Origin of the sequence: Solirubrobacter soli DSM 22325 (genome assembly GCF_000423665.1) — a bacterium.
In the GTDB taxonomy this organism is placed as follows: domain Bacteria; phylum Actinomycetota; class Thermoleophilia; order Solirubrobacterales; family Solirubrobacteraceae; genus Solirubrobacter; species Solirubrobacter soli.
Genome location: NZ_AUIK01000022.1, coordinates 166864 through 223229 on the forward strand (window position 1 = coordinate 166864; position 56366 = coordinate 223229).

General features: G+C 71.9%; 53 protein-coding genes and 1 pseudogene (1 of these 54 running past the window's edge). 30 read left to right on the plus strand and 24 right to left on the minus strand.

The genetic code is table 11. The annotated features are described in order from the left end of the window. On the minus strand, positions 1–53 hold the 5' portion of the coding sequence (locus G569_RS0117235) for an FGGY family carbohydrate kinase (protein WP_028064326.1). 1162 nt of this gene lie to the left of the window's left edge; only the first 53 of its 1215 coding nucleotides appear in the window; it begins with the start codon at positions 51–53; its stop codon lies beyond the left edge, outside the window. 13 nt (positions 54–66) lie between these two features. On the opposite strand from G569_RS0117235, the gene G569_RS0117240 reads away from it, so the two are divergent. Genes G569_RS0117240 through G569_RS0117250 form a run of 3 tightly spaced genes read left to right on the plus strand, consistent with a single transcriptional unit; the run spans position 67 to position 2214 of the window. Continuing rightward, positions 67–717, plus strand: coding sequence for a hypothetical protein (locus tag G569_RS0117240; protein WP_028064327.1), 651 nt, complete (start codon positions 67–69; stop codon positions 715–717). Then, the gene (locus G569_RS0117245; RefSeq protein ID WP_028064328.1) at positions 717–1049 is read left to right on the plus strand and encodes a YciI family protein; all 333 of its coding nucleotides are present in this window, start codon (positions 717–719) and stop codon (positions 1047–1049) included. Before G569_RS0117240 ends, G569_RS0117245 begins: the two co-directional genes overlap by 1 nt. 40 nt (positions 1050–1089) lie before the next feature. After that, positions 1090–2214, plus strand: a complete 1125-nt coding sequence (locus G569_RS0117250; RefSeq protein WP_028064329.1) for an RNA polymerase sigma factor — start codon at positions 1090–1092, stop codon at positions 2212–2214. 81 nt (positions 2215–2295) lie between these two features. On the opposite strand, the gene G569_RS49260 is transcribed toward G569_RS0117250, so the two are convergent. Next, a complete protein-coding gene (locus tag G569_RS49260) occupies positions 2296–3225 on the minus strand; it encodes a 1-phosphofructokinase family hexose kinase (RefSeq protein WP_053226505.1) in 930 nt (309 codons plus the stop codon). Then, complete coding sequence (locus G569_RS0117260; RefSeq protein ID WP_028064330.1) at positions 3222–4337, minus strand: RNA polymerase sigma factor; 1116 nt, start codon at positions 4335–4337, stop codon at positions 3222–3224. The genes G569_RS49260 and G569_RS0117260 overlap by 4 nt, the downstream gene beginning before the upstream one ends. A gap of 22 nt (positions 4338–4359) precedes the next feature. Between G569_RS0117260 and G569_RS0117265 the strand changes: the two genes are divergently transcribed. Beyond that, positions 4360–4689 carry a PaaI family thioesterase gene (locus tag G569_RS0117265; protein ID WP_245602505.1) on the plus strand — a complete coding sequence of 110 codons (330 nt, stop codon included), beginning with the start codon at positions 4360–4362 and terminating at the stop codon, positions 4687–4689. Here the strand turns inward: G569_RS0117265 and G569_RS0117270 are convergent. Both G569_RS0117270 and G569_RS49265 read right to left on the minus strand, forming a co-directional pair. Further along, the gene (locus G569_RS0117270) at positions 4671–5198 is read right to left on the minus strand and encodes a DUF3105 domain-containing protein (RefSeq protein ID WP_157592108.1); all 528 of its coding nucleotides are present in this window, start codon (positions 5196–5198) and stop codon (positions 4671–4673) included. The genes G569_RS0117265 and G569_RS0117270 overlap by 19 nt on opposite strands. A gap of 70 nt (positions 5199–5268) precedes the next feature. Then, positions 5269–6687: a WS/DGAT/MGAT family O-acyltransferase gene (locus tag G569_RS49265; protein ID WP_053226506.1), complete on the minus strand. Its 1419-nt coding sequence runs from the start codon at positions 6685–6687 to the stop codon at positions 5269–5271. Between the two features lie 64 nt (positions 6688–6751). On the opposite strand from G569_RS49265, the gene G569_RS49270 reads away from it, so the two are divergent. The 3 genes from G569_RS49270 to dinB all read left to right on the plus strand — a co-directional run bounded on the left by G569_RS49270 (position 6752) and on the right by dinB (position 9237). Next, positions 6752–7279, plus strand: coding sequence for a sigma-70 family RNA polymerase sigma factor (locus G569_RS49270; protein ID WP_053226507.1), 528 nt, complete (start codon positions 6752–6754; stop codon positions 7277–7279). A gap of 211 nt (positions 7280–7490) precedes the next feature. Continuing rightward, positions 7491–8108, plus strand: coding sequence for a septal ring lytic transglycosylase RlpA family protein (locus G569_RS61175; RefSeq protein ID WP_053226508.1), 618 nt, complete (start codon positions 7491–7493; stop codon positions 8106–8108). 43 nt (positions 8109–8151) lie between these two features. Continuing rightward, positions 8152–9237, plus strand: coding sequence for a DNA polymerase IV (gene dinB / locus G569_RS49275; RefSeq protein WP_053226509.1), 1086 nt, complete (start codon positions 8152–8154; stop codon positions 9235–9237). 135 nt (positions 9238–9372) lie between these two features. Here dinB and trxA read toward each other — a convergent pair whose 3' ends face one another. After that, the gene (gene trxA / locus G569_RS0117295; protein WP_053226510.1) at positions 9373–10113 is read right to left on the minus strand and encodes a thioredoxin; all 741 of its coding nucleotides are present in this window, start codon (positions 10111–10113) and stop codon (positions 9373–9375) included. Between the two features lie 19 nt (positions 10114–10132). On the opposite strand from trxA, the gene G569_RS0117300 reads away from it, so the two are divergent. Further along, a complete protein-coding gene (locus G569_RS0117300) occupies positions 10133–10957 on the plus strand; it encodes an alpha/beta fold hydrolase (RefSeq protein WP_053226511.1) in 825 nt (274 codons plus the stop codon). Here G569_RS0117300 and G569_RS58230 read toward each other — a convergent pair. After that, a complete protein-coding gene (locus tag G569_RS58230; RefSeq protein ID WP_169542164.1) occupies positions 10920–12056 on the minus strand; it encodes an EAL domain-containing protein in 1137 nt (378 codons plus the stop codon). The genes G569_RS0117300 and G569_RS58230 overlap by 38 nt on opposite strands. Before the next feature lie 112 nt (positions 12057–12168). Next, positions 12169–16752 (minus strand): C1 family peptidase, encoded by a 4584-nt coding sequence (locus tag G569_RS58235; protein WP_169542165.1) that lies wholly within the window; start codon positions 16750–16752, stop codon positions 12169–12171. A gap of 181 nt (positions 16753–16933) precedes the next feature. Between G569_RS58235 and G569_RS0117315 the strand changes: the two genes are divergently transcribed. Further along, on the plus strand, positions 16934–17332 hold the full coding sequence (locus G569_RS0117315) for a hypothetical protein (protein ID WP_028064336.1): 399 nt from the start codon (positions 16934–16936) through the stop codon (positions 17330–17332). 5 nt (positions 17333–17337) lie between these two features. Beyond that, a complete protein-coding gene (locus G569_RS61180; RefSeq protein ID WP_028064337.1) occupies positions 17338–18333 on the plus strand; it encodes a M48 family metallopeptidase in 996 nt (331 codons plus the stop codon). Here the strand turns inward: G569_RS61180 and G569_RS58245 are convergent. After that, a complete protein-coding gene (locus tag G569_RS58245; protein WP_169542166.1) occupies positions 18219–20435 on the minus strand; it encodes a putative bifunctional diguanylate cyclase/phosphodiesterase in 2217 nt (738 codons plus the stop codon). The two genes, G569_RS61180 and G569_RS58245, sit on opposite strands and share 115 nt — an antisense overlap. Positions 20436–20529: 94 nt before the next feature. Then, positions 20530–22134, minus strand: a complete 1605-nt coding sequence (locus G569_RS58250; RefSeq protein WP_053226516.1) for an N-acetylmuramoyl-L-alanine amidase — start codon at positions 22132–22134, stop codon at positions 20530–20532. A 108-nt stretch (positions 22135–22242) separates the two neighbouring features. Here G569_RS58250 and G569_RS49300 point away from each other — a divergent pair, with 108 nt between their 5' ends. The 10 genes from G569_RS49300 to G569_RS0117380 all read left to right on the plus strand — a co-directional run bounded on the left by G569_RS49300 (position 22243) and on the right by G569_RS0117380 (position 32469). Next, the gene (locus G569_RS49300; RefSeq protein ID WP_064750380.1) at positions 22243–23124 is read left to right on the plus strand and encodes a metal ABC transporter substrate-binding protein; all 882 of its coding nucleotides are present in this window, start codon (positions 22243–22245) and stop codon (positions 23122–23124) included. Then, complete coding sequence (locus G569_RS49305) at positions 23117–23929, plus strand: metal ABC transporter permease (RefSeq protein WP_037497260.1); 813 nt, start codon at positions 23117–23119, stop codon at positions 23927–23929. Before G569_RS49300 ends, G569_RS49305 begins: the two co-directional genes overlap by 8 nt. Positions 23930–23981: 52 nt before the next feature. Next, positions 23982–24722 carry a metal ABC transporter ATP-binding protein gene (locus G569_RS49310; protein WP_053226518.1) on the plus strand — a complete coding sequence of 247 codons (741 nt, stop codon included), beginning with the start codon at positions 23982–23984 and terminating at the stop codon, positions 24720–24722. A gap of 90 nt (positions 24723–24812) precedes the next feature. After that, on the plus strand, positions 24813–25589 hold the full coding sequence (locus tag G569_RS0117350) for a metal ABC transporter permease (protein WP_037497263.1): 777 nt from the start codon (positions 24813–24815) through the stop codon (positions 25587–25589). 8 nt (positions 25590–25597) lie between these two features. After that, positions 25598–26323 (plus strand): metal-dependent transcriptional regulator, encoded by a 726-nt coding sequence (locus G569_RS49315; RefSeq protein WP_064750381.1) that lies wholly within the window; start codon positions 25598–25600, stop codon positions 26321–26323. After that, a complete protein-coding gene (locus G569_RS0117360; RefSeq protein WP_245602506.1) occupies positions 26320–27621 on the plus strand; it encodes an Nramp family divalent metal transporter in 1302 nt (433 codons plus the stop codon). The genes G569_RS49315 and G569_RS0117360 overlap by 4 nt, the downstream gene beginning before the upstream one ends. Before the next feature lie 67 nt (positions 27622–27688). Then, positions 27689–28345 (plus strand): LppP/LprE family lipoprotein, encoded by a 657-nt coding sequence (locus G569_RS58255; RefSeq protein ID WP_169542167.1) that lies wholly within the window; start codon positions 27689–27691, stop codon positions 28343–28345. Between the two features lie 29 nt (positions 28346–28374). Then, the gene (locus tag G569_RS0117370) at positions 28375–30003 is read left to right on the plus strand and encodes an AMP-binding protein (protein ID WP_028064341.1); all 1629 of its coding nucleotides are present in this window, start codon (positions 28375–28377) and stop codon (positions 30001–30003) included. Then, positions 30004–30666: an SOS response-associated peptidase gene (locus G569_RS0117375; protein ID WP_028064342.1), complete on the plus strand. Its 663-nt coding sequence runs from the start codon at positions 30004–30006 to the stop codon at positions 30664–30666. A 12-nt stretch (positions 30667–30678) separates the two neighbouring features. After that, positions 30679–32469 (plus strand): potassium/proton antiporter, encoded by a 1791-nt coding sequence (locus G569_RS0117380; protein WP_028064343.1) that lies wholly within the window; start codon positions 30679–30681, stop codon positions 32467–32469. Between the two features lie 6 nt (positions 32470–32475). On the opposite strand, the gene G569_RS0117385 is transcribed toward G569_RS0117380, so the two are convergent. After that, entirely contained in the window at positions 32476–33162 is a 687-nt protein-coding gene (locus G569_RS0117385) for a hypothetical protein (RefSeq protein ID WP_028064344.1), read from the minus strand. 92 nt (positions 33163–33254) lie between these two features. After that, positions 33255–33827, minus strand: a complete 573-nt coding sequence (locus G569_RS0117390; RefSeq protein ID WP_028064345.1) for a metallophosphoesterase family protein — start codon at positions 33825–33827, stop codon at positions 33255–33257. Between the two features lie 39 nt (positions 33828–33866). Here G569_RS0117390 and G569_RS0117395 point away from each other — a divergent pair, with 39 nt between their 5' ends. Both G569_RS0117395 and G569_RS49325 read left to right on the plus strand, forming a co-directional pair. Beyond that, on the plus strand, positions 33867–34466 hold the full coding sequence (locus tag G569_RS0117395; RefSeq protein ID WP_028064346.1) for a DnaJ domain-containing protein: 600 nt from the start codon (positions 33867–33869) through the stop codon (positions 34464–34466). A 13-nt stretch (positions 34467–34479) separates the two neighbouring features. Continuing rightward, positions 34480–36636 carry a DEAD/DEAH box helicase gene (locus G569_RS49325; protein ID WP_037497267.1) on the plus strand — a complete coding sequence of 719 codons (2157 nt, stop codon included), beginning with the start codon at positions 34480–34482 and terminating at the stop codon, positions 36634–36636. Here G569_RS49325 and G569_RS0117405 read toward each other — a convergent pair. Both G569_RS0117405 and G569_RS0117410 read right to left on the minus strand, forming a co-directional pair. Further along, a complete protein-coding gene (locus tag G569_RS0117405) occupies positions 36633–37430 on the minus strand; it encodes an ABC transporter permease (RefSeq protein ID WP_028064347.1) in 798 nt (265 codons plus the stop codon). The genes G569_RS49325 and G569_RS0117405 overlap by 4 nt on opposite strands. Further along, positions 37427–38305, minus strand: coding sequence for an ABC transporter ATP-binding protein (locus G569_RS0117410; protein ID WP_028064348.1), 879 nt, complete (start codon positions 38303–38305; stop codon positions 37427–37429). The genes G569_RS0117405 and G569_RS0117410 overlap by 4 nt, the downstream gene beginning before the upstream one ends. A gap of 103 nt (positions 38306–38408) precedes the next feature. On the opposite strand from G569_RS0117410, the gene G569_RS49330 reads away from it, so the two are divergent. Then, positions 38409–39464 (plus strand): sensor histidine kinase, encoded by a 1056-nt coding sequence (locus tag G569_RS49330; protein ID WP_037497271.1) that lies wholly within the window; start codon positions 38409–38411, stop codon positions 39462–39464. Continuing rightward, on the plus strand, positions 39461–40105 hold the full coding sequence (locus tag G569_RS0117420; RefSeq protein ID WP_028064349.1) for a response regulator: 645 nt from the start codon (positions 39461–39463) through the stop codon (positions 40103–40105). Before G569_RS49330 ends, G569_RS0117420 begins: the two co-directional genes overlap by 4 nt. 218 nt (positions 40106–40323) lie before the next feature. Here the strand turns inward: G569_RS0117420 and G569_RS49335 are convergent. The 3 genes and pseudogenes from G569_RS49335 to G569_RS0117435 form a co-directional block, all read right to left on the minus strand. After that, a pseudogene (locus G569_RS49335) lies at positions 40324–41334 on the minus strand (M14 family metallopeptidase); the annotation flags it as partial. Between the two features lie 65 nt (positions 41335–41399). Beyond that, complete coding sequence (locus tag G569_RS0117430; protein WP_037497273.1) at positions 41400–43151, minus strand: M14 family zinc carboxypeptidase; 1752 nt, start codon at positions 43149–43151, stop codon at positions 41400–41402. Beyond that, positions 43103–44014 carry an EamA family transporter gene (locus tag G569_RS0117435; RefSeq protein WP_028064351.1) on the minus strand — a complete coding sequence of 304 codons (912 nt, stop codon included), beginning with the start codon at positions 44012–44014 and terminating at the stop codon, positions 43103–43105. Before G569_RS0117435 ends, G569_RS0117430 begins: the two co-directional genes overlap by 49 nt. A gap of 71 nt (positions 44015–44085) precedes the next feature. On the opposite strand from G569_RS0117435, the gene G569_RS0117440 reads away from it, so the two are divergent. Both G569_RS0117440 and G569_RS0117445 read left to right on the plus strand, forming a co-directional pair. After that, positions 44086–45009, plus strand: coding sequence for a LysR family transcriptional regulator (locus G569_RS0117440; RefSeq protein WP_028064352.1), 924 nt, complete (start codon positions 44086–44088; stop codon positions 45007–45009). Next, the gene (locus tag G569_RS0117445; RefSeq protein WP_037497276.1) at positions 45006–45638 is read left to right on the plus strand and encodes an HAD family hydrolase; all 633 of its coding nucleotides are present in this window, start codon (positions 45006–45008) and stop codon (positions 45636–45638) included. Before G569_RS0117440 ends, G569_RS0117445 begins: the two co-directional genes overlap by 4 nt. Positions 45639–45677: 39 nt before the next feature. Here the strand turns inward: G569_RS0117445 and G569_RS0117450 are convergent, their stop codons facing one another. After that, on the minus strand, positions 45678–46013 hold the full coding sequence (locus G569_RS0117450; protein WP_028064354.1) for an STAS domain-containing protein: 336 nt from the start codon (positions 46011–46013) through the stop codon (positions 45678–45680). Between the two features lie 14 nt (positions 46014–46027). Continuing rightward, positions 46028–46627, minus strand: a complete 600-nt coding sequence (locus tag G569_RS0117455; protein WP_028064355.1) for a hypothetical protein — start codon at positions 46625–46627, stop codon at positions 46028–46030. Positions 46628–46800: 173 nt separating this feature from the next. Here G569_RS0117455 and G569_RS49340 point away from each other — a divergent pair, with 173 nt between their 5' ends. Then, a complete protein-coding gene (locus G569_RS49340) occupies positions 46801–48384 on the plus strand; it encodes an ABC-F family ATP-binding cassette domain-containing protein (RefSeq protein WP_053226522.1) in 1584 nt (527 codons plus the stop codon). Next, complete coding sequence (locus G569_RS0117465; protein ID WP_028064356.1) at positions 48385–49374, plus strand: NosD domain-containing protein; 990 nt, start codon at positions 48385–48387, stop codon at positions 49372–49374. Here the strand turns inward: G569_RS0117465 and G569_RS0117470 are convergent. Next, positions 49342–50373: an LLM class flavin-dependent oxidoreductase gene (locus tag G569_RS0117470; protein WP_037497282.1), complete on the minus strand. Its 1032-nt coding sequence runs from the start codon at positions 50371–50373 to the stop codon at positions 49342–49344. The two genes, G569_RS0117465 and G569_RS0117470, sit on opposite strands and share 33 nt — an antisense overlap. Before the next feature lie 23 nt (positions 50374–50396). Here G569_RS0117470 and G569_RS0117475 point away from each other — a divergent pair, with 23 nt between their 5' ends. Next, positions 50397–50792 carry a GlcG/HbpS family heme-binding protein gene (locus G569_RS0117475; protein ID WP_028064358.1) on the plus strand — a complete coding sequence of 132 codons (396 nt, stop codon included), beginning with the start codon at positions 50397–50399 and terminating at the stop codon, positions 50790–50792. 23 nt (positions 50793–50815) lie between these two features. Further along, entirely contained in the window at positions 50816–52240 is a 1425-nt protein-coding gene (locus tag G569_RS0117480) for an SDR family oxidoreductase (protein ID WP_028064359.1), read from the plus strand. Positions 52241–52243: 3 nt separating this feature from the next. Here the strand turns inward: G569_RS0117480 and G569_RS0117485 are convergent, their stop codons facing one another. The 4 genes from G569_RS0117485 to G569_RS0117500 are packed head-to-tail and all read right to left on the minus strand — an operon-like array spanning position 52244 to position 56321. Next, the gene (locus G569_RS0117485; protein ID WP_028064360.1) at positions 52244–52696 is read right to left on the minus strand and encodes a hypothetical protein; all 453 of its coding nucleotides are present in this window, start codon (positions 52694–52696) and stop codon (positions 52244–52246) included. A gap of 41 nt (positions 52697–52737) precedes the next feature. Then, positions 52738–53451, minus strand: a complete 714-nt coding sequence (locus tag G569_RS0117490; protein WP_028064361.1) for an ABC transporter permease — start codon at positions 53449–53451, stop codon at positions 52738–52740. Beyond that, entirely contained in the window at positions 53448–54152 is a 705-nt protein-coding gene (locus tag G569_RS0117495; protein WP_028064362.1) for an ABC transporter ATP-binding protein, read from the minus strand. The genes G569_RS0117490 and G569_RS0117495 overlap by 4 nt, the downstream gene beginning before the upstream one ends. A gap of 48 nt (positions 54153–54200) precedes the next feature. Next, positions 54201–56321 carry a S9 family peptidase gene (locus G569_RS0117500; protein ID WP_028064363.1) on the minus strand — a complete coding sequence of 707 codons (2121 nt, stop codon included), beginning with the start codon at positions 56319–56321 and terminating at the stop codon, positions 54201–54203. Positions 56322–56366: the final 45 nt, after the last annotated feature.

A 56366-nucleotide genomic window follows, 5' to 3' on the forward strand; every position in this document is an offset into this window, starting at 1 on the left:
GTTGTGCCAACGTCCAGTCCGAGTGCGAGGTTGTCGATTTCCGCGGATCCCATTTGTCGGAGAGACATGTACAAGAATTGGGAGGTCACCTGGAGCGGCGAGCTGCCCGGCACGCCGCAGCAGATCTTCGACGGCTTCACGCGCGACAACGCGTCGTACATGTGGCCCGTGACGTACGAGCCGCGCGTGGGCGGCGCGGAGACCGGCCTCACGAGCGGCGGCGGGAAGGTCACGGCGTGGGAACCGCCCAGCCACTTCCGCACCGAGGCGAGCAAGGACGACGGCTGGTTCAACCGGCTCGACTACCGGATCGACGGCCACCACCTCACGCTGGTGCACCACACGTGCGTCCAAGAGGACGAGTTCGACGTGCAGTACGACGCGTGCGTCCAGCACACCGATCTCTACATGCACTCGCTCGGTCAGTACCTCGGGCACTTCGTGGGGCGTGAGCCGCACTACCTCGGCTTCGACGACGTGCCCGGCAGCACCGCCGAGGTGCTCGAGCGGCTCGGGATCGGCGACGCGGGCGTCGGCGACCACGTCGCGCTCGGGGTCGTCGACTACCGCGACCGCACGATGATCGGCGTGCGCGGGGAGAACGAGCTGGTCCGCGTGTGGGGGCGCGACGCCTGGGGCTGGCCCGTCGGCGTGTCGGTGCACTCGTTCGACGGACCGGCCGACGAGGCCCACTGGCGTGCGAAGGTGGGCGCCTGATGCCTCAGTACGCGATTCTCATCTTCGAGGCCACGCCCGCCTCCGAGCTGCCGCCCGAGGTCCTCGAGGCCCACGGCGCCGTCGACCGCGAGATGGAGGCGCGCGGCGGGAAGCTCCTCGCCGGCGTCGCCCTGGAGACCGACGACACCGCCACCTCGATCCGCGGCGACCTGCTGACCGACGGCCCGTTCATCGAGACCAAGGAGGGCCTGGCGGGCCTGACCGTCATCGAGGCCCGCGACCTCGACCACGCGATCGAGCTCGCCAAGCTCGTCCCGATCGTGAAGGGTGGGGTGGAGGTGCGGCCGCTCTTGGGCTTTGTCGCGTTCTGAGGCCGCCGTGGCCGAGGCGCACCGGCGCGAGTGGGCGTTCGTGCTCGCCGCGACGGTGCGCGTCACCCGCGACCTCGACGCGGCCGAGGACGCCGTCCAGGACGCCTACCTGTCGGCGCTCACCGCATGGGAGCGCGACGGCGTCCCGTCGCGTCCCGGCGCCTGGCTGACGACCGCGGCGCGTCGCACGGCGCTCAACGCGCTCGAGCGTCGCAAGACGCTCGAGACCAAGCTCCCGCTGCTGCTCGAGGCTGAGGCCGAGCCTGTGGACACCGAGGACTTCATTCCCGACGACCGACTCCGGCTCGTGTTCACGTGCTGCCATCCGGCGCTCTCCCGTGAGGCCCAGGTCGCGCTGACGCTGCGGCTCGTGTGCGGCGTGACGACGCCCGACATCGCCGGCGCGTTCCTCGTGAGCGAGCCGACGATGGCCGCCCGGCTCACCCGCGCGAAGAAGAAGATCGCGGCGGCCGGCATCCCGTATGTCGTGCCCGCGGACCTCGCCCCGCGCCTGGATGCCGTGCTGGCGGTCGTGTACCTGCTCGCCACCACCGGCCACACCGCGCCGTCAGGCGAGCACCTGGCCCGCGCCGACCTGGCCGAGCGCGCGCTCGACCTCGCCCGCATGCTGCGACTGCTGCTGCCCGACGAGCGCGAGGTCGCCGGGCTGCTCGCGCTGCTGTTGCTCCTGCGCGCCCGCGCGGCGACCCGCGACGACGTGCTCTCGCAACAGAACCGGTCGGAGTGGGACCGCGCGCTGATCGCCGAGGCCGACGCGCTGATCGTCGCCGCACTCCAGGCCGGACCGCCGGGTCGCTTCACCCTCCAGGCCGCGATCGCCGGCCTGCACGCCGCCGCCGAGAGCTACGAGACCACCGACTGGCCGCAGCTGCTGATCCTCTACGACCTGCTGCTGCACGTCTGGCCGTCGCCCGTCGTCGCGCTCAACCGCGCGGTGGTCGTCGCCGAGGTCCATGGCCCGGAGGCCGCACTCGAGACCGTCGACGCGATCGAAGGCCTCGACACCTACCGCTACCTCTGGTCGACCCGCGCCGACCTCCTGCGCCGCCTCGACCGTCACGAGGAGGCGGGCGCCGCCTACCGCGAGGCCCTCCGCCTCACCGAGAACTCCACCGAGCGCGCCTTCCTCGAGGCCCGGCTCTGACCCTTGCACCCACCTTGCATACCGGGGTCAGACCCCGGTATGCGGGCGGGATGCGACTTGTATGCAAGATGGATACAGGGGTCAGGCCCGTTTAAGAAGCGCGCGGAAGCGGGTGGGGTCGAAGCGGCCGGCGACGGGGTGCTCGACGGCGGCGGAGGCGGCGGCGACGCCCTCGCGGACGGCGTCGATCAGGGGGACGCCGCGTTCGAGGGCGGCGGCGAGCGCGGCGGTGAGGACGTCGCCGGCGCCGATCGGGTTGACGACGTTCACGGGCGGGGCGTCGATCCACACCGGCTCGTGGTCCCAGGCGATCGCCGCGCCGGCGGCCGCGGCGGTGACGACCGCGGCCTCGGCGCCGCGGCGGACGAGCTCACGCGCCGCCTGCTCCGCCCGGGGGCGCGCGTCCGGGGCGGCGTCGACGGCCTCGTCCGGGTGGCCGTGCAGCACGCCCTCGGCTTCGCCCAGGTTCGGCACGACGACGTCGGGATAGGCGGACAGCGAGGCGGCGAGCGCGGCGCCCGCCGCGTCGACCACCGAGCGGCGGCCGGCGTCACGCGCCCGCGCGACGAGCTTCGCGTAGCCGTCGTCCGGCGCGCCGGGCGGGAGCGAGCCGCTGCAGACGAGCACCGCGTGATCGGCGAGGTCGTCGTCCACGATCGCCTCGAAGGTCAGCCACGCATCGTGCGGCAGCTCGGGCCCCGGTTCGTTGATCACGGTCGCGCGGCCCGGCTCGAGCACGATCGTCGTCGAGCGGATCTCGCCCGGCGCCGGAACGCCCTGCAGCGTCACGCCCTCCTCGGCGATCATCGCCGCCGCCGCGCGGCCCGTGTAGCCGGGGATGAAGCCGACCAGGGACGCGGGCGCGCGCAGGAGCAGCGCCGCGCGGGCGACGTTCAGGCCCTTCCCGCCGGGCGTGACCGCGACGTCGCCGACGCGCAGGACCTCGCCCGGGCGCAGCTCAGCCAGCCGCGAGGTGCGGTCGATCGTCAGGTTCGGGCCGGCGATGATCACCCGGCATTCGGGAGGTCACCGCTGAGGATGACCTTGCCGGGCTCCTTCGCGCCCTTGCCGTCGAGCGTCACGAGGATCGTGTCGTACTCGGCGAACCACTGCGGGAACTTGTCCACGTCGGCGTTGCCCGGCCCGGCCGCGGTGAGCTCGCCGTTGGAGCCGACCGCCTTCTGGACGTCGCCGAGCAGCTGCGCCCCGCCGCTGTTCTTGCGCAACCACAGCGAGTACCGCTCGTCCGCCTTGTTCGGCGTCACGCCCGTCGCCGCGACCGCGAACCGGACGGTCCCGTCATTGGCCTGGAACAGCCGCATCAGCCCGACCGCCTGCGAGCCTGCGGGCCCCTTGAGCACGATGTCGTTGGCCCCCTGCGACGTGGTCGCCGTCGCGGTGGCCGTCGCCGTGGCGGTCGCCGCCGCGGTCGAGGACGGCTCGTCGCCGCCGCGGGTGAAGACGAACACGAGCACCGCCGCGACGAGCACCACAGCGGCCCCGATGAGCAGCGCGCCGCCGAGCCGCGACGACCCGCCGGAGGTCTCGCCGTCGGCGGGCGCGGAGTGGGGCGGCTCGCCGCCACCGGCCGCGTCGCTTCTGCCGCGCGCGTCGTCGTCGCCACCCACCGCGGGCTCGCCGAGGCCCGCCGCAGCGAATGTCTCGGTCGCGCTTGGGCGCTGGGCGCCGCCGGCGTCGTCGCGCCGCACCGCGGCCTCGTCGAGGCTGCTCCCGTTGACGCGCGGGGCGGCTTCGTCAGGCGCGGCCGGCAACGCGGGCACGGACTCGCCGCCCGGCGCGCCGCGCAGCGTCTCGGCGACCGTCGAGGCCCATCGCTGCGCGGCGGGGTCGCCCAGGATCAGCGCACGCGTCCGGGCCGCGTGGGCCTCGGACTGCTGGCCGAGCAGCCAATCGGCGATCTCGCCCACGCGCGGCGGGGGCAGCAGGTCCGGCGCCAGGCCGGTCAGACCGTTGCGGGCGCGCGCACGGATCGTCTCCTCGGGCATCCCGAGCATGTCGGCGAGCTCACCGTAGGAGCGTCCCTGGCGGAGGACGAGCTCGACGGCGGCGCGTTGGTCGGGCGCCAGGCGATCGAACGCGGAGGCGCTTGAGCGCGACGGCATCTTCTCGCCTAGCCTAGTGGAGTTGGCGGATCTGATCGACATCAAGCTCCTGGAACGCACGGAAAACGAGGTGCGTGCGCAGGTACCCGTTACGGACCAGCTCAAGCAGCCGCTCGGGCTCGTCCACGGCGGCGTCTACGCGACGATCGCCGACATCCTCACCGCCCACACGGGCCGGGCGGTGTCCAACCAGACGAGCTTCCTGCGGCCGATCACGGGCGGGACGATCCACGCGACGGCGCGTCGCCGCCACGGCGGTCGCACCACGGAGGTCTGGGAGGTCGACATCACCGACGACCAGGGGCGCCCGTGCGCGCTGGTGCGGACGACGATCTACCCGGAGGGGCCTTGACCGAGCCAGGCGTCCGCGAACTCGCGGAGCTTCGGGTCGTCCGGACCTGACGCGATCAGCCGCCGCCGCCACGCCAGCGCCTGCGTGCCCGCGCCGGGCCGGTGCGCCAGGATCACGGCCTGGCCCGCCCCTGACAGGAACGCGTCGAACGGGCCGCCCTGCACATCGCGCTGCAGCGCGACCAGCGCCTTGGGCGGCTTGGCCTGGTCGTAGGTGACGATCACGTTGCCGTTCTGGAGGGCGTCGAGGATCTGATCGTCGGTGAGCTCGGTCTGATCCTTGAGGACGTGCTCCTCGCGATGGCGGCCTGACGTCGGCGGCCGGTCCGCGGGCGACGCGGGTGTGACCGGCCCGCTCTGGAGCCCCGAGCCGCGGTCGGGCTCGAGCGTCCCGGGCCCGGAGGCCTCGTTGACCTGGCTGGAGTCCTGCGAGGTCAGCAGGGCGATGAGCGCGACGCAGCCCACCGCGGCGACCACCACCGCGGCGACGACGATAAGGACCCGTCTCACAGCGCTCCCACCGCCTCGGGATGCCCGAAACCGCAACCTTGATGCCGCGACAGGCGCCGGCCGGGCTCTCTCACGCCTTGACCGGCGGCCGCCGCCGCGCGCGCTTGACCGGGGCGCCCGCGATCGCGGCGAGCTCGGCGATCGCGGCGTCCAGGTCGGCTGCGAGCGCGTCGATGTCCGCAAGCGCGTCGTAGTCGCCCAGGAGACCGAAATAGATCCCGCCGTCGTAGGACATGATCGCGATCCCGAGCGCGGTGTTCAGAACGAGCGGGACCTTCGGGTAGAACGCCTCCAGGCGCCTGCCCATCACATACAACGGGACCTGCGGGCCGGGCACGTTGGTGACCGTCAGGTTGAAGAAGCGCTGGCGCGACTGCAGCCGGGCGGCCTGGTCGAGCACGGTCGGCGCCGCGGCGTCGGCGAGCCGCGTGATCGCCTGCGCGCCCACGGCCTGCCCGGACTCCTTGAGCCCCTTCATGGCGCTGTTGATGAACCGGTAGCGCTCGACCGGGTCCTCGAGCCCGACCGGCAGCGGCGCGTACATCGCCGCGACCTGGTTGCCGAGCGCGCCGCGGTCGGCGTCGGCGCGCACGGAGATCGGCACCATCGCCTTCAGCTCGAGCCCCTCGGGGTCGCGGCCGTGGCGGAAGAGGTGCGCCCGCAGCGCGCCCGCGACCACGGTCAGGACGACGTCGTTGATCGTCCCGCCCAGCTCGTCCTTGATCGCCTTGAACGTCGCGAGCTCGGCCGACGCCCACGCGAAGCGCCGGTGCGGCCCGATCCGCACGTTCAGCGGGCTCGGCGGCGCGCCCGAGACCCCAGCGGCGGCCATCGCGGCCAGGCCGGCCACCGAGCGCCCCGCGGCCACACCGGCCTTGTCCGGCGCCGAGAGCACCCCGCGGGCGAAGCCGAACGGCGCGGTCAGCCGTTCGCGGATCGCCGCGGCCAGCAGCTCCGCCCGGCCGGGGACGGGACGTGCCGCCCAGGCCGGCGGCTCGGCGGCCTCCGGCGGGTCCGGGTCCAGGTCGAACAGCACGGTCATGATGTCCACGCCGGAGATCCCGTCCACCAGCGCGTGGTGGGTCTTGCAGATCAGCGCGAAGCGGTCGTCGGCGACGCGGTCGACGAGCCAGATCTCCCACAGCGGCTTCTCGCGGTCGAGCTGCTGGGAGAAGATCCGGCCTGCGAGCCGCTGCAGCTCGTGCTCGCCCGCGGGGTCCGGCAGCGCCGTGTGACGGACGTGATAGCCGGCGTTGAAGTGCGGGTCGTCGACCCACAGCGGGCGCGCGGCGCCGAGCGGGGCGAACGCGAGCCGCTGCCGGTAGCGAGGCACGAGGTGCAGCCCGCCCGCGATTCGCGCGACGAAGTCGTCGTAGTCCGGCGCGGGCCCTTCGAAGAGCAGCACCGAGCCGACGTGCATGTGTGCGCCGTCCTTCTCGAGGGCAAGGAAGGAGGCGTCCAGGCCGGTCAGCCGGTCAGGGTTCGGCATCGGCACGACATTGTCTCACCTGCCTGATGTTTGAGAAACCTTCAACAGGGTGTATAACCCTCGTGTGGATGTCGACCTGCGTGATCCTCAACAATTCCGGCGCGCGTTCAACGAGCACCACCGCGCCGTGTACAGCGCCGCGTTCCGGATCGTCAACGACGCGGGACAGGCCCAGGACGTGGTCCAGGACGTCTTCCTGCGCCTCTGGCGCCGGCCGGGTTCGTTCAACCCCGAGCGTGGCGACCTCGGCACCTACCTGCGGCTGATGGGCCGCTCGCGCGCGCTCGACCTGTGGCGCGAAGGGCAGGTGCGCGGGCGTGCGGCGGACCGCTTGAAGCTCGTGACCGACGAGGTGCCCGTGGTGGAGGACCACCCGGCCGTCATGGCCGAGCGTGACCAGGATCGCGCCGAGGTCCGCGAGGCGCTCGGCCGGCTCCCGGAAGCCCAACGCGAAGCGCTGGTGCTCGCTTACTGGGGCGGGCTGACGGCCGATCAGATCGCCCGCCGCTCACACGTTCCGCTGGGAACTGCTAAGAGCCGGATCCGGCTCGGTTTGGCTCGGCTGCGCGAAGAATTCCCCGTCGCCGTGTAGACCCCGACAATTGTCGGGTTTGCACGCTGACATCTGAGATCGGTGGTAAGGTCGAACGCTCGTTCGGTCAAGCCGAGCCGCGAGCGCTCGAAGCGCTCGCGGGTGGGGGATCCCTAGAAGGACAAGCGCCTCCGGGAGGAGTGAGGTGCGCGGGGATCGCTGTGACGCCCTGTAGGCAGACCTGGCCGGACGTGGGAATACAGGAGGATCGATGTCGCGATCCACGCTGCGCCGCGCGCTGCGCGCCGGCGCACTGTGCCTCACGGCTACGACCACGGCGGCCGTCATCCCGGCTGCTGTTGACGCGAAGGTCGGCGTCAGCGCGAAGCGCTTGAACATCACGACCGGCAGCCGCGTCACCGTCAAGGGACGCACCGCGGCGCCGATGACCGCAAGCCTGCAGATCCAGCGGCACGGCCGCTGGGTGACCCTCGACCGCGATCGCACCAACCGCGCCGGGAAGTTCGTCCTGCGCAAGCGGCTCCGGGGCGCCATGAGCACCCGCGCCCGCGTGCGCCTCAACAACGGCGAGACGCGCGTGATCGGTCGTTTGAACGTCTATCGCCGCGCGCTCGCGTCGTGGTACGGGCCGGGCCTGTTCGGCAACAAGCTGGGCTGCGGCGGGACGCTGCAGGTCGGCTCGCTGGGCGTCGCCAACAAGTCGCTCCCGTGCGGCACGAAGGTGACGATCCGCCACCGCGGGCGCGTGGTTCGCGTCCGGGTGATCGACCGCGGCCCCTACGTGGGCGGCCGCGAGTACGACCTCACCGCCGCGACCGCGCGCAAGCTCGGCTTCAGCGGCCACGGTGTGGTCGAAGTCACCAGGTAGTACGAACATACGTGCGTCCGGGGCCGCGCCTAACCTCATCGGTGTGGCCCCGAAGCGCGTGATCGCCCACCTCGACTGCGACGCGTTCTACGCCACGGTCGAGCTCATCCGGCGACCGGAGCTCAAGGGCAAGCCGGTGATCGTCGCCGGCTCCGGTCCGCGCTCGGTCGTCACCACGGCGAGCTACGAGGCGCGCAAGTTCGGCGTCGGCTCGGCGATGCCCGCCTCGCAGGCGAAGCGGCTGTGCCCGACGGCGATCGTCATCCCGCCCGACTTCACCGCCTACCGCGAGAAGTCGCGCGAGGTGTGGGAGCTCGTGCGGGCCAAGCTCGACCGCGTGCAGTCGATGGGGCTCGACGAGGCCTACGCCGACCTGACCGGCGTCGAGAAGCCGCTGCGCGTGCTGCGCGAGCTGATCGACGACGTGAAGCAGCAGACCGGCATCCAGATCTCGGCCGGCGTCGGCCCCAACCGGCTGATCGCGAAGTGCTGCTCAGACCTCGGCAAGCCCGCCGGCTTCGTGGCGATGGGTCGCGAGGAGGCGTGCATCCGCTTCGCGACGGCGCCGACCCGCCGCCTCCCCGGGATCGGGCCGAAGACCGCGGAGCGCCTGGCGTCGCTCGGCTACAGCACGGTCGCCCAGCTGCAGGAGGCCGACGAGGGCGAGCTCGCCCATCGCTTCGGCGACCGCACCGCCCGCTACCTGAAGGCCCGCGCGTCCTTCTACGACGACTCGCCGGTCGAGACCGAGGGCGGCCCCGCGAAGTCCGTCTCCACCGAGCGGACCTTCGACTTCGACATCGCCTCCGCGGAGGAGCTCGAGACGATCCTGCGCACGCTCTCCAAAGAGCTCTGCGAGGGCCTGCAGAAGAAGGAGCGCCAGGGCCGCACGGTGGCGATCAAGGTCCGCCTCGCCGACTGGACGACGGTCACCCGCGCCCGCACCCTGCCGGACGCGACCAACGACACCGCGCTCGTGACCGACACCGCGATGGAGCTGCTGCGCGCCTACGCGCCCACCCAACCGGTCCGGCTGTTGGGCGTGCGCCTGGCGGCGTTCGACGACCTCGAGCCGGACAAGCCGCCGGCGCCGGTCGCGCCGGTGGGGCAACTCGCGCTGCCGCTGTAGGCGGGCGCGGCGCGGGCCGGGCCGCGCGGACGCGGCGCGGGTGGGGGCGGCGTCGATCGGTGGCGCGGCGCCCGCCGGGCGCGGCCCGGGTGGGCGCGGCGTCGATCGGTGCCGCGGCGAGACGCGGCCGGGCGCCTAGTAAAGCGCCGAGGCGAGCTTGCGGCGCGACTCGCGCGCGAGGGGGTCGCCCGGGCCGAGCTCGTCGAGCACGCCCACGACGACCTTGCGCAGCTCGTCCTTGCGCGCCTCGTCCGAGCTCGCCGCGATCGCCTCGATCAGCGCGTCGAGGCCCGCCTCGGTCTCGCCCGCGTCGAGCTGCGCGAACGCCGCGGCGAGCGCCTCGTCGTCGGAGAGTCGCAAGCGGGTCGCCAGGCCGTCGGCCACGAACGACGACGGCACGTTGGCCAGCACGTCCAGCGCGCCCTCGCGGTCGCCGGCAGCAGCGAGCGAGCGGGCGAGCGGGATCGCGGCGTCGGCGCGGCCCGGCTCGAGCTCGAGCGCGCGGCGCAGGTTGGAGTCGCCGCCCTCGGCGATCAGCGCGTCGGCCTCACTCGGCACGATCCGGTCCAGGAAGCGCTCGACCTGCACGGGCGGGAGCGCGCCGATGAACTCGTCGACGACCTTGCCGTCCTTGAACGCCTTCACGGCCGGGATCGACTGGATGCCGAAGGCCTGGGAGAGCCGCGGGTTGGCGTCGGTGTCGACCTTGACGAGATCGACCTGGCCGGAGCGCGCCTCGACGGCCTTCTCGATCACGGGGCCGAGCGAGCGGCACGGACCGCACCACTCGGCCCAGAAGTCGACGACCACGGGGTGCTCGTAGGAGCGCTGGATGACGTCGCGCTCAAAGGTCTCTTCAGTGGCGTCGATGGGCACCCCTGCGAGGATAGTCGGCATGGATTTCCGGATCGACGCGGACGGCGTGATGCTGGCGGGCTCCGAGGACGGGCAGGGGAGCCCGGTCGTTCTGCTGCACGGGCTGACCGCGACGCGGCGCTACGTGGTGATGGGCTCCAAGGCGCTCGAGCGCGCCGGTCATCGCGTGATCGCCTACGACGCGCGCGCCCACGGGCACTCCGCGCCGGCCCGCGACCCGCGCGACTACGGCTACGAGCGCCTCGCTAGCGACCTCGAGGCGCTGCTCGACGACCGCGGCATCGACCGCGCGGTCCTGGCGGGTGCCTCGATGGGCGCGCACACGCTCACGCACTTCGCGCTGACCCGCCCCGACCGCGTCGCCGGCCTGGTGATCATGACCCCCGCGTACGACCCCGAGGACGACCGACCCGGCCAGATGGACCGCTGGGACCGCCTCTCCGACGGGCTGCGCAACGGCGGCGTCGAGGGCTTCGTCGCCGCCTACGGCACGCCGAACGTGCCGGAGAAGTGGCTGGAGACGATCGACCGCGTGCTGCACCAGCGCCTCGCCGCCCACGATCACCCCGACGCGCTCGCCGACGCGCTGCGCGCCGTCCCCCGCAGCCGTCCCTTCGAGCAGTGGAGCGACCTGCAGGCCATCGACGCACCGACGGTCGTCGTCGCCAGCCGCGACGAAGTCGACCCCGAGCACCCGTACGCGACCGGCGAGCGCTACGCGGCCGCGATCCCCGGCGCCGAGCTCATCTCCGAGGAGCCCGGCACCTCCCCGCTGGCGTGGCAGGGCGCGCAGGTGTCGAAGGTGATCAGCGATCTCGCGACGGCTGCGGCAACCGCGCCATGAGCAGCAGCGCGCACTCGACGACCAGCTCGCGGTCGTAGGACGTCGCGAACAGCCATTGGCCGTCGGAGTCGCGGCGCGCGACGAAGCAGACGCCGAACCCCGGTCCGAGAGCGACCTCGGTCCACGTGTCCTCCAGCAGCCCCGGCTCGACGACGCCGACGAAGCCGAGCGAGTCGCGCAGCGCCTCGTAGCGCGCCGGCGCGTGCAACCGGTCGGGCGCCGCCAGCAGCATGCCGGTCGGGCCGAGTGCCGACGCCTGCGCGGAGAGCATCGCCGCCGCGCGCTCGGCCAGCTCGAGCGGCCCGCGCGTCGGGCGCTTCCAGTTCGTCACCCGCTGGTAGGGGAGCGGACCTGAAGGATCGCCGCCCGACCCGGCCAGCCGCAGCGGCCGCCCCGGTTTGGGCAGGGGCGAAGGCAGCGGCCCCGGCTCGCCGAGCATGAAGCCCTGCCCGAGGGTCGCGCCCGCGGCGCGAGCGGTCTCCAAGTGCGCCTGCGAGTCGATTCCCTCCGCCAGCACGGTCGCGTGCCGGCGCTCCGCCTCGGCGCCGACCGCGGTCACCACGCGCGCGACATCCAAGGGGTCTCGCTCGGCCAGGAGCTTCAGATCGAGCTTGATCACGTCGGGGTAGAGCAGCGGCATCGTCGCCAGCGAGCGCGAGTCGCCGCCGACGTCGTCCAGCGACACGCCCCACCCGCGCGTGCGCAGGCGCGTGAGCGTGCCCAGGACCGACTCCGGGCTCTCGGTCAGCGCGCTCTCGGTGATCTCCATGATCAGCGTCGCGGACCCGTGGGGGAGATCGGGGAGGTCGAGCTCCAGAGCGCCCGCGTCGGCATTGAGGAAGAGCGCGAACGGTGCGCCCAGTCCGGCGGCCGCGGCGTCCCGCAGCGCCGCCGAGCGGCACTCGCGGTCGACCTCGCTCAGCCGTCCCTCCGCCCGCGCGCGGGCGAAGAGCTCCTCGGGGGATGAGCCGTCACGCGGCCGCGCGAGCGCCTCGTAACCGACCACGCACCCGTCGCGCAGATCCAGGATCGGCTGGAACGCGGCGACGATCGCTTCATCTCGGCGGACAGCCGATCGAGACCCCATCGGGCTGCTCACGCTCTGCATTCAAGCTCATTCGCCAGGAGAGATCGGGCAGACCTTTGGGAACGACAACGGCCCGCCCCCCGGGGAAGGGGAGCGGGCCGATGGGTGTGGCTTGTCGGTCGGGCTACTTGCCGGTCTTGGCGACGACCACGCGGACCTTCTCGCCCGCGTCGACCGCGACCTTCAGCTTGGCCGCCTTGGAGCCGAGCTTGACCGGCTTGGTGCAGGGCTGCCAGTCCGGGCTCGCCGGATCGGTCGGGCAGGCCCAGGCGCGGTAGCCGCTCTTGAAGCCGGCCGCCGCCGTGACGGTGACCGTCGCCTGGCCGCCCGCCTTCGGCACGACCGCGGACGTCTTCGCCATGACCTTCCCGTTCCCGCTCTTGAGCGAGACCGGAGCGGCCGCGGCGAGCACGGAGCCCGTCGTGGCGGACGCGACCGGACCGAGGATCGCCGCGGCGTAGACCGTGGTCGAGCCGCCGGCGCCGACGCCCGTGACGGACGCCTTGATCTTCTTGCCGGCGTCGTCGGCCTGCAGGACGTACGTGCGGTCCGTGCCCGTCACGATCTCCGTGCAGGTGGTGGCGCAGCGCCAGAACGTGGTCTTGACCGTCTCCGACGTGCCCGTCCAGGTGCCGGTGGTGGCGGTGACCGTCTGGCCGACCTTGGCCGTGCCGGTCAGGACCGGGATCGGGCTCGCCGCCGGCGGGGCCGGCTTGACCTTCGCGCTGGGCGCGGACGTCGCGGACACGGCCGCGTCCGGGTTGGTCGCCGTGACGACCGCGCGGATCGTCGCGTCGACGTCGGCCGGGACGACCTTGTACGTCGCCGCGATCGCGCCGGAGATGACCGAGCAGTTGTCGCCCGAGGCGTCGCAGCGCTTCCAGCTGTACGCGTAGGTGGTGTCCGTGGTGGTGGTCCACGTGCCCTTCGACGCGGTCAGCGTGGTGTTGACGACGCCCGTGCCGGTGACGGCCGGAGCGGCGGTGTTGACCGGCGGGACGGCCGCGACGACGCCGGTGGCGTCCGACGTGGTCGTACCGGCGCCCGTCGTGTTCGTACCCGTCTGCTTGACGCGGATGGTCGAGCCCTCGTCGGCCTTGACCAGCACGTAGGCGGCACCGGTCGCACCCGTGATGGCGACGCAGTTGTCACCGTCGGTGTCGCAGCGCTGCCACTGGTAGGTGAACGTGGTCGGGTAGTCGTTCCAGACCGGCATGTTGGCCTTCAGCGACTGCTGGCGGGCGGCGGTACCGGTGATGGTGATGTCGGCGTCGACCGTCGGCAGCGGGAGCGGCTGGATCTCGCTGGACGGCTCGCTCTCGATGCTCGCGGTGCGACCCGGGGAGGTCACGCTGACGGCGACGACGAGCTTCTTGTTGGTGTCGGCGACGGTCGCGGTGTACGTCTTGGCGGCCGCCCCCGTGATGTTGACGCAGCCGGTGCCGTCAGCCGCGCAGCGCTTCCACTGGTACGCGACCTTGGTCAGCGGAACGCTCCACTGGCCCTCGGTCGCGGTCTGGACGCCGCGGACGGCGGCGGTGCCGCTGATCGCCGGCTTGACCGAGTTGGTCAGCGCGCGGCCCTCGAGCGTGTTGGTGACCGCCGACGCCGCGGTGGTGGCGACGTTCTGCGAGTTGGTCGCCGTGACCCGCACGCCGAGCTTGACGCCGACGTCGGCCGCCACCGTGAGGTACGTGGCGTTCGTGGCGCCCGCCAGCACGGCGCAGCCCGTCGAGTTGGCGTTGACGGCGGCGACCGGGCAGCGCACCCACTGGTACTTGTAGGTGTGCGTGAGGTTGCCGGCCGAGGCCCAGTCACCCGGGTCGGCGGTCAGCGTCGACGCGTCGGTCAGCGTGCCGGTGATCGTCGGGAGGTCGGTGTTCGCCGGGGTGGAGAGCACCGGGCCGATCTCCTTCGAGAACGCCGCGGTCGAGCCGTCGCCGTTGGTGGCGGTGACCTTCGAGCGGACCTTCAGGCCGGCATCGTCGTTGGTGAGCGTGTACGTGGCCGCGGTCGCGCCCGAGATGTCCACCCAGCTGCCGCTGTCGCTGCGCTGCCACTGGTAGGCGTAGGTCGGGCCCGTCGGGGTCCAGGTGCCCGCCGTGGTCGTGACGACCAGGCCGGTGCGGGTGGTGCCGGAGGCGATCGGGAGCGCGCCGTTGACCGGCAGGGCCGTGGTGACGGTGGCGGTCGGCTCGGAGGCCTTGTCCACCGCGCCGTCGACGTTGGTCGCGGTGACCTTCACGCGGACGGTGTCGCCGAGATCGTCGGCGGTCAGCGTGTACGTCGCGGCCTTCGCGCCCGTGATGTCCACGTAGCCGGAGCCGTCGTCACGCTGCCACTGGTACGTGTACGCGTTGCCCGCGCCCGTCCAGGTGCCCGCGGTCGCGGTCAGCACCTTGGTCCGCTGCGCGGTGCCCGTGACCTTCGGGGCGACGGTGTTGACCGGCAGGTCGGCGACGACCGGGCCGACGCCGACCGAGACGGCCGAGACGGCGGTGTCCGGGTTGGTCGCGGTGACCTTCGAGCGGATCGAGGCGCCCTTGTCGGCGACGGTCAGCACGTAGGTGTTCTTGGTGGCGCCGGCGATGTCGGCGTAGCCGGAGCCGTCGTCGCGCTGCCACTGGTAGGCGTAGGTGTTGCCCGCGCCGCTCCAGGAGCCCGCGTTGGTGGTGAGCGTCATGGCGCGCTTGGGCGTGCCGGTGACGGCGGGAACCGCGCTGTTGACCGGCGGGTTCGCCTCGATCGGGCCGACGTCCTCGGAGTTGCCCGTGGCGGTGCCGTCGACGTTGGTGCCGGTGACGACGACGCGGACCTTCGCGCCCTTGTCGGCGAGCGCCAGCGTGTACGTGGCCGCGATCGCGCCGGTGATGTTGGCGTAGCCGGAGCCGGTGTCGCGCTGCCACTGGTACTTGTACGTGTTGCCGACGCCCGTCCACGTGCCGGCGGTCGCGGTCAGCACGCTCGCGCGGGTCGCGTTGCCGGTCGGCTTCGGGACCGAGCTGGCGACCGGGAGCGACTTGGCGACCGCGTCGGTCTCGGCGGAGTTCGCCGTGGCCGTGCCGTCGACGTTGGTGGCCGTGACGACGACGCGGATCTTCGCGCCCTCGTCGCCCAGCACGGGCGTGTACGTGGCGGCCGCGGCGCCCGTGATGTTCACGTAGCCGGTGCCCGGGTCGCGCTGCCACTGGTACTTGTAGGTGTTGCCGGCGGCGCTCCAGGTGCCGCTCGTGGCGGTCAGGACCGAGCCGCGGGCGGCCGTGCCGGTGACGGGGGGCGCGACCGAGTTGGCGGGCGGGTCCTTGACGACCGGGCCGAGCTCGCCGGAAGCGGTGGCCGGGCTCGCGCCGATCGCGTTCTTGGCCGTGACGAGGACCCGCACCGTGGCGTTGACGTCGGTCGAGGTGAGCGTGTAGCTGGCCGTCGTGGCGCCGGCGATGGCGACCCAGCTCGAGCCGGTGTTGCGCTGCCACGCGTAGACGTAGCTGGTCGGGTTGTCGGTCCAGCTGCCGGTCGTGACGGTGAGGACCTGGCCGCGCTTCTCCGAGCCGGAGACGACGGGCGGCATCTTCGAGGTCGGCGCGATCGGCTTGATCGGGCCGATCTCGTTGCCCGTGCCCGTGACCGAGCCGTCGTTGTTGGACGCCTCGACGACGACGCGGACCTTGCCGCCGACGTCATCCTGCGTGGTCACGTAGGTGGAGTTCGTGGCGCCGGAGATGTCGACCCAGCCGGAGCCCGGGTTGCGCTGCCACTGGTAGGCGAACGTGGTCGGGCTGGCCGTGTACTTGCCGGCGGTCGCGCTCAGCGTCGAGGCGCGGTTGACCGAGCCGGAGACGATCGGGTTGGCGACGAGCTTGGGCTGCGGGTCCTGGTCGACCATCGGGCCGACCGAGCGGGCCTCGAGCACGTACTTGTTGACGAACGCCCAGCTGAGCGTCGCCCAGCCGTGGTCGCCCCAGCCGGTGCCCCACTGGTTCTCGATCCGCACGCCGGTCGTGTCATAGCCGAGCGCGGTGACCGCGTGGCCGCCCATGTTGGCGCCCGAGACGGTCGAGTACAGGCCGCCGTTGGCGGTCGAGACGTTGTAGAAGTTCTGGTAGACCGGGATCGCGAGCACGACGGGCTTGCCGTCGGCGATCGCGGTCTTGATCGACGCCTGCGTGACGGTCGCGCCGGTGGCCTGGGAGACCGCGAGCAGCTCCATCGCGGTCATCTTCCACTGCTGCGCGTTGGCCTTCTGGGCGTCGGTCGGCTTGGTGGTGTAGTTGTAGTTGCCCTGGGTGTAGTCGGCGAGGTTGTCGACGCCGGTCGACATCGCGATGTTGGCGTGCGACGGCAGCGTCGTGCCGACGTTCGCGCCGTTCGTGACCTGCGAGTAGGTGAACATCGGGGCGAGCGGGCCGCCCGAGATCCCCTGCTTGTTCATCCAGTAGCCCATCGCGCTGTAGTCGACGGCCCAGGCGGCGCAGGAGTTGATCTGGCCCTGGTCGCCGACGGGCATCGCCCATTGGGTCAGGTCGACCGCGTCGGGAAGATCAGCAGCCTCGGTGACGACATCGGACATCGCCTTCGCGGTGGGCTTCGGCTGCGGCGAGAGCTCGAGCCCGAGCCCGTGGAGCGATCCGGCTTCGGTGGCCGGCGTGAGCGGCTCCATCGGCGAGTCCCAGGCGAGCGCGCGGGCCGGCAAGGTACATGCGAACAGCAAGACGAGGAGCGTCAGTGCTGCGACTCGTCCCTTCCCTTCGATTCGCCATCCGTGGCGGGTGGTCATCCGTGTCCGATCCCTTTGGTGTTGAGGTGTCCTTAAACCTGCTCTTGGTCACTGATCGACACTCCGCGGGCGTTCTTGGGCGGACTCGACACTTGTACGGCGTAGGCTGCCTTCGGTGAAAGTCGCCGGCTACAGCGGCACGCCACTGCCCAAGAAGCTGGGGATCAAGCCACAGAGCCGCGTGCTCGTGCTCAACGCGCCCGACGGCTTCGACCTCGAGGGCGTCAAGGTGGCGCGCCGGGCGACCGGGATCGCCGACGTGATCCTGTCCTTCCACACCGAGCGGCGCGACCTCGAGCGGCGCATCCCGGTGCTGCGCGAGCGGATGGAGCAGAACGGGCGGCTGTGGATCGCGTGGCCGAAGAAGGCGTCCAAGCTCGAGACCGACATCACCGAGAACGTCGTCCGCGACCTGGCGCTGGCCAACGCGCTGGTGGACAACAAGGTCGCGGCGATCACGGAGATCTGGAGTGGTCTGCAGTTGGTCATCAGGGTCAAGGACCGACTACCTTGAGCCTCATGGACCTGCCTGAAGACCAGCGCCTCAAGGACATCTCGCCCAAGGCGTACGAGCATCCCGCGGATCGGGCCGCAACCGCTGCGCTGCAACAGATCCCGATGATGGACACGGTCGTGCGCAGGCTGATCGAGTTCGGCGAGCGGTCGATCTTCCAGCAGCTGATGGCGAGCGCGGTCCGGCTCAGCCCGGACCAGATGGGCGAGGTCTACGCGTCACACCGCGCGGCGCTGGCGCGGCTGGACATCGACTACGTGCCGGATCTCTACATCTGGCAGATGCCGCTCACCAACGCGATGGCGATCGGCTCCAAGAAGCCGATCGTGGTGCTCAACTCGGGCACGGTGAACCTGATGGACGAGCAGGAGCTGCGCACCGTGCTCGGGCACGAGGCCGGCCACATCCTCTCCGACCACGTGCTCTACCAGACCGCGCTGTACATCCTGCTCGTGCTCGGCGCCGGCCCGCTGTCGCGCCTGCCGTTCTTCGCCGGCCTGCCGCTGCTGGCGATCCGGCTGGCGCTGCTGGAGTGGTACCGCGCCGCCGAGCTCAGCTGCGACCGGGCGGCCACGCTCGTGACCCGCAGCCCGATGTCGACCTGCCAGACGATGATGGTCATGGCGGCCGGCATGCCCTCCCGCAAGCTCAGCCTGGACGCGTTCGTCAACCAGGCGAACGAGTACGTCGACTGGGAGCCGGGCTGGGACAAGCTGATGCGCTTCGGCCGCGAGTTGACGCTGACGCATCCGTACCCGGTGCGGCGCGTGCACGAGCTGATGAAGTGGGTGCGCTCGGGCGAGTACGACCGGATCATCAACGGCGAGTACGTCCGCCGCGGCACCCGCGCCGACGCCCGCGAGGAGGCCGGCGACGCCGCCGAATACTACGCCGACAAGTTCCGGACGATCTTCAGGGAAGCCGGTGACGGGTTCTCCAAGGCCGGCGACAAGGCGGGCGACGCCGCCGACCGGCTGTCGGACTGGCTGAAGAGCAAGTAGTCCGCCGGCACCGGCTTGGAGTAGTGATACCCCTGCGCGACGTGGCACCCCAGGTCGCGCAGCGCGATCGCCTGCTCGCCGGTCTCGACGCCCTCGGCCACCGCGGTCACGCCGAGCGCCTGGGCGAGCTGGATGATCGCGGTGATGATGGCGCGCGCGTCGTTTGACTCGAGCAGGCCGTCGACGAACGACTTGTCGATCTTGATCACGTCGACGGGCAGCAGGTACTTGAGGTGTGACAGCGAGGAGTAGCCGACGCCGAAGTCGTCGATCGCCAGCCGCACGCCCAGCGTCTTGAGGCCCTGGAGGATCCGCTGCGCGGCCTCCGGGTGCTCCATGATCGCGCTCTCGGTGATCTCCAGGCACAGCGCCGACGGCGGAAGCCCGTTGACGCGCAGCGCGGTCTCGACGACGCCGGCGAGCTGCGGGCTGGAGAGCTGGCGGGGCGAGAGGTTGACCGCCATCACGAACTCGATGTGACCCTCGGCCCGCCACGCGGCGGCCTGGCGGCACGCCTCGCCCAGCACCCACTCGCCGATCTCGACGATCAGCCCGCTCTGCTCGGCGACCGGGATGAAGCGGGCGGGGGAGATCGCGCCGTGCAGGGGGTGCTGCCAGCGCAGCAGCGCCTCGACGCCGAACATCCGCGACGTGTCCGAGAGCATGACCTCGGGCTGGTAGGCGAGCGACAGCTGGCCCGCGGCGAGCGCGTCGCGCAGCTCGGCCTCGAGCTCGAGCCGCTCGACGGCGCGCGAGCGCACCGAGCGGTCGAAGAACTCCAGCTGTGCCTTGCCGTTCTCCTTGGCCTGGTACATGGCGGCGTCGGCGTCGCGCAGCAGCTCCTCGGCGGTCACGTCGGTGCCGTCGGCGACCGCGATGCCGATGCTCGAGGACAGGAAGCGCTGGCGGCCGTCGAGCACGAACGGGCGCTTGATCTCCGCCGCGACCCGGTCGGCGACCCGGCGCAGGTCGGAGAGGCTCATGATCCGCTCGAGCAGGATCACGAACTCGTCGCCGCCGAAGCGGGCGATCGTGTCGCCGGGGCGGACCGCGTCGGTCAGGCGCTCGGCGGCCTGGACGAGCAGCTCGTCGCCGGCGCGATGGCCGAGCGAGTCGTTGATGACCTTGAAGTCGTCGATGTCGGCGAACAGGACCGCGAGGCGGGTGTTGGTGGTCTTGCGGCGCTCGAGCGCGTCGGCCAGCGCGATGTCGAACAGCGCGCGGTTCGGGAGCCCGGTCAGCGGGTCGTGGTGGGCCTGGTGGTCGAGCCGCTCGGCGTCGTGCTTGCGGGCGGTGATGTCGACGCCCTGGGAGATGTAGTGATCCGGGCTGCCGGCGCTGTCGAGGATCAACGAGTGGCGCCAGATGAACCAGCCGAGCGTGCCGTCGGCGCGCACGTAGCGCTGCTCGGCCTCGGGCGCGTCGGACTCAGGTGGCCAGCTCGCCTTGAGCGCGGCCTGGTCGGCGGCGGGCGCGAAGTCCCAGAAGCGCGCGGCCTGGGTCCCGACGCGCTCGCGCAGCTCGTCGTTGGTCTGCAGCAGCTCACCCGCCGGCGACACGAGCGCCATCGCCACCGGCGCCGCGTCGAACGCCCGCCGGAAGCGCTCCTCCGAGCTCGCGGTGGCGGTGCGGGCGGACTCGTTCGCGCGCCACGAGATCAGGTTGGCGACGGCGAGCGCGGCGACGAACAGGCCATGGACCCCGGCCCAGGCCCACGCGTAGCGGTCGTGGTTGAACACCGCGCCGGTCTCCCAGAAGCTGATCACGCCGTGCTGGAGCACGACGAACGTGATCGCCATCAGGTACGCCCACCACTCCTCGTAGAGCGCCAGCGCGCCCACCATCACGAAGTAGTGGAAGTGCGCCTCGGTCGTGCCGTGCCAGGAGACGACGACCAGCGCCGAGCACGACAGCAGCGCCATCGCGCACATCGACGAGCGCCAGCCGCGACCCAGGCGCGGCCAGCAGGCGAGCGCGCCGAAGACCGCGGGGCCGATGTCGAACGCCCAGCCCGCCGCGAGCGACCAGCCCTGGCTGACGGCGAACGCGGGCAGCAGCACGAGGTGGATCGCCAGCACCGCGAGGAGCCCACGGTGACGCACGGCCCATACCTCTTCAGGCAGGGCACGGCCACGCGGCAGCCAGGACAGCAGGCGATGCATCTGCCCAGGTGTTCGGAAGCTGACGCCCCCGGCTTTAATGCAGCGCCCGGAGGGTGCGTCGCCGCGTGACCCCGGCGGCGATGATGCTGACCCGGTACAGACCCGCCTTCTTGGGGCGCACCTTGGTCTGGAAGCGGCCGCTGGACGCGCCGATGCGCTTGCGCTGCACGGTCACCCAGCGGTTCCCAACCTGGCGCTCCAGGAGGCACTGCACGAGCGCCTGGCCCGGCGCCAGCGTGCCGCTGATCGCGAACGCGGTACCCGCCTTGGCGCGCCGCTTGTCGCTGGTGAGCGACATGCTCGGGACGACCTTGACCGCCACCGGCGCCGACTCCAGCCGCGTCCGCGTCGCGTCGCCCGCGAAGACCGCGCGGACCTGACCGGACGCGGGGAGCTGCACGCTCGTCGACCAGTTCCCGTCGACGCCGCAGGTGGTCGTGGTGACCTGCGTCCAGGCCGATCCCGCCGCCATGTACTCGACGCCGAGGGCGGCGCCCGCGGGGGAGGAGCCGTCGGCGAAGCGCAGGACGCCGGAGACGCTGGTCGGCTTGGCGCCCTTCTGGCTGGAGGCCTTGACCGTGATCGCCGACACGGGGTGGCTGAACGCGGCCGCGCGGGAGCGCAGGGCCGGCAGCTGCGCGTAGAGCTGCTCGCCGGGACAGGAGGTCTCGCAACCGTCGCGGTGGCCGCTGATGCGCTGGAAGTCGACGAGCTCGCCGTACGGGTACCGGTTGCTCTCACCGCCGCCGGACTGGAGCGTCACCGTGCCCTGGACGGGGACCCCGTGGAGCGAGAGCTTCCAGCCGATCAGCTTGGCCAGCGACTCCATCGCGGGCGCGTCGAGCGGGATGTTGGTGAACGTCCCGAGGCACGCGATGCCGGTCGAGACGCTGTTCCAGCCCTGCGCCTGGGCGCCGATGACGGCAGCCTCGACGCCGCCCGCGCGGCCTTCGAAGATCACGCCGTAGCGGTCGACGAGGAAGTTGTAACCGATGTCGTTCCAGCCGTTGGAATCGCGGTGATAGCGGGCGATGCCGAGGACGATCCCCGCCGATTGATCCGGCGCGTAGTCGACCGCGGTGACCGTGTGGTGGACGAACGCGGCCTCGACGACGCCGTAGCTGGGGCCGGTGCGGGGCGGGACCTGGTCGGCGCCCCAGTCCGCGCGCGGGACCATCGGCGGCGCGCCGGTGGCCTGGGCCGCGCGGGCTCTTCTCGTGGGCTGCGGCGTGGTCTTGACGAACCGCAGCGTCAGGCCGGTCGCGCTACCGCGCGAGCGCAGCTGCAGCTCGTCGGCGGCGCCGGTGTAGATCGGGTCCGTTCCCTTCAGCGTGCCGTGGCTGGCCGGCAGGGGCGTCCAGCGCGTCCAGCGGCCGCCGCGGGCGCGGGTGCGGATCTGCGCCCGATAGGCCGTCGCGCGGCTCCAGCGCAGCCCGGCGAGGTCGAAGCGGCGTGGGGCCGTCAGCACGTCCGTCGTGCGCCAGACGGCTGCGGCGTGGGCTTTGGCGTCGGGGAGCGCGAGCTCGAACAGCGCCGGCTCGGCGCCGAGCGCGGGGGAGGGGACACGCAGCGCGCCCAGGGCGACGACGCCCGCGCCGAGGCGGACCGCCTGGCGGCGGGTGAGTCGATGACCATCCATCAGAGGTTCGGAACACAGCATGGCCGCGATCGGAGCGTCGGCGGGGGCTGAGAGAGATCTTTCGGTCGGGGAGAAAATGGGAATGAGTTTCAGTAAGCTTCCGCGACGATGACCCGTTTGGCCCTGCTCGCGCTCTTGCTCATTGCCCTTTCCGCATGTGGCGGTTCGCAGGGTTCATCCGACGCGCCCACGATCGTCGCCACGACGACCCAGCTCGCCGACATCGCCCGCAACGTGGCGCCAGGTGCCCACGTGCGGGCGATCCTCGCGCCGAACACCGACCCGCACGAGTACGAGGTGCGCCCCGACGACGTGAAGGCGCTGGCGTCGGCGGACATCGTGCTGCGCTCGGGCGGCGAGGTCGACGCGTGGCTCGGCGGGGCGCTGGATGCGGCGGGCGTGAACGAGCAGGACGTCGTCGACGCGGGTACCGCCGCCGGCCTCGAGGGCGACGACCCGCACTGGTGGCAGGACCCGGTCCGCGCCGAGAAGGCGGCGGCCGCGATCGGTCGTGCGTTCTCCGCCGCAGGCCTGCCAGACGACTCCGCGGCCTACATCGCGCGGCTGAAGCGGCTTGACGCCGGCGTCCGCGCGTGCATGGACAAAGTGCCTGCATCTGAGCGCAAACTCGTCACCTCGCATGATGCGCTCGGCTACTACGCACGCCGGTATGACATCAAGGTGGTCGGGGCCGTGATCCCGGCACTGACGACGGCCGCCCAGCCGTCCGCGGGTGACATCGCGAACCTGGTCGCGACGATCAAGCGCGAGGGCGTGAAGACGATCTTCGCCGAGAGCTCCGTCAACCCCAAGGTCGAGCAGGCCGTCGCGCGCGAGACCGGGGCGAGGATCGGCAAGGCGCTGTGGGCCGACTCGCTGGGACCGAAGGGCTCAGACGGCGAGACCTACATCGGCTCGATCGAGGCCAACACGCGCGCGCTGGTGCAGGGCTTCACGGGCGGCGCGGTCGACTGCCCGGTCGATGCTTGACCTGAGCGCGCCCTACATCCAGCGCGGGATCGCCGAGATCCTGCTGCTGGCCGTGATCGCGGGCGTGCTCGGGACGTGGGTGGTGCTGCGGCGGCTGCCGTTCTACACGCATGCGATCGGGACTGCGACGTTCCCCGGTTTGGTGGTCGCCGGCCCGTGGGGCGTGCCGGCGCAGCTGACGGCGCTGGTGTGCGCGGTCGGGTTCGGCGGCGTGCTCGAGCGGGTGCAGCGCACCAAGCGCTTCGATCCGGATGCGGCGATCGGCCTGCTGCTCGTGGCGGCGCTGGCGATCGGCGTCGTGCTCGCCAGCGACGTCTACGAGTCCGGTGCGGGCGTCGACCGGCTGCTGTTCGGCTCGCTGATCGCCCTACGGCCGGTGGATGTGTGGCTCACGGCGCTGGCGGTCGTGGGCGCGTTGGCCTGCGATGCGGCGCTGCGGCGGCCGTGGCTGGCTTCAGGCTTCGACCCGGACGGCGCCCGCGCGAGCGGCGTGCGCACGGCCTTCGGCGATCGCGCGCTGCTGCTGGCCGTGGCGGTCGCGGTGGTCGTGGCGCTCGATGCCGTGGGCGCGCTGCTGGTGACGGTCGTGCTGACCGTGCCCGCCGCCACCGTGCGCCTGTTCGAGCCCGGGCTGCGGGTCCAACAGCTGGCGACGTTCGCGGTCGCCGCCGTGGAGGGCCTGTTGGCCATCGTCATCGCCGACGGCTTCAACATCGGCCCCGGTCCGGCGATGGCGGTGATCGGCGCCTGCGTGTACGGGTTGGCGGCGATCGCGGCGCCGCGCCGCGTGGCGGTGCCCGCGTGACGGCGCCGCGCAAACCTAAAGGGGTCAGGCCCCTTTATGTTCGGGGCGCGGCATGAGTGTCTCCACGCGCGATCTGCGCGGCGGCTACGTGCGCGGCGTCGACGTGCTCGGCGGCGTGTCGTTCTCGGTCGCGGCCGGCGAGATCGCCGCGGTGCTGGGGCCGAACGGCGGCGGCAAGACGACGCTGTTCCGCGCGCTGCTGGGCGAGTTGCCGTTCCGCACGGGGACGGTCGAGCTGGCCGGGCGGCCGGCGTACGTGCCGCAGACCGAGGGTGCGCGGCTCGACTTCCCGGTCAGCGCCCATGACGTCGCGCTGATGGGCGCGTACGGCCGCACGCCGTGGTTCAAGCGCGTCTCGCGTGAGGACCGGGCGCGCGCCGACGCCGCGCTGGACCGGGTGGGCCTCGCGGACCGGGCGCACGCGCGCTTCGGGACCCTGAGCGGCGGCCAGCGCCAGCGTGTCCTGATCGCGCGGGCGCTCGTGCAGGACTCGCCCGTCCTGCTGCTCGACGAGCCGTTGTCGGGCGTCGACCGCCCGAGCGCCGCGCAGATCGAGCGGGTCTTCGCCGAGTTGCAGGACGAGGGCCGCGCGCTGCTGGTCGCGACCCACGACGTCGCCCAGGCGCGTGCCTGGCCGCGCGTGCTCTGCCTCAACCACGGGCAGGTGGCATTCGGCGCGCCCGGCGAGACGCTCTCCACCGACGTCCTGCGCCGCACCTACGGCGACGAGCTCGTGGTCCTCGACGGCTCCGGCCAGGCCGTCACCGTCTCCCACCACCACCACGACCACTGATGCGGCGCGGCGCGACGACCTCGCGCGGGCGCGCCGCGGACGCGCGCCACGACCTCGCGGGGCGGCCCTGAGGTGCTATCCAGCGGGATCATGCAGCGGGCGTTCGCCGAGGCGATCATCCTCGGGCTCGCGTGCGGGCCGTTGGGCGTATGGATCCTGCTGCTGCGGCGGGCGTATGCGGCCGAGTCGCTCTCGCACGCGATGCTGCCCGGGCTCGTGGTCGCCGCGCTCGCGGGCGTGCCGCTGATCCTCGGCGCGGCCGGGGGCGTGCTGCTGGCGGCGGGCGGGATCGCGCTCGTCGCCAGGGACGCAAGGGCCGGGGGAGACGTCGGCGTGGCCGTCGTCGTCTCCGGGTTGTTCGGACTCGGCGGCATCCTCGCGCTCTCGCCGGAGACGCCGCCGCGGCTCGGCGAGCTGCTGTTCGGCGACCTGCTCGGGATCACCGATGGCGACCTGGTCGCGGCCGCGCTGCTCTCGGCGGGCGTGCTGATCGCGCTCGCGCTCGGCTACCGGGCGCTGACGGCGACCGCGTTCGCCCGGGGGAGCGCGCATGCGCTGGGAATCCGGCCGGGGCGGGCGGATCTCGCGCTGCTCGCGGTGCTCGCGGTGACGACGGTCGCCGCGGTGCAGGGGCTCGGCAACCTGCTGCTCGTCGCGCTGATCCTCGCGCCCGCGGCTGCGGCGCTCAACCTCGCGCGGCGGCTGCCGGCGGTGCTCGGCCTCGCCGCGGGCCTCGCGGTGATCGCCGGGATCGCGGGCCTGGTCATCTCGTACGAGTTCGAGATCGCGGCGGGAGCGAGCGTCGCACTCTGCGCTGTCGCACTTTCTTCCCTCGGTCTATTGAAACCAAAGTTAGGCGTGCCATAATCCGATCCGTGGCCACGCGCGAAACAGAGTTCTCCTCCGCTGTAGAGGACTACGCGAAGGCCATCTATTCCCTGCAGGAGGGCGAAGAGGCGGTCGGCATCACGGCGATCGCGCAACGCCTGAACGTCACGCCCGCCTCGGCCAGCGGGATGGTGCGCAAGCTCGACGAGCTCGGCCTCGTCACCCACGAGCGCTACCGCGGTGTGCGGCTCACCGAGCCCGGCACGCGGCTCGCGCTGGAGATGATCCGTCACCACCGGCTGCTCGAGCTCTACCTCGCCGAGTCGCTCGGGGTGCCGTGGGACCGCGTGCACCAGGAGGCCGAGGTGCTCGAGCACGTGCTCTCCGAGGAGCTCGAGGCGCTGATCGCCGCCAAGCTCGGCCATCCGACGCACGACCCGCACGGCGACCCGATCCCGGACGCCGACCTCGTGATCGCCGAGGAGCGCACCACGTGCCTGTCCTCGCTCGAGCCCGGCGAGGAGGCGACCGTCGTGCGGATCAGCGACGCCGAGCCGGAGATGCTCCGCTACCTCGCCGCCCGCTCGATCGTCCCCGGCACCCACCTGCGAGTGGTGGACAAGCAGCCGTTCGGCGGCCCGCTGTTCGTCGAGGTCGCCGGCGAGACGCACGCCCTCGGCGGCCAGCTCGCGACCGCGATGCGCGTGCGCGGCGAGGCCGCGCAGGCGCGCCCAGGCGCGTCGCCGCGTGGCGGCGCGGAGGCGGCGGCATGAACCCGCCGACGATGACCGAGGCCGCGCTCGCCGCGACCGGCGCCACCGTTCCCGTCGGGCCGACCGAGCTCGAACTGGTCCGCTCGCGCGGGCGCGTGAAGGGCGTCGTCGCCATGCTCGGCCCGGCGTTCGTCGCCGCCGTCGCCTACATCGACCCCGGCAACTTCGCCACCAACATCGCCGGCGGCGCCAAGTACGGCTACATGCTGCTGTGGGTCATCGTCGCCGCGAACCTGATGGCGATGCTGGTCCAGTACCTGTCGGCCAAGACCGGCATCGCGACCGGCAAGAACCTGCCGGAGCTGTGCCGCGAGCACTTCAAGAAGCCGGTCACCTTCGGGCTCTGGCTTCAGGCCGAGGCGATCGCGATCGCCACCGACCTGGCGGAGTTCGTCGGCGCCGCGATCGCCCTGAACCTCCTGTTCGGCGTTCCGCCGTTCGTCGCCGGCCTGATGACCGCGGTCGTCGCGTTCGCGATCCTCGAGTTGCAGACCCGCGGGCACCGCAAGTTCGAGCTGGCGATCGCCGGCTTCCTCGGCATCGTCTTCCTCGGCTTCATGTACGACCTGCTGCAGGTCGGGGTCGACCGCCACGACTTCGTCCGCGGCCTCATCCCGACCTTCGACGGGACGGACAGCATCCTGCTCGCCGTCGGCATCCTCGGCGCGACCGTGATGCCGCACGTCGTCTACCTGCATTCGGCGCTCACGAGCCGCCGCATCGCGCCCCGCAACACGGCCGAGAAGCGGTCGTTGCTGAGCTTCGAGCGCCTCGACGTCCTCCTGGCGATGGGCCTCGCCGGGATCATCAACATCACGATGCTGGTCGTCGCCGCGCAGCTGTTCCACGACAGCGGGCGGACCGGGGTGGACTCGATCGAAGGCGCGCACGACGGCTTCACCGCGCTGCTCGGCGGCGGCGCCGCGCTGGCCTTCGCGGTCGCGCTGCTCGCCTCCGGCCTCTCGAGCTCGAGCGTCGGCACGTTCGCCGGCCAGGTCGTCATGCAGGGCTTCATCAACCGCCGCATCCCGCTCTTCGCCCGCCGCGCGATCACGATGGCGCCGTCGCTGATCGTGCTCGCGATCGGCGTCAACCCGAGCACCACGCTCGTCATCTCCCAGGTCGTCCTGAGCTTCGGCATCCCGTTCGCGCTGGTGCCGATGGTGCTGCTCACCCGCCGCCGGGACATCATGGGCCCGCTCGTCAACCGCACCCTCACCACGGCGGTCGCGAGCATCGTCGCGGCCATGATCATCTGCCTCAACGGCTTCCTGCTCTACGACACATTTCTCGGCTGATTGGGTCCTGGGTGGGTGGGGGACCCTATTGACGCGCCGAGTGCGGTAGGCGATGCTCCCGCGCGGGATGGACTCGAGTGCGCGCAGGGTGCAGGCGGAGCGCAACCGCAACCGGCTTCCGCCACGGCGGAAGAGCTACCGCTGGGCGCGCCGCATCGTCGGCCTGCTCGCGACGATCGCGTTCATCGGCGTCGGGGTGGCGATCGCGCAGATGGTCATCCCCAAGGACAAGGACACCGAGGCCAACGCGGCGGTCGCGCCGACGGCCACCGCCACCGCCACCCATTCGAAGAAGAAGGCGGTCAAGAAGAAGAAGGCCAAGCCCAAGGGACCGACGAAGGCGCAGCGCCAGGCGCTTGCGGACGCCGTCACGGTCCTGCGCGCCAAGGGCTACACGACGCTGAGGCAGGGCGACTACGACCCGACCGCGACGTTCCGGGTGCTGATCGGCCGCCCGGTCGGCGACTCGGCCGGCGGGTACCGCGCGTTCTTCTTCTCCAAGGACGCCTTCCTGGGCAACGACGCGCTCAACCCGTCAACCAAGCTGAGCGTCGCCAAGCAGGGCAAGATGATGGTCACGCTCACGTACGGGGTCTACGCGTCCGGCGACCCGGCGGGCCAGCCGAGCGATCGCAAGAAGGTGCGCTTCCGCCTCGAGGGCACGCGCATCCACGCGTTGGACACGATTCCGCTCGATAGCGCCCGCTTCCAGCGCCAGCGGTAGATTTGGTCCTCCGCGAGAGGAGGACCCGCATGGAGCCGTCGTACGCATCCGGGACGTCGTCAACGCCGCTGCTGGGCGACACGATCGGTGACAACCTCGACCGCACGATCGCGCTGTACCCGGACCGCGAGGCGCTGGTCTCGGTCCACCAGGACCTCAGGTACACGTACGCCCAGTTCGGCGAGGCGGTCGACCGTTGCGCGCGCGCCTTCATCGCGGCCGGGATCGAGCCGGGCGACCGGGTCGGGATCTGGAGCCCGAACTGCGCGGAGTGGGCGCTGGTCCAGTACGGCACCGCGAAGGCCGGGATCATCCTCGTCAACATCAACCCGGCATACCGGACCTCGGAGCTCGAGTACGTCCTGCGCCAGTCCGGGTGCCGGATGCTCGTCGCCGCGACCGCCTTCAAAACCTCCGATTACGTACAGATGGTCGGCGACGTGCGGGACAACCTCGTCGGGCTCGAGCGCGTCGTGTTCATCGGGCGCGACTGGGAGGAGTTCATCGCGGACGGCGGGCAGGTGCCGCCGGAGGAGCTCGCGGACCGCCAGGCGGCGACGCAGTTCGACGACCCGATCAACATCCAGTACACGAGCGGCACCACCGGCTTCCCCAAGGGCGCGACGCTCAGCCACCACAACATCCTCAACAACGGCTACTTCGTCGGACGCGGCTGTCGCTACAGCGAGCAGGACCGCGTCTGCATCCCGGTGCCCTACTACCACTGCTTCGGCATGGTCATGGGCAACCTCGCCTGCACGTCGCACGGCGCCTGCATGGTGATCCCCAACGGCGCGTTCGACCCGGTGATGACGCTGCAGGCCGTCCAGGACGAACGCTGCACGAGCCTCTACGGCGTCCCGACGATGTTCATCGCCGAGCTCGAGCACCCCGAGTTCGGCGAGTTCGACCTCTCCAGCCTGCGCACCGGGATCATGGCCGGCTCGCCGTGCCCGATCGAGACCATGCGCCGCGTCGTCGACGAGATGCACATGGAGGAGGTCACGATCTGTTACGGCATGACCGAGACCTCGCCGGTGTCGACGCAGACCGGCGCCGACGACCCGCTCGAGAAGCGGGTGGGGACGGTCGGGCGCGTGCACCCGCACGTCGAGGTCAAGGTCGTCGACCCGGAGACCGGCGCCGTGGTGCCGCGCAACACGCCCGGCGAGTTCTGCACCCGCGCCTACAGCGTGATGCTCGGCTACTGGGAGGAGCCGGAGAAGACGGCCGACGCGATCGACCGCGCCCGCTGGATGCACACCGGCGACCTCGCGCAGATGGACGACGAGGGCTACCTCAAGATCGTCGGGCGGATCAAGGACATGGTCATCCGCGGCGGCGAGAACGTCTACCCGCGGGAGATCGAGGAGTTCCTGATGGGCCACCCGGACGTGCAGGACGTCCAGGTCGTCGGCGTGCCGGACCCGAAGTACGGCGAGGAGCTGATGGCCTGGATCGTCACCCGCGGCGGGGCCGAGCTCGACCGCGAGACGGTGGCCGAGTTCTGTAAGGGCAAGATCGCCCACTACAAGGTCCCACGCTACGTTCATGTGGTGAGCGAGTTCCCGATGACCGTGACCGGCAAGGTCCAGAAGTACAAGCTGCGCGAGCAGGCGATCGAGGATCTTGGGTTGGCGGAAGTCGAGACGGCGTAGGTGTGCGGCCGCTACACGCTGTCGACCGTCGACGGCCCCGACCTCGCGCAGCGCTTCAGCCTGCTCTCCCCACCTGACGAGGAGACGCTCGGGCGCTTCAACGTGTGCCCGACGGAGACGATCGCGACCGTGCTGCAACCCAACCAGGCCGCCTCGGTGGCCTGGGGCCTGCGGCCGTTCCGCGGCCAGAAGTTCACGCCGATCAACGTGCGCTCGGAGACCGTCGCGCAGCGCTACAAGTGGCTGATGACGGGCGGGCGCTGCCTGGTGCTGGCGGACGGCTGGTACGAGTGGATGAAGCAGGAGAAGAAGGGGGCCCCGCGGCTGCCGTTCCGCTACACGGTCGACGGCGGCGTCCCGTTCGCGTTCGCCGGCCTCTACGACGGCACCGGCGCGGCGATCCTGACCACCGAGGCGAACGAGATCTGCGCGCCGATCCACGACCGGATGCCGGTCGTGCTCGAAGGGCCGGAGGCCGAGGCGGCGTGGCTCAGTGAGGACGTCGGCGTCGAGGAGGTGCTCGAGTTCCTCGTGCCGCTGCCCAGCCGGCGAGTGTCGGTAGCACCCGCCAATCCCGCTGTCAATAAGGCGGGTGTCGAAGGTCCCGAGCTGCTCGTACCCCCCGACGAGCCACTCACGGCGCCCTCAGACACGCTGTTCTGAAAGGGTTTTTAGATGGAAATCGGGGTCGTGGCCCTCGCGGTCGGCGCACTGTTGACCGCGGGCATCGGCGCCTCGCTGCTCGCGGGCCGTCTCCGCCTGCCCGGTCTGGTGCTCGTGCTGGTGCTCGGCATGGTCATCGGCTCCGACGGCCTCTCGTGGATCGACTTCGGCTCGAGCACGGAGGACTACGACGTCGCGCAGAGCGCCGCGATCATGGCGCTGGCGCTGATCCTGTACGAGGGCGGCCTCTCCAGCGGCTGGGCGGAGATCAAGCCGGTCATCCGCGTCTCGGTGCTGCTGGCGACGGTCGGCACCGCGCTCACCGCGGGGATCACCGCGGTCGCCGCCGCGCTGCTGTTCAGTGAGCTGAGCACGCTCGAGGCGCTGATCCTCGGCTCGACCGTGGCCGCGACCGACGCCGCGGCGGTGTTCGCCGTGCTGCGCGGGTCGACGCTGCGACGCAAGATCGCCCGGACGCTGGAGGGCGAGTCCGGCGTCAACGACCCGATCGCCGTGATCCTCGTGCTCGCCTCGATCGAGGCGATCAACCACTCCGACTTCGGCCTGCTCGACGCGCTCTGGCTGGGGGCGAGCGAGCTGGCGATCGGCGGCGCGGTCGGGCTCGCGGTCGGCGGCTTCGGCGTGTGGGCGCTGCGCCGCGTCACGCTGCCGTCGGCCGGCCTCTACCCGGTCGCCTCGGTCGCGTTCGCGGGCATGGCGTACGGCGGCGCCGACACGCTGCACGGCACCGGGTTCCTCGCGGTGTTCATCGCCGGCCTGGTGATCGGCAGCGCGACCTCGCCCGCCCGCCGCACGATCATCACGTTCCACGAAGGTCTGGCCTGGGTCGCCCAGCTCACCCTCTTCCTCCTGCTCGGGTTGCTGGTCAATCCGGGCGAGCTGATCGACATCATCCCCGAGGGCACCGCGATCGCCATCGTCACGGCGGTGCTCGCCCGCCCGCTCGCCGCGATCGTGGTCGCGTACGGCTTCACGTTGCCCGAGCGGCTGATGCTCGGCTGGGCGGGTCTGCGCGGTGCGACGCCGATCGTGTTCGCGACCTTTCCCGTGACGGAGGGCATCCCGCACGGCCACCTGATCTTCCAGGTGGCCTTCTTCGTGGTGCTGCTCTCGACCGTCCTGCAGGGGCTGACGATCGAGCCCGTCGCCCGCTGGCTCGGCGTGACAGCCGACGAGGCCGCGATCCCCGCGCCGCTGGTCGAGCCCGTGCTCCTCAACCGTCTGGGGGCCGAGACGATGCAGTTCCCGGTCCGCGCCGACGACGCGATCGCCGGCCATCCGGTCCGCGAGCTCGGGCTCCCGCGCGAAGCGCTGCTGAACGTGATCGTCCGCGGCGAGCGGGCGATCCCGCCCCGCGGCTCGACCGTCATCCAGGAGGGCGACCAGCTCCACGTGCTCGTCCGCCAGGAGGTCGCGGTCGAGTTCCGCGAGCTGATGCGCCGCTGGCGGACCGGCCCGATCGGCCCTCCGGAGCGCCCGCCGCGCCGCCCCCGCAGCCGCCCGTCGGTCACCTCGATCCGCCCCTGGCAACCCGCCGACGGCGATCCGCAACGGCCGACGGAGCTGCTCGGCCTCGAGGTCATCGAGCAGTTGCGCACGCGCCGCGACGAGGATGGCGCGCTGGTCGTGCTTGAGGACGGCCGCTACGGCGTCTCCGGCCCCCTGTTGGCGGTCGGCCCGTCCGGCGAGCTGCAGGCGTTCGCTCGCCGGCGCCTGGCCACCGCGTCCTCGCCGGGCGAGCGGGCGTGGTGGCAGGAAGTGGTCGGCGCGCTCGCGCGCTAGGGCCGCTTACGCCGGCACGGGGTCCGCGAGCTTGCGGACGACGGGGCGCGAGCCGAAGGCGGTGAGCGCGGCGGTGGCGATCACGAAGAGCAGGCCGAGGCCGAGCGTCACGTAGGCGATCGTGGCGATGAACGGCATCTTGGCGCCGGCCGAGACGGCGGCGGCGACGTCGCGCGAGCCGTCGGCGTTCATGACCACGATCGACCAGTCGCCCGACTGGACGTCCCAGTGCAGGGAGTGGCTGCCGGTGGCGACCCAGAAGGTCTGCTTGGCCGGCGGGCCGGCCTTGCGCGTGCCTTTGAAGGTCTCGTCCGTCGATCTGAACGGCGCGAAGTCGACGTCGGTGACCTCGGTGTAGGAGGTCCCGCGCAGCCAGCGCTGGACGTCGGCGGTGGGGGCGATGCCGACGAACAGCGGCTTGCCGCCCTTGGCCATCGTCTGCAGGCGCAGCTCGCCGTAGCGGTCGGCCTTGATCATGAAGCCGGCGTCGACCTGCAGGCTCGGCGTCGTGATCGCGTACTCGGTCGAGTTGAAGCGCTGGGCGCCGGTCGAGAGGTAGCCCTCGGCGTCCTTGTAGTGGCCGTTGGCCCACAGCAGCAGACCGCCGGCGAGGAAGAGGGCGAACGCGATCAGTCCGGTGACTGCGGCCCCGATCAGGGCGGCGGCTCCGGTGCGATCTCGTGTGCTCTTCATCTGGCTTGAAAGGTCGCAGCGACACGGACAACCGACGAGGGAGGCACCTCGTGGGCAAAAGGTGCGGTTTCCCGCCCATAGCCCTCACCCATTCAGGTGAGATCCACGACGCGCGCGCCGTTGACGTAGACGATCCGCGTGTCGCCCAGGTTCTTGAGGAGGCTGCCCGGCATGGGGTGGACGTGGCCGTGCAGCAGCCAGCGCGGCTGGTGCTTGAGCACCCACTCGCGAAGCGCCTCGAAGCCGATGTGCGCCGGGTCCTCCGGATCGTCGTTGACGCCCATCGGCGGGCAGTGGCAGAGCAGGATCTCGGCGGGCGGGAGCTTCTTGATCAGCTTCTTGGCCTCGCGCTGCGTGTAGGACGGGCCGACCTTCGCGGTCCCCGAGCGGCGGTAGGACACGCACCCCTCGAACCCGGAGAACGACATCCCGTTGTCGAGGTCGATCCGGTTGAGGTGGACGTTGTCGATCCCGAACCAGGTCATGTACGGCTCGGCGTCGTGGTTGCCGTAGACCCCGAGCTTGGGCAGCTTCACGCGGTCGAGCGTCTCGAGCCAGCTCGGCTCGAGGTCGCCGAGCGTGACGAGCGCCTCCACGTCGCACTGCGACGCGAGCTTCTCGACATCCGCGTGGAATGGGCGATCGGCCAGGGCCAGGACCCGCATCCCGGCAATGTCTACCCCATCCATTGCTTCAATGCCCGGATGGATCCCTGGGCGGTGCTCGGCGTGAACCCCGGCTCTCACGACAAGGAGATCGCCGCCGCGTACCGCGAGGCGGCCAAGCGCTGGCATCCCGACCTCGCCAACGGGGCGGAGGCGGCGGCGCGCATGGCGGAGATCAACGCCGCCTATGACATGGTCCGCGCGGCCAAGCAGCACGGCATCGAGGGCCCGTGGCGGAGCGGTGAGGCGACGCCCGCCACCCGCGCGGCCACCCGCTCCGCGGGCAAGGGGTCGTGGCTGGTCCCGCCGCTGCGGCAGGCGCTCGGCCCAGAACTGCTGGACGTACTCACTCAGGGCGAGGAGGTGCGGCTGGTCACGCCGACCTCGACCTGGGCGTCCCCGCGCGCCATCCTCGCCGTGACCGAGCGCCGCCTGCTGTGGCTGCTCGACGACGCCCCCGTGGCGCGCGTGCACTCGCTCGTCTTCCGCAACATCGCCGAGATCTCCCACCGGGTCCGCCGCAAGCACGCCGCGCTGACGGTCAAGACGATCGCGGGGAAGCGCCACACCTTCCACGATCTTCGCCCGCACACAGCGATGGTTATCGAGCGCCACGTTCTAGGCCAGCCGGTCGGCTAGCTACCGTTGGAGGGTGCGCGAAGTCGAGCCTGTCCCCAACGTCGAGCTCCGGCGGAACGCGCAGGGGCACGAGGTGGTCGTGTTCGCCTTCCCGTATCGGGCGGACATCGTCGACGCGGTGCGCTCGATTCCCGGCCGCCGCTTCGACTGGCAGGCCAAGGAGTGGTCGGCGATGAAGGCCGACGCGACCGCGGCGTACGTCCAGAGCGTGCTCGAGCGCTTCCCGGAGCTCGAGGTCGCGCCCGAGGTCGAGGAATGGCTCTCGCGCGCGGTCAAGGGCTGGGTCGGACGCGTCACCGCCGCACGCCGGGCCGGCGAGGGCTGGTTCGTCCTGGACGGGATCGCCGGCGAGCTGCCTGAAGAGCTCGAGGCGGTCGCCGAGCACCGCGGCGAGCGGCGCTGGCTGCCCTTCACCGAGGAGGTCGCCAACGCGCTGCTGGACATGGCCGGCGCGCGGCTCGACCCGCGCGCGCTGCGCTGCGCGACGCGGCTGCAGGTGGGCCTCACGCCCGCGCCCGCGACGCTGACGCTGGTCGAGAGCTACGGCGAGGCGCGCTTCAAGCTCGAGGTCAACTGGGATCCGGACACCGTCGGCGCGTTCGTCGAGCTGCCCGCGGCCGAGGCGCACGGCCGCACGCTGCCGATCGACCCGTACCTGCTCGAGCCGCTCGAGCACTTCATCCGGATGCACGGCATCGACGTCGGCGACAACGCCCGCAACGCGCTCGACCGGCTGCGCACCGAGCACGATGCCGCGATCGACTCGGTCCGACGTTCACGCGCCGCCGACGCCGACGCGCTCGCCTGCGAACCGCGCCTCGGCGGGGAGTTGCGCCCGTTCCAGCGCGCCGGCGTCAAGTACGCCCTGGAGGCCCGCCGCCTCTTCATCGCCGACGAGCAGGGCCTGGGCAAGACCGTCGAAGCCCTCGCCACGCTCGAGGAGGACGACGCCTACCCGGCCGTCGTCATCTGCCCGGCGAGCCTGAAGCTCAACTGGCAGCGCGAGACCGAGCACTGGCTCCCGCACCGCACGCTGCACGTCGTCGTCGGCACCGGCAAGGCGATCCCGAAGGCCGACATCACCGTCCTCAACTACGAGATCGCCCAGGCGCACCGCGAACGGCTCGCGATCAGCCGCCCCAAGGCACTGATCCTCGACGAGTCCCACTACGTCAAGAACCCCGCCGCCAAACGCACCCGCGCGGTCCGCCGCCTCGCCGAGCAGCTCCCGCAGGACGCCTTGAAGATCTGCCTGACCGGCACGCCGGTGATGAACCACCCGGACGAGTTGATCTCGCAGCTGCGGATCATCGGGCGCCTGGAGGAGTTCGGGAGCGGCGCCCGCTTCAAGCGCCGCTTCCAGGGCGCGGGCGCGGAGGAGCGCATCCACTGGCACCTGCGGCGGACCTGCTTCGTGCGGCGCTTGAAGAAGGACGTGCTGCCGCAGCTGCCCGAGAAGCGCCAGGTCGTCGTGCCGGTCGCGCTTGAGAACGAGAAGGAGTACCGGCTCGCCGAGCGCGACGTCATCGCCTGGCTGCAGGAGCAGCCGCTCGAGCTGTCCGAGCTCGAGGGCAAGGTCCAGGCGACGCTGCGCGCCGAGCGGCTCGCCCAGCTCAACGTGCTCCGGCGCCTCGCCGCCCGCGGCAAGCTCGGCGCGATGCTGGCCTGGATCGACGACTTCATGCAGTCCGAGGAACCGCTCGTTGTCTTCGCCTCGCACCGCGAGATCCAGGAGATGGTCGTGCAGCGCTTCCCGGACGCGCTGCACGTGGTCGGCGCCGACAAGGCGGAGGAGCGCGACCGCGCCGTGCAGGCCTTCCAGGACCCCGACGGCCCGGGGCTGATCGTCTGCTCGACCCGCGTCGCCGGCCAGGGCATCACGCTCACCCGCGCCTCCAACGTCGCGTTCCTCGACCTCGAGTGGAGCCCGGCGATGCACGATCAGGCGGAGGACCGCACGCACCGCATCGGCCAGCGCGACGCGGTGACCGCCTGGTATCTGCTCGCCGCCGGCTCGATCGACGAGCAGATGGCCGAGGTCCTCGCCCGCAAGCGCGGGATCGTCGGCGCCGTCACCGACGGCCGTCGCGACGAGTCCGAGGCCGTCGTGCAGTCGGTCGTCAAGGCGCTGCGCGGCAAGCCGCTGCGCCGCCTGCGCGCCGTGGCCTAACCCACGTCGCGGCGCACGAGCAGCGTGCGCGCGATCGCCAGGAACATGGCGCTCGCTCCCGCGAGCACGGCGACCGCCTGTCCCGCACCGACGAACGGGCCGCCGAACGCGCCCGGTCCGCTCGAGGCGATCGAGTCGATGCCCGCGCCGAGCGCCTTCGCCAACGAGTAGCCGTTCGCGCGCAGGAAGACGCCCGCGATCGGCTCCAGCGCGTCGATGTTGCTCAGCACGCCTTCGACGAGCAGCGCGTAGAGGATGCCGAGCCCGATCGCGACGGAGGTGCCGCGGGTGAGCACTCCCAGCAGCACGCCCAGCGCGGCCCACACGGCCAGCATCAACCAGCCCGCGGCGACCGCGCGCGCCAGCAGCCAAGCGGATGGCAGCGCCGCCGAAGCGCCCTCGACCCGCGCGATCACGAGGCTCGCGATCAGCCCGGCCAGGAACTGGCAGAGCACGAAGCCGACCAGTGTCAGGCCGAGCGCGGCGAGCTTGGCGACCAGCACGCGCGTGCGGCTCGGGCCCTGCGTGAAGAGCGTCTTGAGTGTGCTCCACCCGTATTCGCTGCCGAGCGCGAACACGCCCAGCATCAGCGCGAACACGCCGCCGAAGAACGGGAAGCCCTCGAGCAGCGTGCCGGTCAGCGCGTGCGGCAGGAACGGTGTGATGTCGTCGGACTCGGGGTCGAGCGCGTACGGGATGACGTAGGCGAAGAAGATCCCCAGCAGCGTCCACACCGCGAGCAGGATCCACGTGGCGGCGCGCTTGCGCAGGATCAGGAGCTCGGCGGCGATCATGCCGTCAGCTCGAAGAAGACGTCCTCGAGCGAGCTCCGCTCGACGGTGAGCTCGCTCACGGCCACGCCCGCGGTCACCAGGGCCTGGTTGAGGTCGGCCGCGAGGCGCGGGTCGGCGGCGACCGACAGCGCATCCTCCGCGCACGTGACGGACTCGACGCCCGGGAGGCGGGCGAGCAGGGCGCCCGCCTGCTCCAGCGGCCGTGCGCGCACCCGCAGGCCCGCGCGGCCGCGCAGCTCGTCGACCGTGCCCTCGGCGACCAGCGTCCCCGCCCGGATCACGCCGACGCGGTCCGAGATCTGCTGGATCTCACCCATCAGGTGGCTCGACAGCACGACCGTCCGCTCCCCCTGACCGAGCGCCCGGATCAAGGTCCGCATCTCGGCCATGCCGGCAGGATCGAGCCCGTTGGTCGGCTCGTCGAGGATCAACAGCTCAGGGTCCTTGAGCAGGGCGGCGGCCACACCCAGGCGCTGCTTCATCCCGAGCGAGTAGCCGCGGACGGCGTCGCCCGCGCGGTCCAGCAGGCGGACCTCGTCCAGCACGATGTCGATGCGCTCGCGTGCCACGCCTGCGTGGCCCGCGAGCACGCGCAGGTTGTCGCGCGCTGACAGATACGGGTAGAAGGCAGGCGCCTCGACCATCGCGCCGATCCGTGCGAGACGCTGCCCGGCCGGAGCGCCGAGCACGCTCGCCGTCCCCGACGTCGGCCGCACGAGCCCCAGCAGCATCCGCAGGGTCGTCGTCTTGCCCGCGCCGTTGGGGCCGAGGAAGCCGTACACCTCGCCGCGCCGCACCCGCAGCGCCAGCCGGTCGACGGCCGTGCTCTCGCCGTAGCGCTTCGTCAGCGCCTCGGTCTCGATCACCAGATCCATGGCGGCGACAGTAGGTCCGGGCGGCGCGGCCGTCATCGCCCCGCGGCGGGGTCCGGGAGATCCCTCCTGAGGAGGACACGCCGGGCACTACGCTCGGACGCGGATGCCCAAGCTCAGCGACGTCGGCCTCGCTCTGCTCGTGTTCGCGGGGTCGGTGGCGCTGCGCGTCGCCGGCGAGGGGCACGGGCACGTGACGGCGGCGTCCGTGGCTCTGACCGCGCTCGCCTCGCTCCCGCTCGTCGCGCGCCGGCGCGCACCCGTCGCGGTCTTCGTCGCGACCGCCGTCGCGAGCGTCGCCCTGCGCGCGCTCGAGGAGCCGGCAGGGCCGCCGCTCGGTCCGACGGTCGCGTTGTACTTCGCCGTGGTGGCCGGGCCGACGCGACGCCTGGCGGTACTCGCGGGCGCGCTGTTGATCGCCCAGGTGGCCGCGATGGGGCTTGCGTCCGACCGCTTCCCCGCGACCCCGATCGCCTTCGGCGTGGTCGTGTGGGGCGGCGCCTGGCTGGCGGCGGACCGCACCCGGCTGCGCCACGAGCGGATCGCGACCCTCGAGCAGCGCGCGCGGCTCGCCGCCGCCGAGGAGCGCACGCGGATCGCCCGCGATCTCCACGACTCCGCGGGCCACGCGCTGAACGTGATCCTCGTGCACGCCGGGCTCGGGCGAGTGCGGGCCACCGACGACGACGCCCGTGACACGTTCGCGACGATCGAGGACGTCGCGCGCCAGACGGTCGCCGACATCGATCAGCTGGTCGGCGCGCTGCGCGGGGCCGAGGAGCCCGGCGTCGAGCCGCCGCCTGGCCTCGCGGCGCTGGACACGCTGCTCGAGCGCCACCGGCGCGCCGGCCTGGACGTGACGACCACGATCGAGGGTGAGCCCCGCGCGCTGCGACCCGGCGTGGACCGCGGCGCGTACCGGATCCTGCAGGAGGCGCTGACCAACAGCGCGCGCCACGGCCGCGGCGCCGCCCGCGTCGGCATCGCGTTCGGCGCCGGCGCGCTCGACCTCACCGTCGACAACCCGGTCGACCCCGGCCGCGCCATGCGAGCCGGGCACGGGCTGACCGGCATGCGCGAGCGAGCGGCGCTGCTGGGCGGCAGCCTCGAGACGATCGACCGGGACGGGCGCTTCCGCCTGCACGCCCGCCTCCCCGCATGACCCGCGTGCTGATCGTCGAGGACGACGCGCTGATGCGGGCTGGCCTGCGCGGCATCCTCGAGCGCGAGGGCGACCTCGAGGTCGTGGGCGAGGCGGGCGACGGGCGCGACGCGGTCGCCCAGGCGCAGCGCACACGCCCGGAGGTCGTGCTGATGGACATCCGCATGCCCGGCGTGGACGGGATCGCGGCGACTCGGGAGGTGCTCGCCGCACTGCCGGAGACGAGGGTGATGATCCTGACCACGTTCGAGCAGGACGACTACATCTTCGGTGCGCTGCGCGCCGGGGCGTCCGGCTTCCTGCTCAAGCGCACGCGGCCCGAGGATCTCGTCGCCGCCGTCCGCACCGTCGCGGCGGGCGATTCGCTGCTGTCACCGTCGGTGACGAGCCGCGTGATCGAGCGAATGGCGCGGCGGCCCGCGGTGGGCGCCGAGAGCGGGGCCGAGCGGCTCACCGCACGCGAGCGCGAGGTGCTCCGGCTCGTCGCCCGCGGACTGTCGAACGCAGAGATCGCCGCCGCGCTCGTGATCGAGGAGTCGACGGTCAAGACGCACACGAAACGGCTCGTCGGCAAGCTCGGGCTGCGCGACCGCGTGCAGGTCGTCATCTACGCCTACGAGCACGGGCTCGCGGGTCAGTAGCGGGTGATGCGCAGGCCGCTGGCCTTGCCGTCGAGCGTGATCCGGACGGTCTTGCCGGCGAAGCGGCTCAACGACGCGGTGGCGTTGCCCGAGCCCGACAGCTTGAGCACCGTCTTGTCGTCGACGCGCACCCGCAGCGTGCCCTGGTGGCGCAGCATCAGCCCGAAGTTGGTCGAGCCCTTGAGCGCCACCGAGGTCACCTTGGCCGGGCGCGCGGCGGCGTAGATCGTCGTCAGCGGGGCGTTGGCGCAGTACTGCGCGGCCTTGCCGACGGCGGCATACGGGCAGGCCGCGTCCTCGAGCAGCATCAGCGCCGCTTCGCGGTTGCGCGCGGTCTCGCGGTGGATCACCTCGTCGGGCGGGTAGAAGCCGGGGCCCGGGCCGTCGGCCGGGTACATCTCGAACGTGAAGGCGAAGACGCCGTTGGCGCCCCACAGCCAGTCGTCGATCGCGCCGTCGGTGATGTACAGGTCGCTCGACTGCTCGGCGGTGTAGCCGTTGGTGCGGGCCATGCTCGTCGCCAGCGCCTGGAAGGTGTCGTGCTGGTCGCGGCTCATGCCCTTGGTGACGTCGGCGCGGGTGTGGCCGAACGGCCACAGCACCAGCTCCGAGAAGGAATGCCAGTCGATCGAGGTGCGGATCTGCTGGACGCCGTCGACGACGCGGCTGAGCACGAAGTTGCGCACCGCCTGGGTCTCGGGCGCGGAGAATGCGGACGGGCCGCGGTAGACGTCGGAGGATGCGATCCCGCTCGAGCCGCCGCAACAGCCCCAGCGGAAGCCGTAGTTGCGGTTGAGGTCGGTGCCGATCGCGCTCGTGCCGGCGTTGGGCTGGCGGTTCTTGCGCCACGACCGGTACGTCCCGGTCTCGATGTCGTACTCGCTGCCGTCCGGGTTGACGTCCGGGATGATCCAGATCTCGCGCGAGTCGACGATCCCCTTGATCCGCGGGTCCGTCGCGTACTTGCCGGTGAGCTCGTCGATCAGGTAGAGCGCCATCTCGACCGTGATGTGCTCGCGCGCGTGCTGGCCCGCGGTGAACAACACCTCGGGCTCACCCTCGTCGACGCCGACGTTGTCGGAGATCTTGACCGCCCAGATCTCCCGGCCCTCGTAGCTGGTGCCGATCGTCGTGCGCGAGATGAGGTCCGGGTGCGCGGCGATCGTGGCGTCGATCTGCGCGCGGGTCTCCGCGTCGTTGTGGTAGCGGGCGTCGGCCGCGGGGAAGTCCGCCCGGGCGGGCGCCGCTCCCACGAGGAGAGCGGCGAACGCCGCGGCGACGATGAGGAAACGGTTCAGGTGCGGGTCACTTTGAGGTCGTCGACAGCGGCTTCGACGAGGCTAGCGGTCCCGGCGTCCGCCGCTTCCACCCGAATCCGGACTGTCTGACCGGCGAACGCGTTGAGGTTGACGGTCGCGAGCGCCCACGCGCCATTGCGGTTGACCGCCGAGCCGAGCTGCTGGAAGACCTGCGTGCCGTTGACGAACACGCGGAGGTAGTCGGCGCTGGTCGCGTTCGAGCCGTGCGCGAGGTACCAGTTGAAGCTCAGCGCGTAGTTCGTCCCGCCGGTGAGCGCGATCGGGCCGGACTCGGCGGACGTGGTCCCGCCGTCGATGTCGTTGTCGCCCGCGGCGGCCCCCGCGGAGGCGCCGCTGACGAGGTCACGGGTACCGCTGGTGGTGGTGCCGAGCTGCTTGGCGCCGCTCGAGGTCGTGGCCGCGGGGTCGGCGATCTCGAAGCGGCCGGTCGTGGCGGTGCCGGTGAACGTGTACGCCTTCGTGGTCTCGAAGTCGTCGGAGTAGATCGTCACCGGCGCCGGGCCGCCGCAGTACTGCGCCTCCTTGCCGATGATCCGCTGCGGGCAGTCGGAGTACTCGAGGAAGCGCAGGACCGCCTCGCGGTTGCGGCTCGTCTCGCGCCCGATCACCTCGTCGGGCGGATAGAAGCCCGGGTTGGAGCCGGTCGGGTACATCTCGAACGTGTAGCTCCAGATGCGGTGCACGCCCCAGAGCCAGTCGTCGATCGAGCCGTCGGTGATGTAGAGGTCGGACGCCTGCTCGGGCGTGTAGCCGTTGGTCGAGGCCATGTTCTGGCCGAGCGTGGCGAACGTCGCCTGGTCGTCGGCGGACAGCCCGGGGGCGGTGTTGGCGGTCGTGTAGCCGTACGGCCACAGGACCAGCTCCGAGTAGGTGTGGAAGTCGATGTTGGTCTTGATCTGCTGGACGCCGCCGACCACGCGGGAGTTGACGAAGTCGCGCACGCGCTGGGTCTCGGGCGCGGAGAAGGCGGACGCGCCGCGGTAGGTCTCCGACGAGAACGTCCCGCTCGAGCCGCCGCAGCAGCCCCAGTTGAAGCCCCAGTTGCGGTTCAGGTCGGTACCGACGGCGGTCGAGCCGGAGTTCGGCTGGCGGTTCTTGCGCCACGACCGGTAGCTGCCGCTGGCGATGTCGTACTCGGACCCGTCCGGGTTCATGTTGGGGACGATCCAGATCTCGCGCGTGTTCACGAGTCCGCGCACGCGGGTGTCCGGGTCCTCGGCGAGCGTGTGCAGCAGGTAGAGCGCCATCTCGACCGTCAGGTGCTCGCGGGCGTGCTGGCTGGCGGTGAAGAGCACCTCGGGTTCGGCCTCGTCGGTGCCGACGTTGTCGGAGACCTTGATCGCGACGAGGTTGCGGCCCTCGTAAGAGGTGCCGATGTTGCGCACGCTGACGATGTCCGGATGTGCGGCGACCACGGCGTTGATCTCCGCGGTCATCTCGGCGTAGTTGTGGTAGTTGGCGTCCGCGCCGGGGAAGTCGGCCGTGCGGGCGAGGGCGCGGACGGTGAAGCCTGCACGTCTGAGGGCGCGCGCGTCCGACGCGCTCGCGGTGACCGTGACCGAAGCCCTGTCGACCTGCACGATCGCTGCTCCGGTGCGGGCCACCGCCGAGCGCTGGCCCTGCGTGCGGACATTCTCAACGCGATACGTCCCCGCTTCCGCCGCGGCGGGCGCGGCTCCTAGGGCGATGACGGCTGCGGCGAGGGCGACGCGACGTGAGAGGCGCATGATTCACGAGCCTCCCGCGATCGCCTGGGTGCTGTCAACCCGACCGTGAGCGCGAGGCCGGAGAGGACGACGGCGGCGCCGATCAGCTCCGCGGCGGACGGCACCTCGTTGAGCGCGATCCAGGCGGCCGCGATGCCCACGACCGGCACGAGCAGCGTGAACGGGGCGACGGTGCTGGCCGGGTGCTTGCTCAGCAGCCAGGCCCAGGCGCCGAAGCCGAGCAGGGTCGAGAGCACGACGACGTAGAGCAGCGCCGCGACCCCGGCCGCGTCGATGGAGACCGGCTCGCCCCGTTCGGTCAGCAGGCTCAGCGTGAGCAGCGGGAGCGGCGGGACGAGGCTCGACCACACGAGCAGGCCGAGCGGGTTCGGCGACTGCGCCTTGCGGGTGGCGACGTTGCCGAAGCCCCACGAGAGCGCGGCGCCGATCGTCAGCGCGAGCGCGCCGAGCGGGACGGACGACGCGCGCCCGGCGGCGATGATGCCGATCCCGGTCAGCGCGAGCGCGCCGCCGGCGAGCTGCGCGGGCTTCGGGCGTTCGTGGAGCAGCAGGACGGCGAGGCCGACGGTGAACGCGGCCTGGAGCTGCAGGACGAGGCTCGCCAGCCCGGCGGGCATGCCCTTGTCGATGCCGAGGAAGAGCAGGCCGAACTGGCCGGCGGAGAGGAAGACGCCGACGGCGATCACGTAGCGGACCGGCACGCCGGGGCGGGGGACGAACGGGAGGGCGAGCGCGACCAGGCAGAAGCGCAGCGCGGCGAACAGCAGCGGCGGGAAGGAGTCGAGGCCGACGTGGATGACGACGAAGTTGACGCCCCACACGACCGCGACGGCGAGGGCGAGGAGGACATGGCGGCGGGGCATGCCGACTACGGTGACGGCCACGACCGACCAGAGCGATTGGACTTTGTGGAGGTAACTCGTAAGATTCGCTTATGGTTGACCTCCGGCGATTGCGAGCTCTGCGGGCGGTGGCCGATCACGGCACGCTCGCCGCGGCGGCCGACGCGCTGCACCTGACGCCGTCCGCCGTCTCTCAGCAGCTGTCGGCGCTGGAGCGCGAGGTCGGTCACGCGCTGCTCGAGCCGAGCGGGCGCAGCGTGCGGCTCACACCCGCCGCGCACGTCCTGCTCGGCCACGCCGACGCGTTGTTCGCGCAGCTCGAGATGCTCGAGGGCGATCTGGCGGCGCAGGACTCGGCGCCGCGCGGGGAGGTGCGGATCGGCGGGTTCCCGACGGCGTTGGCGGGCCTCTTGGCGCCGGCCGCGCGACCGCTGCGCGCCCGGGCTCCCGCCGTCGAGCTGCGCGTGCAGGAGGCCGAGACCCCGGACGCGGTGGCGCTGCTCGTCGCCCGCGACGTCGACCTGATCCTCGGTATGGAGTGCTCCGCGGCTCCGCGCCGCGACGACACCCGCTTCCACCGTCAGGAGCTGCTCGGCGACATCCTCGACGCGGTCCTGCCGGTCGATCACCCGCTGGCGGGGCACGCGCGGATCGACCTGGCGCAGCTCGAGCCCGAGTCCTGGGTCGCGCCGCCGATCGGCTGGTCCTGCGACGAGGTCTTCATGGCCGGCTGTCGCACCGCGGGCTACACGCCGAAGATCGCCCACCGGGCCGGTGACTGGCAGGCGACGATGGGGCTCGTCGCGGGCGGTCTGGGCATCTCGCTCGTCCCGCGTCTGGCACACACGGCGCCCCCGCGGGGCGTCGTGATCATCCCGCTCACCGGTGTCCCGCCGAAGCGCCACGTGTTCGCCGCGTGCCGCTCCGGCGCCGAGTCCTCGCCCGCGATCCGCGTGGTGCTGGACGCGCTGGTGGACAGTGCGCGGCGTCAGACTCCGCTAGTACGTGCTGCGTGAACGCAGTCATCTTTGATCTCGACGGGGTCCTGGTGGACTCCGAGCAGGCGTGGGACCAGGCCCGCAAGGACGTCGTCGCGGCCAACGGCGGCGCGTGGAAGGACTCCGCGACCCGCGACATGCTCGGCATGAGCTCCAAGGAGTGGCCGGTCTACGTCGTCGAGCAACTCGGCGCCCAGTTGACCCCCGAGCAGGTCAACGAGGCAGTCGTCGAGGCGATGCTCATCAGCTACCGCGAGCACCTCCCGCTCCTCCCGGGCGCTCGCGAAGCCATCGAGCGCCTGGCCGAGACCCACACGCTCGGGCTCGCGTCCTCCTCGAACCGCCCGGTCATCGATGTCGTCCTTCAGACAATGGACGTCACCCACCTCTTCGCCGCGACCGTCTCCTCCGAGGAAGTCGCCCGCGGCAAGCCCGCTCCGGACGTCTACCTGGAGGCGATGCGCCGCCTCGGCATCACCGAAGGCACCGCGATCGAGGACTCCGAGAACGGCATCAAGTCCGCCCACGCCGCCGGCCTGCGCGTGATCGCCATCCCGAACCCGCACTTCCCACCCGCGCAGGACGCCCTCGACCTGGCCGACGAGATCCTCCCGGACCTCGACGCGCTCCGGATCAGCGTGCCTTGAGGTCGGATGATCGGGGTGGGGCGGAGGGGATGTTCTGCCTCAAATTCTCGCGAACGCGTCGTCGCGGGTCAGATGCAGGGAGAAGCGCGACGCGGTGCCGGTGATCTCCAGCAGGCGCCGCACGGGTCCCTCCGGCGCTACGACGTGCAGCCGTTTGCCTGAAGCCTCGAGCTGCTGGGCGGCGCGGAGGATCGTGCCGAGGGCGCTGGAGTCGATGAAGTCCACGCCGACAAGGTCCAGGACCACTGCGTCCTGCGGTCCGGCGGCAGACATGGCGAAGATCGCGCTCATCTCAGAGGTGGCGGCGAGGTCGAGCTCGCCGCCCGCGACGATCAGGTGGCTGCCGTCGACGGGATCGTGGTCGAGGGTGAACATGCGTCGGAACCTACCTAGCTCCGCGACTTCATGCCTCGCATGAGGCCTGGCGCCTTCAACACGAACTGGGGAAGCTCGCGCCGCGATCGGTTGATGGCGTCCAACAGCGCGGCGGCCGCGTCACCGCCGTGCACGGGCGGACCGTGGCCGACCAGCAGGTGCTCCGGAAGGAACGGTTTCAGGCGCGTCGGCGGGACCAGCCGGCGCAGGAAATGGATACCCGCGGGGCCGTTGCCGACCGCGTAGTGGGTCGCGGTCCCGACCGACTCCGCGACGATGAGCCCCCTCAGCTCGGGCCACCACAGCGCGCGCTCCTTCCACGGGCCGAGGTTCAGGTCGAGCACGCTGAAGGGCGTGTCCGGCAGCACGTCGGGCAGCGCCAGGAACGGGACGCCGAGGCGATCCGCGATCGCCTGGCCGTCGCGCGGATGGCCGACGAAGAGCTTCAGCACGCCCGCGGGCTCGCCGAGCGCCGCGGCGCGCTCCATCGCCTCCGGCGCGTCGACCGGGTCCACGAACCACACGCGGCCCTCGTGCACCAGCGCGTGCGACGCGCGCAACAGCGGGTCCTGATCGACCCACGTGAGCCCGAGAGGGTGTTCGGTTAGCTCCACTGGACACATCGAGCGTTCGCCCTACCCTTCGACCTGCGTGAAGTAAGCAGCCACCGCACTGATTCTTCCAATCCGGCACTACGGCCGGGCGTGCGGTGGCGTGGCGTTGCTCTGAAAGCGACCCGCTTCTGCGCGCCCGCACGCCCGGTCCTCACATCACAGAGAGGACCACAATGCTCAAGGGCACCGATCTCACGAAGTCCCACGACGGCGCGCCGCTGTTCGACGGCGTCTCGCTCACCCTCGACGACGGCGCGCGCGCCGCGCTGGTCGGCGTCAACGGCGTCGGCAAGACGACGCTGATCAAGCTGCTCGCGGGCGTCGAGCTTCCTGATCGCGGCGCGGTGGCGCTCGGCGCGGGCGACCGGGTCGGCTACCTGCCGCAGGACGTGCTCGATCCGGGAGCGACGATCGACGACCTGCTCCGACGAGCCTTGGGCGAGGTGTGGGAGGTGAGGCTGCGGCTCGACGAGCTCGAACGCGACCTGATCGACCTCGACGCCTACGGCGAGGCGCAGGCGCGCTTCGAGGCGCTCGGCGGCTGGGCGCTGGAGGCGCGGCTGGACGAGGCGCGCCGCCGGCTCGGCATCGAGCACCTCGACCGCGCCACCCGCCTGGACCGCGTCTCGGGCGGTGAGGCCGCCCGCTGCTTGCTGGCGTCGGTGCTGCTGAGCCGGCCCACGGTCCTGCTGCTCGACGAGCCGACCAACCACCTCGACGCCGACGGCCGCGAGTGGCTGACGGAGTGGCTGGCGTCGTTCACCGGCACGCTCCTGACGGTCTCGCACGACCGCGAGTTCCTCGACGCGACGGTCGACCGCGTGCTCGAGCTCTCCGCCGACGGGCTGACGACCTACGAAGGCGGCTACACGGCGTACAAGCAGGAACGCGACCGCCGGCGCGAGCGGCTCGCGCTGCAGGTCGAGGCACAGGACAAGCGCCGCCGGCGCCTGCAGGCCGACATCGCCACGACCGCCCGCCAAGGCCAGTACGCGGAGCGCAAGGCCGCGGGGATGGGCGCGGGCGCGCCGCACTACAAGCGCCTCGCGGCGAAGGTCGCGAAGAAGGCGAAGGTGCGCGAGGGGCGGCTGCAGCGCGAGATGGCCTCCGAGGACTGGGCGCGGATGCCGCGCGACCCCGCGGCGTTCAAGGTCCGCCTGCCCGAGAGCGAGACCGGCCGACGGCTCGTCGCCGCCGTCCGCGACGTCGCCGTCGAGGGCGTCTTCGCCGACGCCTCGTTCGAGCTCCACGGCGGCGACCGCGTCGCGCTCGTCGGTCCCAACGGGGCGGGCAAGAGCACGCTGCTGCATCTGCTCAGCGGCGCCGTGCAGCCCGACGCGGGGGAGATCGACGTCCGCGGCGATGTCCGGCTCCTCCCGCAGACCCCGGTCCGGCTCCCCGGCGAGCGCGGGCTGCTGGACTGGTTCCGCGAGCAGACGCGGCTGCCCGAGGACGAGGCGCGCACCCTGCTCGCGCACTACCGGCTCGGCAGCGAGGCCGTCGCCCGGCCGCTCGGGCGGCTCTCACCCGGCGAGCGAGCGCGCGTGCACGTGGCGGCGATGGTCGCCGGCGGCGCGGACCTGATCCTCCTGGACGAGCCGACCAACCACCTCGACTTCGACACGCTCGAGGTCATCGAGGCCGCTTTGCGGGCCTACCGGGGAACGATCGTCGTCGCCAGCCACGACCGTAAGCTGCACGCGGCGATCGACTGCGATCGCGTGATCGAGATCCGTGACGGGGGTATCGCGGCTTAAATGACTGCTTTCAGGTATGTCGTCGCTGCGGCGACGGCACTGTTGGCCGTACCGGCGACCGCGGGCGCGCAGACGCCCGCCTGCGGCGCCGCCATCACGAAGACCACCACGCTCCGCGCCGACCTGACGAACTGCCCCGGAGACGGGCTCGTCGTCGGCAAGGACAACATCACGCTGGACCTCGGCCGGCACACGGTCGACGGAACGGGCAACGGCGTCGGCATCCGGCTGGCCGGGCGCAAGGGCGTGCGGATCACCGGCGGCACCGTGAAGGAGTTCGGGATCGGCATCGGGTTGGACGCGGCGCGTGGCAACCGCGTCTCCGGCGTCACGCTGACCGGCCACCCGGTGCGGGGGATCGACGCCGCCAACGGCTCCGACGACAACGTCTTCGAGGGGCTGAGCGCCACCGGCAACCGCAACGCGATCACGCTCAACGGCTCCAAGGGCAACACGGTGCGCTTGAGCGACCTCTCGCGCAACGCGATCACCGGGATCGCCCTGATCGGCGCCCCGCGCAGCCACGTGACCGCCAACCGGATCGCCGACAACGGCTACAACGGCGCGGTCGTCGTCGAAGGGTCGGATGACAACGAGATCGCGCTCAACGACATCCGCGGCGGCGAGCTGGGCCTGATCGTCGACACCGCGGCCCGCAACCTGGTCACGCTCAACCACGTCGACGGCGCCGCGGACGGCATCCTCGTCGCCGGCGACGCGAACACCGTCGCCGCCAACGCCGTCGACGGCGCGAAAGGCGGCTGCGACGGCTGCTTCGGCTATGGGATCGGCGTGCTCTCGGGCGCCCGCAACGTGGTCAAGGCCAACGTGGTCACGCGGTCGGCGGCCGACGGCTTCAACGCGGTCGCCGGCACGTGGATCGGCCTCAATGTCGCGCTGCGCAACGGCGCCCTGGGGATCAACGCACCCGGCGCGATCGACGGCGGCGGCAACCGCTCAGAGCGCTGCGCGGGCGTCCGCTGCCGGTGAGCCGGCGAGGTCGAACGCCTCGGCGATGAGCTCGTAGGAGTGGCGGCGGGCGCCGTGGTCGTAGGTGATCGTGACCACGATCACCTCCTCCGCGCCGTACTCCGCCGCCGCCTCCTCGATCCCGGCCTTCACCTGCGCGGCGGTGCCGACGATCGTGCGGCGTCGCATCGTCTGGCCGCCGTCCTCGCTCGCCAGGAACCGCGCGGCGGTCTCGGGCGGCGGCACCGCGATCAGCCGGCCGCGGCGGAGCATCGTGAACGCCATCCGGCTGGACGTGGCGAGGTGCTTCGCCTCCTCCTCGGTATCGGCGGCCAGCGCCCACACGGCGACGGTCGTGCGCGGCGCGTCGAGCCGGACGCCGTCGCGGAACTCGCGCCGATACAGGTCGGCGATCTCCGCGCCGTTGGAGTTGATGAAGTCCGCGAAGGCGTACGGGAGACCGAGCTCGCCGGCCCACACGGCGCTCTGCGGAGAGGAGCCGAGCAGCCACGGCTCCGGCGTCTCCGGCCTGCCGGGAAGGATCTTCGCCAGCCGCGCGAGCGGGTTCGAGATCGGGATCGTGCCCTCGAAGTAGGCCAGCAACTCCGCCAGCTGCTGCGGGAAGTCGTCGGGCATCGCCTTGGATCGGTCGCGCTGCAGCGCGTGCGTGGTCATCGGGTCGGTGCCGGCGGCGCGGCCGATCCCGAGGTCGATCCGGCCCGGGTACAGGCCGGCGAGGACGCTGAAGGTCTCGGCGACCTTGAAGGGCGAGTAGTGCGGGAGCATCACGCCGCCTGAGCCGACGCGGATCTCACGCGTGGCGGACGCGATCGGGCCGATCAGCGCCTCCGGGCTCGGCCCCGCGAGCATCGGCCCGCCGTGGTGCTCGGCGACCCAGTAGCGGTGGTAGCCGAGGGCGTCCGTGAGCCGCGCGAGGTCGATCGTGTTGTGCAGCGCCTCTGCGCCAGTCATCCCCTCCGCGATCGGGGACTGATCCAGGACGCTGAGTCTGAGCCCCATCCCTCTGAGGATAGGCTCCGGCGATGATCACGCTCGAGCGCGCACTGTCCCTGATCGCCGCCGGCGAGGAGGAGGCCCGCCGCCAGGGCCTGGCGCTGGCCTTCGCGGTGGTCGACGACGGCGGCCACCTGGTCGCGCTGCACCGCATGGACGGCGCGCCGTGGATCGCGCCGGAGGTCGCTCTCGGGAAGGCCTGGACGGCCGCCGCCTACCGCGCTCCCAGCGCGGCCCAGGGCGAGAAGATGCGCGAGCTGCACGCGTTCTCCGCCTCGATCTCGGCCGCCACCGGCGGGCGCTACACGCCGCAGATCGGCGGCCTGCCGATCACCGATGGCGACGTCGTGATCGGCGCGATGGGCGCGAGCGGCGGCACCGGCCAGCAGGATGAAGACGCGGTGCGCGCGGCCCTGAGCGCCTGACAGCGTTCTACGCTGCTCTGACCGTGAGCGGCATCGACCCCGACCGCCTGGCCGATGCCCTGCGCGTGTTGGCCGAGGCCGAGCAACTTCCCGTGGACCACCCGGACGCCGTCGCCGTCCGGCGCGCGACGGGGAAGCTGTTCAAGACCGTCAAGCAGCAGCGGCGCACGGCGCGGCGCGCGTTCGTGAAGGCCAACGACGCGGAGATCGACGCGGCCACCGCCACGGCGGCCCCGGGCCGCATCGATGACGAGACGCGTGGGATCCACCTGAAGACGAGCGTGGTCGGCGCCAGCGCCGGCACGCTCCTGCGGCCGCGCGCGTGTTACATCTGCAAGCAGCGCTACACCGAGGTCGACGCCTTCTACCACCAGCTCTGCCCGAGCTGCGCGGCGCGCAACCACGAGCGGCGCGACGCGCGGACCGACCTGACCGGCCGCCGCGCGCTGCTCACCGGCGGGCGGGCGAAGATCGGCATGTACATCGCGCTGCGGCTGCTGCGCGACGGCGCCCACACGACGATCACGACGCGCTTCCCGAACGACGCCGCGCGGCGCTTCAGCGCGATGGAGGACTCGGCGGACTGGCTGCACCGGCTGCGGATCGTCGGCATCGACCTGCGCGACCCGGGCCAGGTGATCGCGCTCGCCGACGAGGTCGCGGCCGCTGGGCCGCTGGACATCCTGATCAACAACGCGGCGCAGACCGTGCGCCGCTCGCCGGAGTCCTACGCGCACCTGATCGCCAACGATCGGCTCCCGCTGGCCGCCGGGCCGCGGCCCGAGATCATCCAGCTCGCCCGCGCGAACGGCCACGGCAACGTGTTGGCGACCGGCAACGCGCACTGGGCGCCGACGCCGCAGATGCTGTCCGAGCTGGCCCAGACCGCGGGCTCCGCGTCGCCTGAACGGATCTTGAACGGCACCGCGATCGACGCGGGCGGCCTGGTTCCCGACCTGCATCCGCACAACAGCTGGAGCCAGTTCGTCGACGAGGTCGACCCGGTCGAGCTGCTCGAGGTCCAGCTCTGCAACCAGACGGCGCCGTTCATCCTGATCAGCCGCCTGCGGCCGGCGTTGGCGGCAGCGCCCGCCCGCCGCAAGTACATCGTCAACGTCTCGGCGATGGAGGGGCAGTTCGGTCGCACCTACAAGGGGCCGGGCCACCCGCACACGAACATGTCCAAGGCGGCGCTGAACATGCTCACCAAGACCAGCTCGAAGGAGCTGCTGGAGGCCGACGGCATCCTGATGACCGCCGTCGACACCGGGTGGATCACCGACGAGCGGCCGCATCCACAGAAGATGCGGCTCGCCGAAGAGGGCTTCCACGCGCCGCTGGACCTGGTCGACGGCGCGGCGCGGGTCTATGACCCGATCATCCAGGGCGAGGCGGGCGAGGACCTCCACGGGGTCTTCCTGAAGGACTTCTCGCCCGCCGCCTGGTAGGGCTCAGATCGTCGACTGGTAGCCCTCCCAGAACGCCTGCTGGACCTCGGGGCCCTCGGTGCGGAAGTCGTCAGCGTTGTTGGTGAGGTCGGTCATGGCGTCCTCGAGCTCGGACTCGTAGACGTCCTGGGAGAACTCGTCGCCGGCCGTCGCCACGCCATAGGCGCCCTCGGCGGCGCGATCCAGCGCGTCGGCCTGGTCCTCGACCTGGTCGGCGAGGGCGTCGCCGGCGTGCTCGCGGGTGTCGGCGGCGGCGTCGCGGATGTCGACCATCGCGGCGTCGATCTCCTCCTGCGTCGTGGCGGAGCTCAGTGACGCGACGGCGGTTCCGAGCGCCTCGCCGTCGTTGCGGGCCTTGTCGGTGTTCGAGGTGGGCCAGACGGCGATGGCGAGCGCCGTGAGCAGGGCGGCGAACGTGAGGCCGCCGGTGAGCCGGTACGTGCGGGAGCGGGACATGTCAGGGATGCCTTTCGTGGGGAGGGTGTCGTCGGGGAGGTTCAGGCGCTGCGGCGGCGCAGCGTGGCGGCGCCGAGCGCGAGCGCGAGGGCGGCGCTGGCGGCGACGACGAGCAGGTCGGTGCCGGCCTCGAGTGAGGACATGGCATCGACGGCGTGGGTCATGGGCAGGACGTCGGAGATCGCCTCCAGCACGCCGGACATGCCCTCGCGAGGAGCGATCAGACCGCACAGCAGGACCTGCGGGAGGACGAAGGCGGGAAGGAACTGCACCGCCTGGAACTCGGTCTTGGCGAACGCCGAGACGAGCAGGCCGAGGGCCATGCCGAGCACGGCGTCGGCGACCGCGAGCAGGAGCACGAGGTCAACGCTTCCATCCACGTCGAGCCCGAGGACTCCGAGCGTGAGGGCGCTCGCCAGGGAGGCCTGGACGAGGGCGGCCGCTCCGAACGCGAGCGCGTAGCCGACGAGCAGGTCGCCCTTGCCGATCGGCGTGGTCAGCAGGCGCTCGAGCGTCCCGCTCGTGCGCTCGCGGAGCATCGCCACCGAGGTGACGAGGAACATCGTGATGAACGGGAAGATGCCGAGCAGCTGCAGGCCGACACGGTCGAAGGTCTCGGGCTGGTCGGCGAACACCCAGTGCAGCAGGGTCATCAGCAGGCACGGGACGAACAGCAGGAGCGCGATCGTGCGCGGATCGCCCTTGAGCTGGCTCAGGACACGGCGGGCTGTGGCGGTCGTGGCGCGGGCGGTCATGCCGCCACCAGGTGCAGGAAGGCCTGCTCGACGTCGCGGGCGCCGGTCTTCTTGCGCAGCACGCTCGGGGCGGCGTCGGCGATCAGCATGCCGTCGCGCATCAGGATCAGGCGGTCGCACTGCTCGGCCTCGTCCATCACGTGGCTCGAGACCAGCAGGGTGGTGCCGCTCTTCGCGAGGTCGTGGAACAGGCCCCAGAGATCGCGGCGCAGGACGGGGTCCAGGCCGACGGTCGGCTCGTCGAGCACCAGGAGATCGGGCTGGGCGAGCAGCGCACAGGCGAGCGACACGCGGCCTCGCTGGCCGCCGGACAGGTTCCCGGCGACGTCGTTGGCGCGGTCGGCGAGGCCGACGGCGTCGAGCGCCTCCTTCGCGCGGGTCGCCGGGACGTCGAGGATCGACGCGAAGTAGCGCAGGTTGGCGGCGACCGTGAGGTCGCTGTAGATCGACGGCGCCTGGGTCACGTAGGCGACGCGTGAGCGCAGCCTCGCGGATCCGGCGGGCTCGCCGAGGACGGTGACGGTGCCGGCGGCGATCTTCTGGACGCCGACGATCGAGCGGATCAGGGTGGTCTTGCCGCAGCCGCTCGGTCCGAGCAGGCCGCAGACCGTCCCGGGCGGGATCGTGAAGTCGATCCCGTGCAGGATGGTCCTGCCTCCGCGCTGGACGCGGAGGCTGTCGATTTCGATGGCGGGGAGCATGCGACCACTTTCCCGTGGCGCGGGCACCCCGACTTCAGGGCGATGCCCCTAGACCGGACCCTCAATCGCGACCGGCTCGATGTCACCCGCGGGCTCGAAGCCGAGCACCTGCGCGTAGAACGACAGCTCGGCGTCGATCGCCCGCTCGAGCGTCTGGGCCTTGCGGAAGCCGTGCTGCTCGCCCTCGAACGCCAGATACGCGAACGGCACGCGGTTCGCGCGCAGGGCCTCGACCACCTTGTCGGACTGCTGCGGCGGGACGACCGCGTCCTCGAGGCCCTGGAGGATGATGATCGGCGCGCGGATCCGGTCGGCGAAGTTGACCGGCGAACGCTCCCGCCACAGCGCCTCCGCCTCGGGCCACGGGCCGACGAGCCAGTCGTTGTAGCGGGACTCGAACTTGTGGGTGTCGTCGACGAAGCCCATCAGGTCCGAGACGCCGAAGTAGTCCGCGCCGGCGGCGAAGACGTCGGGGTGGAACGCGGCCGCGCAGAGCACCGTCCAGCCGCCGGCCGAGCCGCCGGTGATCGCCATGCGGGCGCGGTCGGCCTCACCTGCGTCGGCGAGCGCCTTGGCGGCGTTGACGGCGTCGTCGACGTCGACGATGCCCCACCGGCCGTGCAGGCGGTCGCGGTACTCGCGCCCGTAGCCGGTGCTGCCGCCGTAGTTGACGTCGACCACGGCGAACCCGCGGCTGGTGAAGTACTGGATCTCGCGATCGAGCCGGGAGGTGACGTGGGCGGTGGGTCCGCCGTGGACGCGGACGAGCAGCGGCGGGCGCTCGCCCGCGGGCGCCGTGTGGTCGGGGTTGCGAGGGGCGTAGAACAGCGCGTGGGCGCGTTTGCCGTCGGTCGTCTCGTAGTCCAGTGGTCTCGCGACCGAGATGTACGCCGGGTCGAGCGCGGGCGCCTCGCTGCCGGCCAGCAGCTCCACCGCGCCGTCGTCGGGGTCGAGCGCCACGACGCACGCCTCGCGGGTGGGGGAGGCGGCGGCGAAGAAGACCCGCCGGCCGTCGCTGGTCACGTCGAGGATGCGGGTGAACTCGAGCTCGACGTACCGGAGCTCGTCGCCATCGATCACCGCCAGACGGTCGGTGCCATCGCTGAAGACCGTGGCGACGATCCGCCCGTCCTGGAGAAACGTGTACCAGGACTCGTCGAAGACCCACAGCGGCCCGCCGATCTCGGCCTGCAGCGTCGTGACGGGCTCGTAGTCGCCGCGGTACAGGTTCCACCAGCCCGTCCTGTCCGAGCTGAAGTGCAGGACGCCGTCCGGCGACCATTCCGGCTGGACGATCGCCTCCGCCGCTCCGCCCGCAACCTTGCGTGGGTCGGAGATGAGCAAACCGTCACGAAACTGCGCGGTCCACAGCTCCGACCCCTCCCACGGCATCCGTGGGTGGTCCCACGTCAACCACGCCAATTCCGCGCCATCCGGCGAGATACGCGGCGCCGCGTAGAAATCGTGCCCATACGCGATCGTGCGTATCTCGTCGACGCCTTGCGTATCTACGCAGACGAGCTCGTTGACATGCTCCGGCTCGGCCGCCCGCTCGCGCACGCACACGAGCCAGTCGCCCACGACCCGCAGGTCCGCGTACCGCAGTCCGAACGGGACCTCCGGCGCGGGCGTGATCGCCCGCGGCGCCTCCCCAGGCGCCGCCCGATAGATCCGCTGGTCCGCGTCGTTGCAGAAGTACACGATGTCCCGATCGACCGTGTACGCGCCGCCGCCGTACTCGTGCACGCGGGTGCGGACGGAGAACTCCACGGGGAGCACGTCGCGCGGAGCCGCGAGGGCCGCGCCCACGCCGGCCGCGCCAGCGGCGGCCGCGCCAGCGGCGGCCGCGCCGCCCGCGCCGCCCGCGCCGCCCGCTCCGCCCGCGCCGCCCGCTCCGCCCGCTCCGCCCGCGCCGCCCGCGCCGGCCGCGCCGCCCGCGCCGGCCGCGCCGCCCGCGCCGGCCGCGCCGGCCGCGCCGCCCGCGCCGCCCGCGCCGCGCGCCTCGCCGCGGCGCACCACGAGCGCGTCGCGGCCGTCCTCGGCCGGGCGCGACTCCGACCAGTACACGTCGCCGCCGGAGACCTTGACCAGCGAGTACATCCAGCCGCTGTCGGCGGCGACGAACCGGCCGTCGACCGGCGTGCTCCACGTCCCGTAAGGCGCTTCCATGCAGGCACCGTAAGGGGTCGTACGGGTCGGCGTAGGCACCGTTGC

Bases quoted from the DNA above. Each gene is read 5' to 3' on its own strand.
- G569_RS0117395 (WP_028064346.1), top strand. From the start codon at position 33,867: ATGGATCCCTGGGCGGTGCTCGGCGTGAACCCCGGCTCTCACGACAAG.
- G569_RS0117465 (WP_028064356.1), top strand. From the start codon at position 48,385: ATGACTGCTTTCAGGTATGTCGTCGCTGCGGCGACGGCACTGTTGGCC.
- G569_RS0117470 (WP_037497282.1), bottom strand. From the start codon at position 50,373: ATGGGGCTCAGACTCAGCGTCCTGGATCAGTCCCCGATCGCGGAGGGG.
- G569_RS0117245 (WP_028064328.1), top strand. From the start codon at position 717: ATGCCTCAGTACGCGATTCTCATCTTCGAGGCCACGCCCGCCTCCGAG.
- G569_RS0117420 (WP_028064349.1), top strand. From the start codon at position 39,461: ATGACCCGCGTGCTGATCGTCGAGGACGACGCGCTGATGCGGGCTGGC.
- G569_RS61175 (WP_053226508.1), top strand. From the start codon at position 7,491: ATGTCGCGATCCACGCTGCGCCGCGCGCTGCGCGCCGGCGCACTGTGC.
- G569_RS0117240 (WP_028064327.1), top strand. From the start codon at position 67: ATGTACAAGAATTGGGAGGTCACCTGGAGCGGCGAGCTGCCCGGCACG.
- G569_RS0117450 (WP_028064354.1), bottom strand. From the start codon at position 46,013: ATGTTCACCCTCGACCACGATCCCGTCGACGGCAGCCACCTGATCGTC.
- G569_RS0117475 (WP_028064358.1), top strand. From the start codon at position 50,397: ATGATCACGCTCGAGCGCGCACTGTCCCTGATCGCCGCCGGCGAGGAG.
- G569_RS49265 (WP_053226506.1), bottom strand. From the start codon at position 6,687: ATGCCGAACCCTGACCGGCTGACCGGCCTGGACGCCTCCTTCCTTGCC.
- G569_RS0117370 (WP_028064341.1), top strand. From the start codon at position 28,375: ATGGAGCCGTCGTACGCATCCGGGACGTCGTCAACGCCGCTGCTGGGC.
- G569_RS0117500 (WP_028064363.1), bottom strand. From the start codon at position 56,321: ATGGAAGCGCCTTACGGGACGTGGAGCACGCCGGTCGACGGCCGGTTC.
- G569_RS0117410 (WP_028064348.1), bottom strand. From the start codon at position 38,305: ATGGATCTGGTGATCGAGACCGAGGCGCTGACGAAGCGCTACGGCGAG.
- G569_RS49310 (WP_053226518.1), top strand. From the start codon at position 23,982: ATGAGTGTCTCCACGCGCGATCTGCGCGGCGGCTACGTGCGCGGCGTC.
- G569_RS0117260 (WP_028064330.1), bottom strand. From the start codon at position 4,337: ATGCCGTCGCGCTCAAGCGCCTCCGCGTTCGATCGCCTGGCGCCCGAC.
- G569_RS0117440 (WP_028064352.1), top strand. From the start codon at position 44,086: ATGGTTGACCTCCGGCGATTGCGAGCTCTGCGGGCGGTGGCCGATCAC.
- G569_RS0117390 (WP_028064345.1), bottom strand. From the start codon at position 33,827: ATGCGGGTCCTGGCCCTGGCCGATCGCCCATTCCACGCGGATGTCGAG.
- G569_RS0117485 (WP_028064360.1), bottom strand. From the start codon at position 52,696: ATGTCCCGCTCCCGCACGTACCGGCTCACCGGCGGCCTCACGTTCGCC.
- G569_RS61180 (WP_028064337.1), top strand. From the start codon at position 17,338: ATGGACCTGCCTGAAGACCAGCGCCTCAAGGACATCTCGCCCAAGGCG.
- G569_RS49300 (WP_064750380.1), top strand. From the start codon at position 22,243: ATGACCCGTTTGGCCCTGCTCGCGCTCTTGCTCATTGCCCTTTCCGCA.
- G569_RS0117380 (WP_028064343.1), top strand. From the start codon at position 30,679: ATGGAAATCGGGGTCGTGGCCCTCGCGGTCGGCGCACTGTTGACCGCG.
- G569_RS0117495 (WP_028064362.1), bottom strand. From the start codon at position 54,152: ATGCTCCCCGCCATCGAAATCGACAGCCTCCGCGTCCAGCGCGGAGGC.
- G569_RS0117405 (WP_028064347.1), bottom strand. From the start codon at position 37,430: ATGATCGCCGCCGAGCTCCTGATCCTGCGCAAGCGCGCCGCCACGTGG.
- G569_RS58255 (WP_169542167.1), top strand. From the start codon at position 27,689: ATGGACTCGAGTGCGCGCAGGGTGCAGGCGGAGCGCAACCGCAACCGG.
- G569_RS49330 (WP_037497271.1), top strand. From the start codon at position 38,409: ATGCCCAAGCTCAGCGACGTCGGCCTCGCTCTGCTCGTGTTCGCGGGG.
- G569_RS0117435 (WP_028064351.1), bottom strand. From the start codon at position 44,014: ATGCCCCGCCGCCATGTCCTCCTCGCCCTCGCCGTCGCGGTCGTGTGG.
- G569_RS49305 (WP_037497260.1), top strand. From the start codon at position 23,117: ATGCTTGACCTGAGCGCGCCCTACATCCAGCGCGGGATCGCCGAGATC.
- G569_RS0117360 (WP_245602506.1), top strand. From the start codon at position 26,320: ATGAACCCGCCGACGATGACCGAGGCCGCGCTCGCCGCGACCGGCGCC.
- G569_RS49340 (WP_053226522.1), top strand. From the start codon at position 46,801: ATGCTCAAGGGCACCGATCTCACGAAGTCCCACGACGGCGCGCCGCTG.
- G569_RS0117385 (WP_028064344.1), bottom strand. From the start codon at position 33,162: ATGAAGAGCACACGAGATCGCACCGGAGCCGCCGCCCTGATCGGGGCC.
- G569_RS0117350 (WP_037497263.1), top strand. From the start codon at position 24,813: ATGCAGCGGGCGTTCGCCGAGGCGATCATCCTCGGGCTCGCGTGCGGG.
- G569_RS0117300 (WP_053226511.1), top strand. From the start codon at position 10,133: ATGGATTTCCGGATCGACGCGGACGGCGTGATGCTGGCGGGCTCCGAG.
- G569_RS58250 (WP_053226516.1), bottom strand. From the start codon at position 22,134: ATGGATGGTCATCGACTCACCCGCCGCCAGGCGGTCCGCCTCGGCGCG.
- G569_RS0117430 (WP_037497273.1), bottom strand. From the start codon at position 43,151: ATGCGCCTCTCACGTCGCGTCGCCCTCGCCGCAGCCGTCATCGCCCTA.
- G569_RS0117490 (WP_028064361.1), bottom strand. From the start codon at position 53,451: ATGACCGCCCGCGCCACGACCGCCACAGCCCGCCGTGTCCTGAGCCAG.